The following is a 47,122-nucleotide window of genomic DNA, read 5'->3' as shown; positions in this document are numbered from 1 at the left end:
ATAGGCTCCGGCATCTCATGCTCTGCGGGCGCGTCTCCGGGCTCGGCGATTGTAAGCGGCATCGGGTCGCCAAAGGCCGCCTGATATTCCGGCGTGGCGACCATTTGTGCGTAGAGTGTGGGCAAGTCAGCAAATCGATCGATGCTGTGGCGCAGGGCGGTAGCCATGATGCGCATCCTTTCCAAAATCGGCAGACGGAAAGAAAGGCCGGAGGAGGCTGTGCTCCCCCGGCCCATGAGGCACAAAGACCTCAGTGAGGCACTTCATCGTCGAAATCGCTTCCGCCCATGTAGCTGCCATCCATGCCGGCGGTGCTCGCACCGAACCCGCCCATGGCCTCGCCGCCCATCGCCGGACGTTCCGAACGCTGGCCGCCGCCAAAGCCACTCAGCGCATCTCGTCGCCGCCAAGCGACCCGATAGCCTTCAGCGTCGCTGCCGAAGAGAGCGATCGGCAGCGGCTCGGCCAGGCTGGGATCATCGAGCGATCCCTGGAGGAAGCATTCTCCGGTCTTGTTGGCGGTCGCCTCCCAGAGCGCACCGATCTGTACCCAGCGCTGCCCGACATTGAGCGCGACGATCTCGAAGACCGGCGCGCGCTCATTGGTGCTTTCGACAGGCCGGAGCCCCAGGCGCGGCAGGTCGATCGAACGGGTCGCGATATGTCCGATAAGACGACCGTTCACGGGCTTGATTTCACCGATATTCATAACCTCAACTCCTTGGAAATGCCGCTCTCGACCATCCGAAAGCGACACCCTCCAAAATCCTTCTCCCCTCTCACACGCGGCGCGTCCGTCCGGCGCGACCGCCGGCCCCGAAGGAGCCCGCCTCGCACCGAGCTTCCGCCCGCCCGTCGACCCAAAGAACCGGACAAATCCGTGATCCCCCTCGCCATTCTTATTAACGGGACAGAAAATTGCCGCCAATCTGGCGACGATTGTGGTGCGCCGTCCCCAAGGGGCCGGCTCTTGCGAGTCGTTCGCTTGGAACGAGAGTAGGTTTGGAGAACTTAGCAGCGGGGGCGAACAAGAGGAGTTTCACCATGGCTGACAGCTTCACTGACGCGATCGCACTGCTCAAGGCCGATCACCGGGAGGTAGAAGACCTTTTTGAGCAATTCGAAAAGACAAAATCCGCCTCGAAGAAGCAGGCGATCGCGCGACAAATCTGCAGAGAGCTCAAAATTCACACACTGATCGAGGAAGAGCTGTTCTACCCCGCCTTCCGGGGGAAGATCGAGGACGACACCCTGGACGAAGCCTATGTCGAGCATGACGGTGCAAAGGTGTTGATCAACGACATTGAAGCCGGAAGCCCCGACGACGATTTCTACGATGCTAAGGTCAAGGTCCTATCCGAAGAGATCAAGCACCATGTCCATGAAGAGGAGATGCAGTCGGAGGGCATGTTCGCGCAGTGCCGCAAGACCGACGTCGATCTCGTATCCCTTCGCGACCTCATGCTGGCGCGAAAATCCGAGTTGCAGGCGCAAGCCGGATCCGGCGCGCTGCCGCCGGCCAAGCCGACGGCCGTCAATCTGATGCCGGCGTAAATTTTGGATCTGACCGGGTCACGAGGCCCGGTCAGTGCGCAATAGGCTTGAATTGGGGCCTGAGGGGAAAAGGTTGCTGAACACGGCAACCCACCGGACGAAAATGGTGTCCCACGCACCATTTCGACAGCGTTCACAAGCGATGTCCCCTTGCTAACTAGATGGCGAACTGGCTGCGTTACAGGAAAAGAACCATAAACGTTCCACCGGCGTTCCAGCACACAAGAAGAGGCTGAGGGAGACGTCGGATGAGGGTGCTGCGCGATAACGGGCTGACAATTGTCCTTTTGCTGCTTTTTGCCGGCAGCATAGCGGGTCAATGGCTCGCGGGCTCGCATGTTGCGGCCGAGGATGCACAGCGTCACCATCAGGCCGCGATGAGCCTTAGTGCTTATACGTCGAGCCCAGAATTCCTATCCTCGGTGTTCGAGAATTGGGAAAGCGAGTTCCTTCAAATGTCCGCCTATGTCGTCCTGACAGCCTTTCTGATTCAGCGTGGATCGGCTGAATCCAAGGATCCTGATGCGCAGCCACGCGACAAAGATCTGGATAAGCAGGCACTAAAGCCCGGCGCCCCGAATGTGCTACATTGGGGTGGGATGTGGCGCGCACTATATGCGCGATCGCTCGGCTTGGCGCTGTTCGCACTGTTTCTGATTTCTTTCGTTATTCACTGGACCCAAAGTGCCCAGGTCGCTGCGCAGGACGCAATCGAACATGGTGAAGTGCCGTTGAGCACGCTTGCTTACCTGGGCGACCCGCAACTCTGGTTTGAGTCTTTCCAGAACTGGCAAAGCGAGTTTCTCTCGACCGCCGTCCTGGTCGTGCTTTCGATTTTCCTGCGTCAGCGCGAATCTCCGGAATCTAAGGCCGTCGCAGCGACCCATAGCGAGACGGGCAGTTGATCCGATTTATCGCGGTTCCACTTACCTGGATATGTGCTCACTTCACCTATCATAGCCAAGTTGAGGATATTGGCGGTGTGTTCACCGCCATAGCGATGATTGGCCCCGATTATGGGTCCCCCAATGGCTTTCACCATCTCCACGTTGCTTATCATCGTCTCGGCCAGAGCGGTCCGCCACTTCAGTATTCCGGCACCTGACAGTCCAACCCTTCGAGCCCCGGATAAGGCGCGCGCCAAATTCGTCGTCATCGAGCATCCGACCGATACCCAGATCGCCGTTGTTATTGACGGCTTAGGAGGAACCCGCAGCCATTTTATGTGTATTGCATTGTCATACAATGCCGGGGGTATGCATGTCAGGTCGCCAAATACGCACGATCTCGCTCAGCCGCGAGCTGGACCGATTCATATCGGATCAGGTCGCATCCGGACTATATTCCAACGCAAGCGAAGTTGTTCGTGCGGGCCTTAGAACGCTCGCGGCGCAGCCAGCATCTACTTCAAGCCGAGTGAAACAACCAGAACGATGATCGACCGGTCTCTTGCCCAATGTATTGTCGAAAGCTCGACAGATTTTGCCATTATTACCCTCGCTGCCGATGGGCGCATAACCAGTTGGAACCCCGGCGCGGTCAATCTACTCGGGTGGTCGCCGGAAAACGCGTTAGGTAAACATGGGCGGATTTTCTTCACCCCTGAAGATCAGGCCGCAGGATCGCCGGAAGATGAAATGAGCCGTGCGGCGCAAGAGGGTCGCGCGCTCGACGAGCGTTTCCACATGCGCGCCGATGGGTCGAGATTCTGGGGCTCGGGTCTCATGATGCCGCTTCAAGGCGAACCGGGGTTTGTGAAGATCGTCCGTGATCGCACCCGCGAGCGCGAGGCTGAACGCAGCCTTGCCACTCTTACCGATGCGCTACCGGGCTTTGTGTTCCAGGCGGATACGGACGGACATATCGTTCAGATCAACGAGCGCTATCGCGAATATACCGGCCGCGGAGACGAGGATTTGCTCGGCAATCGTTGGCTGGACGCGATTCACCCGGCTCATCGCGACAAGACCCAGGCGGCTTGGTCGGAAGCGATTGATTCAGGGGCGGCGTTCAACCAAACCTTCCCTGTGGCGGCGCAGGATGGCACCTACCGATGCTTTTCCTGTCGCGCGCTGCCACAGACCGACGATGACGGCCGTATTCTTCGCTGGATTGCAACATGCATCGACGTCGAGAATGAGGCTCAGGCGCGCGCTACGCTCGAAAAACTTAACCTCTCACTCGAACATGCGGTGACGGACCAGGGTGAGGCGCTGGCAGACTCTCTGCGGAGCCTGCAGGCCGAAGTTGCAGAGCGTGAGCGCATCGAAGAGACATTGCGCCAAAGCCAGAAGATGGAAGCTATCGGCCAGCTGACGGGCGGCGTGGCTCATGACTTCAATAATCTCCTCACGGTCATTCTCGGCAGCATCGACCTGCTGAAGCGACCCAACCTTCCGGAGGACAAGCGCGAGCGATATGTAAACGCGATCGCCGAAACGGCGCAGCGGGCGGCAAAGCTTACTAATCAGCTACTAGCATTTGCCCGGCGTCAACCGTTGCAGGCCGAAGCCTTCGATATCGCCGAGCGCCTTCGCAAGCACGAGGAAATGCTTCGCAGTGTATCTGGTTCACGCGTGACGCTCGAACTGGACATCCGGTGCCAGCCATGTGTGGTAGAGGCAGATCCGGTTCAGTTCGACACCGCGATGCTAAACATGGCCGTGAATGCCCGTGATGCAATGGGCGGTGAAGGACGGTTGCAAATCGTTGTCGAGGAGCGTGACGGCATACCCGCAACACGGGGCCATGCCGCGGTCCAGGGCAAGTTTATAGCGGTCCTCGTCAGGGATACTGGCGGTGGCATATCAAAGGCCGATATATCACGGATCTTCGAACCGTTTTTCACCACCAAGGATGTCGGACATGGCACCGGCCTCGGGCTCAGCCAGGTGTTCGGATTTGCCAAGCAGTCCGGAGGCGAAATCAGTATCGAAAGCGAAATCGACAAAGGCGCGACCTTTATCCTCTATCTTCCCCATGCGCAGGAAAAGCCGTTGAGCCGGCCGGTTGACGTATCTCCGCCGATCGAGCCGCAACCGGGTCAGGAGCGCTGTGTCCTTTTGGTAGAGGACAATCAGCTAGTCGGTGAATTTGCAGCCCAGCTGGTCGGCGACCTGGGATATGGCAATATCTGGGTGTCGAGCGCCAAGGATGCTCTGGCTCTCGTCGAAGCCGATCCCGAGCGTTTCGATATCGTTTTTACCGATGTTGTCATGCCCGGCATGTCGGGGATCGAGCTTGCCGAAATATTGCGCGCGCGCTTTTCCGATCTGCCGGTGGTTCTCACCAGCGGATATAGTCATGTTCTGGCAGCGGAAGGAACGCACGGTTTCGACTTGCTTCATAAGCCCTACACCGCAGATGGTCTCGCGCGGGCGCTGCGGGCGGCGCGGAAGTCACACGGTGCGAAAGCCTGATGGATGAATTTGGGGGGCAGAAGTCAGGTCTATGAACTCAGGCGGCGATCATAAGGCTTTGGCATTTCTCGCTTCCGGCGGCGAAATGGGCGCAATCATCGCGGATTTCGATTGGGCCAGAACCAGCATCGGCCCTATCGCAACATGGCCTGCAGCGATGCGCGCGAATCTGGCGTTCGTGCTGCGCTCGCAAGCCCCGATCGTTACGCTCTGGGGTCCTAAGGGCGTCATGATCTATAATGACGCTTACCGCGCGTTTGCAGGCGACCGGCACCCCAGCTTGCTGGGATGTGATGTCCTTCAAGGCTGGCACGAGGTTGCCGACTTCAACGCCCACGTGATGCGCGAGGTCTATCAGGGTGGCGGGACACTCTCCTATAAAGATCAGGAGCTGACGCTTATCCGCGACGGCACGCCACGCCGCCTGTGGACTGACATCGAATATTCCCCGGCGTTTGACGATGATGGTTCCGTTCTGGGCGTTATCGCCATCGTCCTGGAGACCACGCAGGCCGTGCTCGCGAATGAGCGTATCGCTGACGAGCGCCGCAAGCTGCTTCAAATGGCGGAGCATAGTCCGAGCTTCATGGCCCTGCTGGAAGGCCCGGAGCATCGGTTCCTAATGACCAATCCGGCCTATCAAGCCTTGGTCGGCGGCCGAGAGGTGATCGGCCGACCGATCGTCGAGGTGCTGCCGGAAGCCCTGCAGCAAAATTTCGTGGCCATTCTCGACGAGGTGTATGCCAGCGGGGAAGTGTTCCAGGCCACAGGAGCGCCATTTCGGCTTGAGGGGTCACCTGACGATCCCTCGCTCGAACGCCGTCTCGATTTCGTCTATCAACCGGTGGCAAACGAAAAAGGCGAGACTACTGGCATCTTCGTGTCGGGCATCGACGTCACCGATCGCATGCGGGCCGAGGCGGCGATCAGTGCCAGCGAAGCGCAGTTCCGGACCTTCGCGCAGGCGCTTCCCAGCCATATCTGGACGGCAACCCCCGATGGGAATCTCGATTGGTTTAATGACCGGGTGTTGGAATATAGCGGTGCTTCCGAGCCAGACCTGATAGGGAATGGCTGGACGGAAATCGTCCATGCCGATGATGTCTCTGCAGCGGCCGAGCAATGGCGATCCTCATTAAGCTCGGCGAAGCCTTATGAAACGGAATTTCGCATCCGTGCCGCTGACGGCAGCCATCGATGGCATTTGGTGCGGGCGGTACCGATTTGCGATGATGCCGGCGGTATCATCCGGTGGATTGGTACGAACACAGATATTCACGAACAAAAGCTCAGCCAGGCCGAGAGTACAGCAGACCGCGATCGCCTCTGGTCGATATCTCGCGACCTTATGCTGGTATGCACTTTCGATGGAGTCATTACAGCGGTCAATCCGTCAGCGCGGCGCCTCCTTGGATGGGCCGAAGAGGAAATGGTCGGAAAGAGTTTGGGAGATTTCCTACATTCCGATGACATCAGGAGCACGCAGGAAGAGGTGGAAAAGCTTTCGCGCGGTGTGACCACGCTCGCTTTTGAAAACCGCTATCGCACGAATGGTGGCGATTATCGGTTGCTCGCATGGACTGCAGTTCCAGATGCTGACCGCATTCACGCCGTCGGACGGGATATCACGCAGGAGCGCCAACTTCTGCGCGATCGGGATCGGACCTGGAGCTTGTCTCCTATCCTAAAGGTAGTCACCGACAGCCAGGGTTACATCACCGACGTCAACCCGTCCTGGACAAAGACGCTCGGCTGGACCCGCGAAGAAACGCTGGGCAAGCGCAGCACAGACTTCATGATCGACGATGAAGCCTTTTGGGGCGAGCGGGTGCGGACGCTGTCAGCCGGGCAGCCTATGCTCGCATATCAGACACGGTTGCGCGCCAAGGATGGTCATGAGCGCTTGATCAAATGGACAACTGTGCCCGAGGGCGGCACCTTCTATGGCTTCGGCAGAGACATAACCGCCGCTGCGGAGGCCGCGGCCGCCCTGGCCGACGCCGAAGCCGCGCTACGTCAGTCGCAAAAGATGGAGGCGGTCGGACAACTGACCGGTGGCATCGCCCACGACTTCAATAATCTCCTGCAAGGCATCACCGGGAGTCTGGAAATCATTCAACGACGTATGATGCAGGGACGCTTTACTGAACTCGATCGATACATTGCCGGAGCGTCCAACGCCGCTAACAGGGCGGCGGGCCTCACCCACCGCCTGTTAGCTTTCTCCAGGCGCCAGCCGCTCGATCCCAAGCCCGTGCGTGCCAATACGCTCGTAGCGTCTATGGAGGATCTCCTGCGCCGGACCCTGGGCGAGCGCATAGAGCTCGAGCTGGCTCTCGCCGGTGGGTTGTGGATTACCAAATGCGATCCCAATCAGCTTGAAAGCGCGATCCTCAATCTTGCGATCAATGCTCGCGACGCGATGCCCGATGGGGGCAAACTGACAGTCGAAACCTGCAACGCCCATCTCGATAGTGCTTATGCTGCGCGCCAGCGGGGGGTCAATCCGGGCCAATATGTCTGCATTTGCGTGACCGACACCGGCGTGGGCATGGATGCCGACACAATTGCCAAAGCATTCGAACCCTTCTTCACGACCAAGCCGATCGGTCAGGGCACCGGTCTTGGTCTATCGATGATCTACGGTTTTGCACAACAGTCTGAAGGCTACGCAAAAATCTACAGCGAGGTCGCAAAGGGCACGACGTTCAAGCTCTATCTGCCCCGCTTCCGCGGTACCGAGGAAACGGACGAGCCCGCGCCTCAGCTGACAGACGCGCACATGGCTGACGCCGGCGAGGTCGTCCTTGTCGTCGAAGACGAACCGATCGTCCGCGGGCTGATCATCGAAGAGCTCAAGGAACTGGGCTACCAGGCGCTGGAGGCAGCCGATGGGCCAAAGGGCCTCGAAATTCTCCAGTCCAGACGCAGGATCGACTTGCTCGTAACCGATATCGGGCTGCCGGGCCTGAATGGACGACAGGTTGCTGATGCAGCGCGCGATCTGCGGCCGGCACTCAAGATTCTCTTCATGACTGGCTACGCTGAAAATGCGGCTCTTGCCTCTGGTTTCCTTGAACCCGGAATGGAGATGATAACCAAGCCATTTGCGATGGAAGCGCTCGCCACGCGGATCCGGGCGATGATCGAAGGGTGACCGCCGATCCGATCGAGGTCAGTTCGTCCTATTCATATGGAGCGATACTCAGCCTGCGTCGGCTGAAGGGATAGATCGGCCAGGCATTTGTGAAGTGCGGGTCGTTTTTGATCCGACGAATTTCTATTCAGTCCGGCTGCGAACTCGATCGCGTTCCAGTCCGTTACCTGAAGGCGACCGCGGGAAAGTGCGAGAACGCCGTCCTCCCGCAAACTCTTTAGTGTCCGGTTGACATGAACCGCCGTCAGCCCTGTCAAATCTCCCAGTTCCTCCTGTGTCCAGGGCCATTCAATGAATTCAGGCTCGCTCCCACCCGACGCCCTTTGTCGCGAAGCCATCTCGCAGGCAAACCTGGCTATACGCTGCCTCGCATTACATCGTCCAAGACTTACCAGACGCGATTGCAGCAGAGCTAGCTCAGATGCTGCCTCCCGGCGAAAGGCTGTTCCAACATTGGGAAATTCAGTAAATATATGGTTCAGTGCATCGAGAGAAATCAGCGCTACCTCGACCGGCGTTATAGCGATGACATCCTGCGATTCTCCAGCAAAGCCGGGGTCTACGTTAGCGACGTCGCCCGACAGATACACAGTCAAAATCTGACGGGCGCCAGCCCTCGTCGTCTGCTGCTGGCATGCGATGCCCGTTAGCACCACGAAGGCGTCCCTAGCAAAATCTGTTTGCCGGGAGATAAATGAGCCGCGTTCATAATTCATGATCCGCGCAGGCAGCTCTGCAATTGCTGCCGATTCTGCAGTGGATAAACGCGAGTGGGTGGTAAGCTTTCGGATCAAAGTATCTTGGGCGGAAATGTTCTGCATGACGGCCTCCAAACAGTAACGGCTCACCATCTCTCACCCAACGAAGTCAGGCTCTGGCAGCACACTAACACATGTTAGCCCGCCCTGTTCCGTCACATATCCTGGGAGCTGAGGGCCATCCGATGCTGTCTACCATGGCTGCGCGCCCCTTTTGACACCGGCGCTGAAGCCACACGCGTAGAGCCGGACGCGGTCGCGACCATGTTCCGTGATGCGTCGCGCGGTATGAGGTCGAGGAAGTTCCGCTCTTCGTCCTCAGCTCTAGCATCCCAGAATGGGCGTCGATGCGTGTCAATGCGACGCGCGCCGGAGAGCTGAGTTCAGCACGGCGAGCGTTGAAGCGATGCACATATGCCGCATCTGGCATCGGACTAGGCATGATCACCTTCTCTACCGTGAAGGCGGTCCACTCCATTCGCCGATGATCGCTGCGTCACAGCTTCGATCCATTCGGTGCGAGCGTCCTCGACCGTGTGGGCGAGTGCGTGATCAACGCAGAACAGGTGGAACATACTATCGAAGGCGAGTTCCGGAGAGGACAGCGCGTCTGCCAGAGCAGCGGCGAAGCGATCGAAAGGAGTGAGATCATTCTCCGGCACCCATCGAGCAAGATCATCGCTCTCCGCGTTGCAGAGGTCGCAGAAGGTGCAGTCATAGACGTCGGAGATCGCCCAGGCCTGCCGCTGGACGTCCCATCGGGCGCTGGCGTCGCGAGCCAGCATGTCGCAGCCGCAGTCCCTGCAGACAGGTTTGAGACCGCCAGCGGGCGAGGTCGGGGCAGGATCGTCGGGAAAGCTCGGAACGAAACTGAAGCTGTAGGAAAGATCAGGGATCCGTAGATTGAAATAGGTCGAGGCCTCGGCGGCGAGATAAGCAGCGATCCAGACGTCCGCTCCGTCCTCAATATGAAAAGAAATTGTGTCGGAGGCGAACAGGTCGCCTCCGCTGAAGAATTCAACATCGATCCGGTAGGCGCGCGTCGTCGTGGTCATGTGAGCCATAACAAATCCCCTTGAATTTTGGTCGGGTGGTGCCGGCTCGCTTAGCGAGCGCGTTCGAGCAGCTTGCGGGCCTTGCCTTCGAGCTCCAGGCGTCCGTCCTGATGCGGGCGGCTGCGTGCAAGCGCGGAGATGCCCTGAACAAAGTCGTAAACCGAGACTGGAGGATGCCCCTCTTCAGCCAAGACCGTCGCGATGACCTTGGCGGTCTCGGCCTTGGAAAAGCCTTCCTTGCGCAGGAAGCTTTCCCGATCCTCGTCCTTGCGCGCGACGATGGCTAATCGCGCCGCCGATATCCCGTCGATGAACGACCGGGGCGAACTATCGGCGAAGTGCGCGAGCGCTGGCGCCGCTTCATGCGCGAAGCGGTTCGCGGCGAACTTGGAGTGCCGGATATTCACTTCCTGAAAGTTTTCGACGCCCCATAAATTGCGGTTCTGACAGACCGCACGGAGGTAGAAAGTGGCTATCCCCAGTGACTTAGAGCCGACCTCTGAGTTCCAGCAATAAAATCCGCGAAAATAGAGATCCGGCTCGCCATTGGGCAATCGGCCGGCCTCAATCGGGTTGAGATCATCGACCAGGAATAGGAACACATCCCTGTCCGAAGCATAAAGCGTTGTCGTGTCGCTCGTCACATCGACACAGGGGTTGTAGGTCATCGAACCCCAATCGAGCACGCCCGGAACCTTCCACCTTGTGTCGCCCGTGCCATTGCCCGCGATCTTCATCACCGCGGCGACCAACTCATGATCCCAGATGCGACCATAGTCGGGTCCCGTGACCGCCCTCAGCTCTGCGCGGCCGTCGTGGGTCTGCAATAGTTTCACATGCTCGGCCGGATGGCGAATGAGGCCATGCTGGAGGTTGATGCCGGCGAGCGCGGCGGGGAGTTGCCGCAGATAAGAGGCCGGGGCGCCCACCAGGCTGCACAGCTGCCCGAAAGACCAGTTGGTGGGTGCAACCGGCCCGCTGTCGCCGGGAACAACGAGCGAAAGCCGTTCGGGCTCGTCGCTGCGGGCCTCGACCCGCACCGTCCGGCTCTCGATGATCCGCGTCGTCGCCCGCTCGGCGCGCGAACGCACGCTGGCATAAAGATCGTTCAGCGAGAGGTAACGCTCATCCTGAGGGCGATTGAACCATTCGGACGAGACGCGAGGAACATTGGTCCCGCGGGATATATCGACGCGATAGGGCTGCGCCTGCTGGCGCGGGGCAGGAGATAGTGCGTTCATGGAAGCCTCCGACGGTGGGAGAGTTGGCAATCCAGCGCAGCTTCCAACCGCGCTTCGCCGCCGCCCTTCCCCACCCCCCTTTCCTTCTGCCCGCCTGACTGGTCAGCGGTGCCTCAGGCCGCTTTCGCGTCGGCAAGCCGGCTCCAATGCTCGCCCGTGCGGACGATCTGGTCGAGGACGGCCTCGGCACGGTCGGTGGGCACGAACAGCCTCGTCTTGTAATTGATGATCTCGGTGAAACAGCCGATCGACTTCAGCCAATCCCGTCGGGCAGCGGGGAAATCGCGAATTTCCAGGCGACGCGCGTCGTTCACATGGACCTGCATCAGTCGTGCAGGCTCCATGCCGACGATCGGAACCCCCTGCCGCCCTCTGGCGCCAACGATCATTTCAGCTGGGCTCAACACAGTGGACATGTCGACACCGAAGGCACGGGCGAGTTTCTCCAGTCCAGCGGGCGAAATGATGCGTCCGAGCAGCGAGTTGCCTTGCGCATCGGTAACCCGCCAGACCCGCATATCGTCGTCCGGTAGACGGTCCCAGACCGGAAGCAGGAGGCCGGTCGCCATACTGATCGTTTCAACGTCGAGCTTTGATCGGGTTTCTTCGACCTCGCTCGCCCAGAGGCGTTCGAATTCCTCCTTATCGACAGGAGACCAGTGGCTGTCCTGAAGGGCGGTATCGCGGATGCGGTCGCGGCCGATTGGACGAACAAGCTGCCACATGGTGATCGGAGTGCCATCATTGTCCATACTGCTCCAGCTTGGCACCTGGAGTGCAACGCGGCCGGACCGACCATTGCGGAGCCGAATGGCTTCAATACCGCCATATTCACGCTCCAGCTGGGCGAGGCTGAGGACACGCTTGCGAAAATGCAGTTCGATCCGACTGAGCCGTGTTTCGGCGCCTGTCACAGGATCACGCCGCAGGACCTGCTCGTCGAGGAGAGCCATCCGCTCGGCCTGCATGGTTTCGACGCCGACATCGAGCGTCCCGGCCTCACGCGCCGCATCGATACGCGCCTGGATCAGCGCCATATATTCTTCGAAGATCGCATTCTGGATCTCGATCCGCAAAGCCAGCAGACGATTGAGCCAGCGCTGGATAGGCGGGAGATCATCGAGCAGACCGCCGCTTTCCTTGTCTAGAAGGCGCAGGCCCGTCATGTCGATGAAGGCGGCAAGGGTCGTGCTGTTAAGTTTGCCGCGATAAAGGAGATGGTACCACTGGATGAGCGCATCGCGGGCATAATCGCTTTCGAGATTGTCCGAGGGGTCGAACATATTCTGCCCGCCTGTCTGTCGCTGGCCGCGGGTCAGGGCGCCCAAGCTGTCGAGCCGCCGCGCAATGGTACTGATGAAGCGGCGCTCGCCCCGGCAATCCGTGGTCACCGGCCTGAACACGGGCGCACTGGCCTGATTGGTGCGGTTGGAGCGACCGAGTCCCTGAATAGCGTTTGCTGCGCGCCATCCAGGCTCCAGCAGAAAATGGATCCGCCGGCGCCCGGCAGATTTGCAGTTGCGATCGGCATGATAGCTCCGTCCCGTGCCGCCGGCGTCGGAGAAGACCAGTATCTGCTTGGCCCCGGACATGAAGGCTTCAGCCTCAACGATATTGCTTCGACCGCCCCGGCTTTCGACACGCTGGCGGTCATTGGCATCGACAATGAGCCGGCGGGTTCGTCCGGTCACTTCCGCCACAGCATCTGTGCCGAAATGCCGGATGATTTCATCGAGCGCCGAGCCGATCGGCGGCAGGGCGCAAAGCTCCTCGATCATCTCGTCACGCATGGCGAGCGCCGCCTGGCAGAAGACAGGGTTGCCAGCCTCATCGACCATCAGTTCGGAGCGCTCCGCATCGTCGCTTCCCTTGATGATCTGCATCCTACGGACCGGGAAGGCCGTCCTGAGGTAATCGATCATCGCCTCCCGAGGCGATAATTCGATATCAAGGTTGGCGCGCTCCTCGGCCGACAGGCTCGCGAGCCGTCGCCCCAGCATGGCTTCGGCCGTCGTCACGAGCTGAATGATCGCATGATTGCCCGCATCAAGCTCACGGGTCACGGCGTCGATCAGGCTCGGCACCTTCATGGCGATCAGCAATTGCGCGAAAAAGCGCTGCTTGGCGCTCTCAAAGCGCGAGAGCGCAGATCCTTTGGCCTGGGCATTGAGCGCCTTGTCCTCCATCCGGTCGACGATGTTGGTGAGCGCGAGCACTTCATCGAGATTGCGGTGGATGACGGCTTATCGCGAGGAAGCGATAATGCGCAGGAACGCGGCGTAGTCGCGGAATTTCCGTTATCTGGCGCAAATTTGCTGCGCATTATTTTGGTTGCGAACCTCGGCGGTCTCTGGAGCAACCGAGGAGACAATCATGTTGAAGTTGCACGATGAGCTGATCGCCAAGCTCACGAATTTCCTGACGGAGCGAAATTACAATCCCGTGGTGGTTGCGAACCATCGCCTCTATGCTCGTGCGTTTCTCGATTACCTGGCCGAATGCGATATCCGGGTGGAATCCGTGACGCCCGGGCAGGTCGATCAGTATTTCCACTATGCGATCGAGGATTTTCAGGCCCGGTATGGCCGGGATCCCAGCCCACGCTGGCACAAGCTGCCGCGCACGGCGATTTCCAAGCTGCTTCGGCTTGCCCAGGGCAAATGGCCTCCCGAACCGGAACTGACCGGACCCGACGCGGCGTTCCGCCATGCGATCTGCTGCGAATACGAGGCATGGCTGCGCGACGAACGCGGTCTGGCGAGTGCGAGCATTGCGGCGGCGATGTGGGAGGCACGAAACTTCCTGCGCTGGCAGTTCGATCGCGGCGGCGGAGCTGGTCTCGCAACACTGAATGTCAGGGATGTCGATCTCTACATGGACATGCGCGGGCCTGGCCTGCGGCGCAAGTCACTGGCGGATGTTGCGGAGCGGCTCCGCTCGGTGGTCCGCTATCTGCACCGGACGGGTCGTATCCCGACCGATCTCACCCCGCACATCATCGGTCCCATGCTCTACGCCTATGAAGATGTGCCCTCGACGCTGGACACGGAGCAAATCGCGGCGGTGCTGGCAGCTGCGAAGACGGACCTGTCGCCGCGAGGGCTGCGCGATCATGCGATACTTCAGCTGCTTGCGACATATGGCCTGCGCGAAGGCGAAATCTGTCGCCTGCGCCTTGAGGACGTGAACTGGCGCGAAGAATCCCTGCATATCCGCCACACCAAGACCAATGCGCATTCCGCCATGCCGCTCCTGGCGCCGGTTGGCGAGGCGCTGTTCGATTACCTTCGCCATGGGCGGCCCCGGACCGAAGCGCGGGAGGTCTTCGTCCGGTCCTGCGCGCCCTATATCGCGATGACGAACCTGTATGGCATGGTCAGGGGACGGTTGTCGGCCGCAGGCGTCGAACCGCCCGGGAAGCGGGGACCGCATGTGTTCCGTCACGCCCGTGCGGTTGAAATGCTGCGGGCGTCGGTCCCGCAAAAGATTATCGGCGACGTGCTCGGGCATCGATCCACCGAATCCACCAATACTTATCTCAAACTGGCAACAGATGATCTCCGAGCCGTGGCACTCGATGTGCCTGGAATGGAGGTGCTGTCATGAGCGCCTGGCACGATCCCGATCGCACCGTCGTCGACGCCTTCCTGGTAAAATCGCAGTTCCGGCCGGGAAGCGTACCGACCTATCGCTGGTTCCTTCGCACCTTCGAAGATGTTGCCCGCCGGCATCCGGCGGTGGACCGGCAGATGCTCGAGGCCTGGCTGAAGGAAATGGCAAGACGCTGGCGAATGTCGACATTGCTGAACCAGGTCTGCATCGTCGATCGCTTCCTTGACCACCTCGCCGAAATCGGACTGATCGCCGACAATCCCATTGTCGCGCTTCGCCGTCGGTACAACGTCAAACACAGCAAGCCGATCTGGCGCGCGCTGGCGTCGTCCAATCCCGATGAGGAACTCGCCGCGTTGCGACAGCCTGCACCCTTCGGCAGCGTGCTGGGCGACTTCATGCGCGATCATGTCGCGCTGATGCACAGCCGGGGCTATCAGTATGAAACGCAGGGCCACTGGATATTGCGGTTCGACCGGTTCCTTCAGGCGAACCCCGAACTTGCCGGGTCATCGCTTGAAACCATGCTGGCGTGCTGGAAGGCGGCCAAACCAACTCGCAATCACGCGGCTGAATGCCAGAAGCTCGGGCGCCTCCTGACCAAGGCGCGGCATCGCCTCGATCCCGGCATCCCGCCGAAACGCTTTGACGCCCGGCCCGAACGGGAAGTGGCGCGAGAACATCGGCGGCCGCATATCTTCAGCCCGTCCGATGTCCGGAACATGCTCAATGTTGCCCGTTCCTACCCGTCGCCAAATGCACCGCTGCGACCGATGGTCCTCTACACCATGGTGCTTCTGGCCTATTGTGCCGGTCTGCGCCGCAGCGAACTCGCCAGACTCGATCTGGGCGACGTGGACTTCCAGTCGGGCACGATCACGATCCGGCAAACGAAGTTCTACAAGACCCGGCTCCTGCCATTGACAGGCAGCGTCCTCGCCGAACTGCGCGCCTATATCGATGCAAGGCAGCGCGCAGGTGCGCCGCAAAATCCGGAATCAGGTCTGTTCTGGCACGGGCACTTCAATGATCGCTACACGCCGCGGTCTGTCTCGACGATGATCACCGATGTCATGCGCCGCGCCGGGTTCAAGGCCCCGACCGGGCGAACGGGGCCGCGCGTTCACGATCTGCGCCATTCGATGGTCGTCAACCGGATACTCCAATGGTACCGGGCCGGCGTCAATCCGCAGGACAAGCTGCACTTCCTCTCCACCTACATGGGCCACCGGGATATCAACTCCACGCTGGTCTACATCACCGTCACGCAGGATCTGCTGCAGGAAGCAAGCGAACGCTTCCGTGCCGTCGGCGCCCGATGCCTCACCATGGAGGCGCGGCCATGACGAGAAGCAACCCGTTCCCCTCTCTGTTGCGGGCGTTCTTCCAGGAATGGCTGGTCGAGCAACGCAGTGCTTCGGTCCATACGATCCGGTCCTATCGTGACACCTGGCGGCTGTTGCTGCGCTTTATCGCCGAGCGAAAAGGCGGCGGGGTCGCGCGAGTCGCACTGGCCGATATCTCTGCCGACGAGGTGCGCGCGTTCCTCCACCATACCGAACATGGGCGCGGGTCCACGATCGGCACGCGTAACTGCCGGCTCGCCGCGATCCGCAGCTTCTTCAGCTTCGTGGCGGACAGGAATCCGGAATATGTCGCGCAATGCGCAGAGGTTCTGACCGTACCGCTCAAGCGGGAACCGACATCCGCGCCGTGCTATCTCGAGCCGGCGGAAGTCGAGGCGATTCTCGCCCAACCCGATCGGAGCACTGTCGCGGGAATGCGCGACCATGCGTTGCTCTCGTTCCTGTACAACAGCGGCGCGCGGATCCAGGAAGCGCTTGATCTGTGCCCCGACGCGATCCGGTTCGATGCACCCCACTGCGCTCGCCTCAATGGCAAGGGGCGCAAGGAACGGATCTGTCCGCTCTGGCCGGAAACCGTGACGTTGATCGAAAAGTTACTGGAACGCCAACCGCGTGCGCCAGACGAGCGCATCTTCGTCAACCGATATGGCAAGCCGCTGGGCGCGTCGGGCGTGCGGTTCAAACTCGCCGCCTATGTTGACGAGGCAGCCAAGGCTGTGCCGTCGCTCCGGTCCAAGCATGTGACGCCGCACAGCTTCCGGCACGCAACCGCCGTCCACCTTGTAGCAGCCGGAGTGGACATTACCGTTATCCGCAGTTGGCTGGGGCATGTCAGCCTCGACACGACCAACCACTACGCACAGGCCAATCTCGAGACCAAGCGAAAGGCGCTGGAACAGGTGGGTGCGCCGGCGGCGAGCAACGTACCCCCTTCGTGGAAACGGGATGCCAGCCTGATGGAGTGGCTCGACACCCTGTGAAATAATGCGCAGGAAATGCCGCAATGTTCCGCAGTCTGGCGGGGCCTACGCCGCGTTCCTGCGCATTATCGCTTCCTCGCGATAAAGTATCTTATGCGCAGCTGCGCATAACACAGCCCAACCATCGGCATGGGCGTTGTAAGTCTCGATCTGGGCCGGGGTGAGCGGATGAACGAGGGGATCATATTCAACGCCGCGGAATGTCAGTGCGCGCGCCGTGTAGAGCCCGAGGGCTTTCAAATCGCGCGCGACGATTTCCATCGCGGCGATCCCGCCCTTCTCGATGCCGCTCATGAAGGCCGCACGATCATCGAACGACGTGCCGGCGCCCCAAAGTCCAAGGCGGATCGCGTAGCAAAGATTGACAGGGTCCGTGGCGCCGGTCGCCGAAATGTAGAGAATGCGGGCGCGTGGGCGCAGGTTTTGAAGGCGAACGCCGGCCAGACCCTGATCTGATCCCTTCTGGGCGCCGAACCTGGTTTCGGTACCGGCGGCATTCGCCATTTCGTGCGCTTCATCAAAGCAGATGACGCCTTCGAAATCATCTTCGAGCCAGGCCAGCAGCTGCGAAAGGCGGGAGGCAGCGTCGTGGCGCTGGGACCGGAGCGTCGCATAGGTCAGGAAGATGATGCCGCTTTCCATCGTGATCGGCGCCCCGAACGGAGTGGTCTCCAGTGGCTGGATGTCGATCGGCAGGCCGCCTAGCGCCGCCCAGTCACGGCGGGCATCCTCTATCAGCGCGGCGCTCTTGGAGATCCATACAGCCTTGCGGCGACCGCGGCTCCACTGGTCCAGGATACAGGCTGCGACCTGCTGCCCTTTGCCGACGCCAGTGCCATCGCCGATGAAAAAGCCCATGCGATAGGCGCGCCCCGCGCTGTCGGGCATGAGCATCGTGCCGGCTTCATTGGGCGCATGGAGCCCCGGCAGATCGCGCTCGAATGCCTGTCCCGCATAAACCAGGGTTTCGAGCTGGGCGTCCGACATCGCGGTGACAGCACTGCGCGGCAGCATAGGGACATAGGTCGGTGCGGGAGGAAGGATCGAGGACATCGCAATCGACTCGACCAGCTGGTCGGGATGCGGCTTTCCGCCCGGAATATCCATCCGCGAGAGACGCCAGGGCACATAGATGCCGATCTGCTCGTCGGCGGGTCGCGGCGTTTCGAGAACAGCGTAAGCGAGCGGCTCTACCGTCGTATCCAACGCAGCGGCAGCGCGCGGGCTGGGCTTGCGGCGAATTGTTTTAGAGGGCAGCGCCATCAACGGCGCGTGAGTTCTGACAGGCATTCGCATCGGGATCCATGCTTTAGTCGTTCCTGCCGGCTTGCGCTGCGCGCTATCGAGCGATCCCAGCCTTGGCGGCATCGATAGAATATGCGGCAGGGCCGCTCTTATGTCTGGCACGCAAATCCGTTCCGGCGCGCCGGTCCAGCCTTTATCGTAAATCAGCAGACGTACCGACACGCTGGTGCCATGTTTCGCGAACGGCCGGCCCTGGATCGTGATTTCCACGCGCGGCGGGACAAGGTCAGCGACAGCCCGGTAGCCTTTCTCCCCGCTTCCAACATGGGCAAATGCCGGCGACATGATCGCAACGCATCGGCCGCCGGGCGTCCGACGCGCGAGGGCGGAGCGAAGGTGCCGGGCACCGGCATGCGTGTCGCGCCCCGCTGTTCGCTGCGGGCGAAAGGTGGGTTGATAAGCACGACATTGGGCCGCACGGCTGTAGGTAAAAAGTCGTCAATGAATTCGGCATCATGACAGCTGACTTCGGCACCCAGCGCCTGCCCAAGAAGGCCGGCTCGCACGGGATCGCGTTCGTTCAGGAAAAGGCCCGCGCCCGCCAGTTGCGCAAAAATGGCCAGAAGCCCGGTACCAGCAGAGGGCTCAAGGACCAGGTCGTCGGTCCCGATGGCGGCAGCGCGTGCTGCGAGATAGGCCAGTGGCAACGGCGTTGAAAATTGCTGCATGTCGACCTGGCGCTCCGATCGGACCGACTGGGTTGGCAGCCGCTCGGATCGCGCCAGCAGGTCAGCAAGGACAGCTTCGGGCGACGCCTCGTTCAACGGATCTCGCGTGAGCGCCAAGGCCTGAGCCGTCTCCAGCGCGTCGAACGCCTCGCGCAGCGACCAGACGCCCGTCTTGTCGCCAGCACCGAAATGGGCGGTCATCAGACGGGCGAGACGGTGTCGGCTGATCGGCTGACCGCTCGCTATGAGTTCGCAGAGGTCTTTCGCGACCGAAGCGAGAGTCCAGATTTTTTGCTCGTGCGGCTCGGTGCCAGCGCTAACGGCGGCGAAGAGATCTGAGGTCATGGCAAGCTCCTGATGCCCGCAGCTGAACGGCTCCAGGCGAGATCGTCGGACGCCAAGGCCTACCCGACTTCGATGTTCGGAAAATTTGGGCGAGGCTCGCATGCGGCCCCGCCCACGGTCGTTCAGGCCGCTTCGGGCAAGTCGCTCTGCTGATCAGCGGACGCAGGCTCGCCGTTGGGGGACTGCGGCTCGCTCTCCTGGGAAGCGAGATCCTCAAGCGGACCAAAGCGCATCGCGTCCGGTAGCCATTGCATCGCTCGATCCTTGATATCGGCTTCGACGATGATCTGGCCGCCAAAGAGCTTTTCGGCAGAAAGCGCGAGATCATGCTTCTTCGAGCCGCTGTACCGGCTGCGCAGTTCGGCCCCACCAACCTCGTGGAAATGGTCCAGGATCGTTGGCTTGGCTACGCGATCGAAATAGCGTCGCGCGGTCGGACGCCACCATTGCGCAACATCGATGTCGAGCTTGGTCCCGAGATGGTCGATGAGCATGGCCGAACGCTCACCGGCGGGCACCGCATGGAGGGTCCTGGCGACCGCCCAGCCAAGCCAGGCCGCCCGCGCCGTATCGGCAAGCGCGCAGAAAGCGTCGTAACGTTCGCATATCCCGCCTGCATCGATCCAGCTGCGGTCGAGGCTCGCCTGCAATTCGTCCCAGCTTTCCGCAGCGGGCGTGTCGCTCTCGAAGTTGCCGACGCGTGAACTGGGCACGGTTGCCCGCAGATCGCTTGGCATGTCGTAGCGATAGGCGACCGCCGCGTCGGCCATGATGAACGCGCCAAGGTCGAGGGCAAAATGGGGATCGCTCGCGACATGGACCCGGAGGATTTCCGTCTTCATGAGAGCCAGTTCCTCCGCCAGCTTCTGGCTGATCGGCGAGCGTCCGGAAGCCTCATCGACTGGCTCATCGGCGCTTTCATGGTCCTCCTCGGATTCGATATCGGCATCCCCATCGATCTCGGGTTCAGGCTGTGGGATCGCATAAATCTGTTCGTGAAGCCGCGGCGTGCCGTCATCACCGATCACGAGATAGGCCAGGGACGCAGCCTTCTGGTCGGCCCCCAGCACCAGCGGGCGCTCGGTCAGGCCCTGATATTCCGCTTCCAGCGCCTCGATCCGTTCGATCTCTTCGTCGGAATAACCGTCTTCATCGGCATTTTCGGCAATCGTCTCCAGCTCGACTTCGATCGCGCGCTGCCGATCCTCCTCCTCGGGGGTCAATTCCGCCGGTTCGCCCTCGACAGGATCGAGGCCGATGGTTTCCATATAGGGGATACGGCTGTGGCAGACGACGCGCAGTTCGCCGAAGCCCTCGGTTGATCGCAGATCCGCGGCTGCCGCCTCGAGGCGTTCCTGCGCCAGCGTTTCGACAATGTCGCTGTCGATCCAGTTCTCGCTCGCATTGTCGGAGAAGAGATCGCCATCGATCCTGCCACCTGCAGCTAGGTAGGCGTCGCGCCCTATGAGCATGGCCTTGGGATCATTGCCCCGATAGAAGCCGGAGCTCAGGCGGCGGCGGATTTCAGCGCAGTTCGTAGCATAGTAGCCGTCGGCAAGTTCTTCGAAGACAGCTGCCTGGCGGGCAGTGTCGGTGATGCTGCCATAGGCCTTCGCAACGTCGAGCGTAATGGTCCCATCAGCGAGGGCGTCAAAGACGGGGTCAGCCAAGCCAGCAAGCCGCAGACGCCCCAGCACGAAACGCTCGGTGAGGCCAAATCTTATGGCAACGTCCGCTGGGCTCTTCTTCTCGGTCTCGATGATCGTCTGGAATGCACGGCACTCCTCGGCCGGCGACATGTCTTAGGTCATGTGTCAACTGTCCTTCGAAGCATTTTCTGGCAGATATCCGTCAGTTTCTGGTCTTGTTGTCGGGTGACACTGTCCTTCGAGCTTTGGTGGTCGCTGGCACGGCGCGGAGCGCCGTGTCACGCTCGGCGATCAGCCGAGCGTTGTGACGTTGGTGGCGGTGCGCTTCCGCTTCGGCTGTGAGGGCGCGCTGCAACAGCAGCGCGTTCTCGCTAACCAGGCGACGCTGCTCTTGCTTCATGGTGCGGATGAGGCCGTGCAGTTCGTCGAGCTTGTCCTGCCAGGTCGTCACCGGCTTGATTGGATCGCCGAGGATGGCGTGAAGGTCGTCGATGATATCACGATGGTTGGTGTAGATCGTGTTGCGCGCGACCCCGGATTCGCGCGCGAGGGTCGCGACGGTGAGCGTATAGCCGCGCTGATGCAGCGGGTGGACCGGGCATCCTTTGCGCAGCCGTTCGAACGCAGCGTTGAGCCGGGCCTGGGTCTGCTGGCGACGCTGTTCATGACGATCGGGTTTCCTAGGCATTGGATCATCCCTCATCGAGCTGGGTGAGGATACGGTCGCATTCGGCGACCCTGGCCTCAGCAAGCGCACGACTGCCGGCATCGAGCACCGGCTGTTCGAGCAGTTTCAGATTGCGGGCACGGCGCATTTCCCACACGGACCGATGTCGGGGCGTGACCGCGAAGTTGGCGCAGGTCGAGCAAGTGGTCTCGGTCCTGAGCACCGGATTGGGGCCGGCCTCGCCGCCGAAGCACGCCGAGGTTTCGGGGCGATAGACGCAGTAACCCCAGTCGCACACGCCGAGCCGCAGGTCGGTTTCCGCCATGAGGAAGTCCACATATGCCTGCACGTCGCCATTCCGGGTGCAGCCGCGGAACCGGGATCGTGCCGCAATGACGCGCCCGGCCTTGCCGCCGAGCGCGGTTGCGGTCAGCATCTCCTCCAGCGCCGCTCGCGTTTCCTCCTGGGCATGACGGTCGATCAACTCGTCGAGCTGGAAGTCGGTGCCGACGTAGCCGCTGTCGGTCATCGCGCGCGTCACATGGCCAAGATGTGCCTGGAGCGCGGCGAGCCCGGTGCGGTCGCGCTTGCCGACGAACCGCGCGAACGTCTTGCGGCCCTGATGGGTGTTGAGGTGCCAGGGCTTGCCCTCGTGGAGCGGCAGGCCGATGAACGGTGCGAACAGCAGATTGAGACGACGGATGATCGTATAAGTGGCCGGCAGGTCGATCTCGACGGCAGGACCGATGAGGCCGGTGCTCGATGTGATCAGGAACAACTCCTTGCGCCGCGACCGGCGCCGCAGCCCATCGGTCAGCTTCTCCATCACTGCGACCGCACGCACGACCGGCTCGGGCGCGATCCAGCGGTGGGCGTCACCATGATAGCCGCGTGAGGTCTTGAAGATGCGGCCCGTAAGATAGGCGAACCGCTCGTCACCCGTAGCGGAAGGGTGACGTTCGATGCATCCGGCTTCCAGCCCAAGGATCTCCGAGAGACGGGCGCCGACCAGCCAGGCGATCGTCACGAAGCAGGCATCGTAGAGCCGGTCGGCAAGGTAGCGCACGGTCTTGGTGCTCGTCACCGGCGCCCGATGCCAGGGGGCCTCCTCGCCAGACAGCACCTGGAACCGGAACGGCGCGATCGCGTCGATGACGCGGAAGCCGGCCTTGGTGGGAGAGAGCCCGGATGCGAGCGCCGCGTCATAGGCCGCCTGCGCCTCGCCTTGCAGGGCGAGGATATCATCGGCCGCCGGTCCGATCAGCCGCAGCGCCGACGACAGTAGCGGCACCGCGATCGCGTCGGGCGTATAAGGCAGCCAACCCCGATCACTCCTTTTGAACATGCCTGTCGTGCCCGGGAACGGATCACCGATGGCGACCGTCGGGTAGCGCGCGCCTTGCAGATAGATCAGGATGAGCAGGCTGCGATAATGATGGAGTGTGCCCGTCTTGAGCAGTTCGCCCTTCGGGTTTCGGCGCTCGGCCATCGCCGCCATGAACCGCTCGCTTGCGCCGCGATCAAGGTCGGCGAACCGGCGATAGCCCTGATCTGCCATCCAGCGGATGAGGAGGCGAAGCCCCTTGAACAGTCTCATGAGCGTGCCATCATGGACGTGCCTTCGCCCCGGCGGGGGATCGACCTTCGCGCTCCACAACAGGGTCTTTGCCGCCGCCAGCCAGGGCAGGAGCGCAGGATCGGTGAACCGCCCTGTTGCGACCGTAAAACCCCAGTCGAGCGAGTAATCGCCCCGACTACAGCCGGGCCGGATGTCGTCCAAGTGCCACATGTCGTCGCTGAAGCGCGAGCGCGACGATATCGCGATGTCGGGCGCGAACGCCGCCGCCTGGGCGAGCAACAGGATCATTCCAGCACCGGCAAGGCAGGCAGCCCCGCCATGATCGCCCGCGCGGCATCGTGCAACTCGCCGGGGAAGTCGGGGAGGATATCGCCCGTGAGGATGCGATGGCTCTCGGCGTAGATCAGTGCCCAGCGCGTCGGATCGATCCGTCTCCGTGCTTCCTCCAGCGCTGCGATCGCCTGGAGGATGCGCGCCAGATGCTCGGCATCCAGCGGGATCACCAGGCCCGGACAGCGCAGACACGCCCCGAGCCGGGAACAGGGCCTGCCCGGCCTGTCGCCGTCGAGCAGATTGAGGCAGTCATGCCCGAACGGCACGCTCGCGGGCATTGCCGCCGGCGGCGATTGAGAGACGGTATTTTCCCCCATCACCCATCCGATCATCAGCACCTGCGCGCGGGCGATCGTCTCGGCCTGGATGCGCGCCGCCTCCGGCCCGCGCACATAGCGTTCGGTCGTGTCGATGCGCGCATGGTTGAGTAACGCCTGCGCCGCGATCAGATCGCCCTGGCTCGCGGTATAGACCTGGGTCGCCGCGCTGCCGCGCAGGAACGCCGCCGCAAAGTCGGGAAGCGGTTCGCGCCATCGTTCGGGCGCGGCCCTGTTCCAGATCGCGATCCGGACATTGGCGCGGTCGATAAACTTCTTGATGCCTTTGCCCAGCGTGCTCATCGATACGAGGCGCACCGTGCCGAGCTTCTCGCTCTTCATCAGGAACAACAAGTCACGCTCCTGCACGCGGGCCTGGCTTGCAAGCGGCGCGGTCATGGCGATCAGCCGATCGATCAGATTGGGCGCCGCATAGGGTCGCCGACGGTCGAACGAACGGCGCTGCGCCCGCTTCACCTTCGCACCAGCACGCGACTTGCCCCAGTCGATCATCACCCGATGCTCGTCGAGCGGATGCGGGCTCTGGCAGTCGCGGCGCAGACGCCGCAACGGGTCGGGATTACCGGCGGTCTGAACCGCGAGCCCGAGGAAGAAGGCCGGAAGATACTCCAGTGTCAGATGGAGATAACCGGACAGATGCCGCAGCCCGCCACGCGTGCTCAGCGTGGAGACGCCATAGGGGACCTTGCTCGCTGCCGTCACCACGCCATTGCCGACGCGCGCTATTGTGCGCACGAACCGGCACGTCCGCGCATCAACACCTGGCACCGCGCCGCGCGTGGCGAGGATGCGTTGCCCGGTCTCGAACCGGTCCCAAGCTTCGTCGATCTCCTCATAAGCTGCCTGAAGGATGCTTTTGAGCACCGCCTCGCTGAGCTTGGGTCGCGGCGTCGGCGACCGATTGGGCCAGGGATTGTAAGGGAAGTCGATCCGGCTCGGCAGACGATCGGGCGCGTGCCGCTTGGTCCAGTCGACCAGATAGCGCAGCACCGCCAGCGCATTGGCTTTCGAAGGTGCGGTCCAGCCCTTGCCATCCGGGCCTGGCTGTCGGTTGAGCCAGTCCATATAGCGCCCGACCAGTGTGGAGCTGAGGTCGGCCGCGCCAGCCACCGCATCCTCCTCTCGCGCGAACGTCGCGAACAGGCGCAGCGCACGATAGCAGCCGCGCTGCGTATCCGGACTCGATCCAGCGTGATGCCCCCGGAACGCTTCGGCCAGCAGCACCGTCACATCACCCGGAAGCCCGAGCCTTCCCAGATCGAACCGCTTGTCCACCTCGCCCCAGGCGTCGCGGAACAGGACGATGGTATCACTCGCCTCCCTCGTCACCATGCGCCGGTTGATCGGTGCCCGCCTAGCCATCGTCGATCAGCGCGCCGTAAAGCCAGGCGATGCTCTCCTCCAGTTCGGCACCATGCATTTCCACGCAGCGCAGATAGATGGCAGTGCTGGCGATCGACCTGTGTCCGAGCAGCACCTGGACCACCTTGAGCGGGTTGATCTCCGGTGTCGTGCGCGCCTGCCGCTGGAGCTGCGCCAGCATCGTCATCGCATAGCAGTGCCGCAGCCAATGGCCGGTCCCGACCACGCCGGCGGCCTTGAACGCCGCGCTCATCGCAGCCGTGAACCGGACTGGACTGACCGGCGTGCCCCGGCTCGTCAGGAACAGCGCCGAAGGTGCTTGCCATGATGGATCAGCGCGGCGCAGCCGCCGGATCAGCGGGCCGCGCACCTCATCGATGTAGCGATGCGTGGCGTCGAGCAACCGGATCGGCGGATAGACCGTGCGCGGATAGCCGCCCTTGGTGATGCTGAGCCCGATCCCGACCAGCGGATGCTCATCGGCGTCGAGATGAACGGTCTCCGGCACCTGGAACAGCTCCAGCGCGCAAAGCTCCTTGCGGCGCATTCCCGTCACCAGCGCCCAGCTTGCCATAAGATCGTAAGGCGCCGCCAGCGCACTGAACAGCCGGCGAAGCTGATCGGCGCGCAGGGCGCGCGGCAGCCGCTCGGCCTGCGGGACGGTCAGCACATTGGCCGCGACGACGCCGGGACGCACATCGAGATGCGCGAGCATCGACTGCCGCCGATGCGATACACGCACGTCGATGTAATGGAACGGCAGCTCCGCGATCCAGCTCCGCTGGTGCGCCCAGCCATAAAAGCGGCAGACTGTGCGGACCCGATCGTTGATCGTAGAGCGCCCATAGGGCCGCTTCGTGTGCGGGCTCGGGCGTTCCAGCATCCGGTTGCGCCACGCCGCTATCTCGCGTTCGCCAACCGCGTCCCAGGCGATCCGGGATTGCTCCAGGCTATCGAGCCAGTCGTGGAGATGTTCGCTATAGGTGCGGATCGTCTCGGCCGCGTGGCTGCGGCCCGGGATGGTCGCCAGTTCGTGCAGATACGCGAACGCAGGCTCGATGATCGCCATCCCATCATCGACGATGACCGGGAAGTGCGCCGGGATGTCGCCATAGCCCGGCAGCGCTCTGATGATACGAGCCATCTGTCCTCCGTGGCGCGTCGTGCGCGCCCGATAGCAGGACAGCTTATTGCCGTTCAGAGCCCATGATTACGCTCAAAAGGACAGTTTCTGCCCCATGCTTAAATGTGCGGCGCGCTCAGGCGCGCCGATAAACCCAAGGGCGTCCGTGTGACGGACTCGTCGCCCCCGATCGCAAGCGGGACAATACCACAACCGCCGCGCAAGTGCTTGTTCCAGGCCGCCCTCCGCCAGCTCTTTGGGTAAGCGCTGCGGGCGGCCTGGAACAAGCACACCACTCTCTTATCCTTCCTATCGAAGGACACTCTGGAGACATGACCTAACATGTTGAGCCGATTGAAATTTTCAACAAGGCTGATCTCTGCCGCGTCGTTTCGATTGCTCAGCAGCTTCACCATCACCGGGTAATCGGCCGGCAGCTTGCCCTCATTGATCAAGGCCTTGAGCTGGGTTAGACGGCGACCGCCGGCGGTGATCTGATATTCGCCCTTCTTGCGGGCCACCGGCAGGCCAATGAGGTTCTGGATGATGCCGCGCGCGAGGATGCTGGCCTTGAGTTCGCTATCGGCCACGGGGTCAGTCCGCTTGCGGACATTGGAAGGAGCGATCGAGAGCTTGGAAGCGGGAACCTGGATGTCGGGCAGTGCCTGGGACATGAGCTTTCTCCTGTTCGCGGGCGCCCTGACCATCAGGCCGCATTCCGCTCCCATCCCAACCTCGCCTTCCCTCCTGCTCGGAGCATGTCGTTCCAGTCGTTGAACGGCGCCGCGGGCCAAAGGACAATTATATCGCGTCCCGGAAGCACGTAGCTCTGCAAAGCCTTGTTCACGGCCCGCCTGCCTGCATGGTCGTTATCGGCGAGGAGGATTAGGCGCTTGATGCGCGAGGGGATGTCGATCCGATCAAACCGCTCGGCGCCGAGGCTCGCCCAGACCGGAATGGAGAGAAGCAAGGATGCCGAGAGGGCATTTTCCACGCCTTCTGCCAGTCCCAACGTCTCCATCGGTTCAAACAGTTGCACGGCATCTCGATATAGAGGACCCAGTGCGCGCTTTGTCCGGCGTAGCAAAGCCGGCCGACCATTGGGCTGCAGGAATATCCGTTGAACAGCTGCCAGACGACGCGGTTGCCCGACAGCGATAAGCAGTGCGGGCAACCGTCGAACCGATCGACCTCGCCCCAAGGGTGTGGCCGGGTGGTAGCGCATGAGATCATGGATCGCCGGAATTGACCGGTTACGCAGATAGCGCTCAGCCGGGGTGCCGCTGACAGGTCGTCCTTCGCGCCAGAGACGAGCGGCATATCGCTGCATGTTGGTGGCAGGCTCGAAACGCTCGACCATTCGGCTCTGCCCTTCAGGAACATCGAGCCTCTCGCGTCTGAGCGCCGCCAGAATTTCGGTAATTGTGCAGCCGGCAAAACATTTGAACAGAAGGGCAGTTCGACCGCACCGCACAGACAGGCTCGGCGTACGATCCTCATGGGCCGGGCATCGGCACATGCCCCGCCCGTTGGACCAGACGCCCCCGAGTTGCCGGACAATGTGCTCTCCGGCTGCTGTCACGTGAGCGCTCATGGCAAACTCCGCGCGTCAGCTGTCAGAATGTTCGCGTCAGCGGGAGCGCGATGGCGAGGAATGGGCCAACCGAAGGGACGTGATTGCTGTGAAGGATCAACATGCTTTCGACCGGACCAGTCCGCCTGCGAGGGGATGGCGTGGAGGCAGTTTGACAGGCCAGTGGCCAAAAGGCTGTGGTACATGGAGGATATCCTGAGGTTAGCATGAAGCCGACCTCTTCCCTCCCCCTTCTCTCCTGTTCGGTCCCAGGCGGTACCCTAGTGGCACCATAGCGTTCGATATAAGAGCGTTGCTTTTGCGTGTCAGTTTGATGACACTCTCGGCTCATCGAAACGGATCGGCCACCTCGCCTGGCTCTCCCGGCTATGGTCGCCGACGCATGCAAGGGTCGGGTCGCACCGTGACAAGCAACATTCTGCCTCCTGAGCTGGAGAAATATCGCGCAGCCCTCGAGTCGCTGAGCGATCGTCAACGTGAATGTCTTGTGCTTGTGGCGCGCGGAATGATTTCCAAGCGAATCGGCCCTAAGTTAGGTATCAAGCCCGGCACGGTAGACAAACATGTTGATAAAGTTCGACTTGCGCTAAATGGGATGAGCCGCGCTGACGCAGCGCAAATCGTTTTGGCCTTCGAAACGGCCAGCAAAACCCAATTTGTCCATTCCTATTTTTTACCACCCCCCGAATCGCTGGTAATTTCCTCCGATGTCGAGAGAGCGGCAACTATCCCCGCTGATCACGAAGCGGATAGGCATCCGGACGATGATGGGCAGTTTGTTGAGGAACAGGGCAGCTATACGCTCGAACGCCTCACAACCTCCCTCGTCGACTGGGTCCCGCTCCGCTCAGGCAGGAGACCGAGTAATGACCTGAACCAATCAAAAGCCATCGTTACCGCAGCGGCACTGGGCGCCTTGGCGCTGCTGCTTGCCGGCTCGGCCATATCGCTTCTTACGGTCATGGACAGTTTAACCCACCCGTAAGGCCACCATCCGACAATCAATTTTATGAACCATGCATTCCTGTGGAATGCGGGAGGAGGCATCATGCCCAGACAACGTCAGATTATCGCCCATTCGATCGCCCAGCGACTGCACGCAGCTGAAGAAGCTATCGACCTTGCGGCGGCTCGTATCGCCGAACTCAATGCTGCCCTTCCCCTCGCCCGACTTGAGGGGCGCCTTGGAGCGGCGATCGGGCAGGACGCATTTGCCTCATCCGCCTCGGCCATCATGCTGGTCGTCAAGACGCGGGCAGAGCTCGTCGCGACCCATGACCAGCTCAAGCGCGTGAGTGACGACATCGGTCTTGGCGAGCAGGCCTATGGCGATGTCTTCAAGGTTGCAAATGGCCAAAGCCAGCAGCCGGGGGTACCGAACCATCTCCGCGCCGCCTGAGCGATGATCGTCAAGCGCTTGACTGGGAACGACACTTCCGTTTCGAAGTCGATATGACCAGACAAATGATGTTCATCGGACTTTTGGTCCTGAGCTCGATTTATGGGTTCGCAAAGGGTGGTCGGCCTGAGCAGATCGGGGCGGCAACCTTTGTGAGCGGCGTCATCGCCAGCATTGCGCTCGCCCATCCCGTTGGCTTCCGGTTCCAGGGTGTCGAGCACGGCATGCTCTTTGTCGACACGGCCATGCTGGGTGTTTTCCTATGGCTTTCTTTCAAAAGCACGCGATTTTGGCCGCTTTGGGTTTCGGGAATGCTGGTAGCCGAACTTTCGGTCCACACGATGCGCGTGGCTGTGCCGGCTGTGGTGCCAAAAGCCTATATGGATGCCGTGGCGCTCTGGAGCTGGATTGCCCAGATCATTCTGATCGCCGCGACCTGGCGACACCAGCAGCGGCTGGCCCGGCTGGGTGTCGACAAATCCTGGAAGACCTGATCGGTCTGGGAGCGCCCGATCGCGCGCGAGAATTGTCTGACCGGCTTCTCGAACGATTTGGGTCCTTTCCCGAGGCCCTCAACGCTACGGCTGGGGAGTGCGTCAAAGCTGTTGGTGGCGATGATCTGGAGGGGCTGTTTTCATCGGTTCGAACGGCTATCCACCACGTCCTGCGAGATCGCCTTCCACGTGGAGCCGTGCTGGCCGATGAGCCCGCCGTCCTTGACTATCTGAGGGGCGCGATGGCGTTCGCCCCGCAAGAGCAGTTTCGGGTACTCTATCTCAACGCAGGCAATGAGCTTCTATGCGACGAGGTTGCCAGCATCGGCTCCGTTTCCGCTGTCCATATCTACCCGCGCGAAGTGCTCAAGCGCTGTCTTGAGCTCGGCGGGACCGCCATCATCGTTGCGCATAATCATCCATCTGGTCGTCTTGTGGCCTCCCGGAGCGACAGGATCATGACCCGCAAGCTCGTCGAGGCCGCCACAGCGCTGGGCGTCGCGGTGCACGATCATATTCTTATCGCCCGGGAGGGCAGCCTGAGCTTTCGTAGAAAAGGATTTTTGTAGGCAGGCGCCCGCAGCGATCGGCCCGGCCGAGCACGCGCAGCGCCCTTAGCAAAGGGAGAAAGACAATGCCGCATCAAGTCGTTGCTCGCATGGACGCCTGCCGCAAGCTGGTGACGATGCGTAAAGCTCTTGGTGACACGCTGGGCTATCGCTATTGCGCCAGTCCCGTCTGGGACATGCTTCTGGAACTCTATATTGCCGAGAGAGAGGAGAGGGTCGTCTATCTCTGGTCGCTCTGCAGTTTCGCAAATGTCCCGTTCCCCACAGCATGTCGCAAGGTGTACGAAATGGAGAAGATCGGTCTGGTCCTCTGCAATGCGACCGACCGGGACCGACGCGGAATTAAGGTCAGCCTGACCGAGAAGGGGCGCGGGGTCGTCGAGTCGCTTCTCGACCGGCTCGCCGAGATTTACAAAACCAACACAGGTATGCGCGCCGACATTCCCGCGCTTGTCAGCGCGGACAAGCGCGCCAAAAATGCCAATTGATGAAGTCCTAGCAACGGTTGCGTCCGCCCGTTGGCATCTGGCTTGAGCAGTCCACTTCGGCTAGATTCAACGAGTCCCAGGAGGCAGCAGCAAGCCCTCCACGCAATTATCTGTTCAGTGAAAATTGCGCGATTGAAGCCGCAAACGAGGTGTATCATCTCTCGCTCCCCGCGTCGACAAGTCTGCTTCACCATCGCTGGCGGCGCAAGTGGCGGCAGACAGGTTAGCTTCACCGATCGATCTGAGAAGAGGGGTATAGTCGATCACGCGATCTATGATGATGTGCATGACAATCCCCTCGCGCTGTAACCGCCCGCGTAGGCCAACCATGGCCGATGACAGGACCGTGCGCCGCTGCGCCTCGAACCGGTCCGGCCATAATATGCCATTGGCGATCCCAGTTTCATCTTCGATCGTGATGAACAGAACGCCCTTGGCCGACCCCGGCTTCTGCCGCACAAGAATGACGCCAGCCACCTCGACATGCCGCCCGTCCTTCACCTGATCGAGTTCTGCGGCCGACTTGACCCCGCGCCGTCGCAAATCCTCGCGCAGAAACGCAAGCGGATGCGCCCGCAGCGAAAGCTGAATGGTCCGATAATCCTCGACCACTTCCCTTCCTTCGCTCAGCGGCTCCAGCGTCACCATGGGTTCGTCCCCTTCCGGACCGAACCGCCCTTCCCGCGCGTCGGCAGCCGCAAAGAGTGGCAGGGGTTTGTCGCCCAGCCCCTTCACGCGCCAAAGCGCCTGCCTTCGATCATGGGCAAGGGCGTGGAATGCATCCGCATCCGCCAGCCGCTCGATGGCGGCCGGCGGCACCCCTGCCCGTCGCCAAACGCCTTCGACGCTATCGAAGGGCGCCTCCCCGCGCGCCGACACGATCATGGCGCCGTGCAGGTTGGAAAGCCCGCGTGCCATGCGCAGCCCAAGGCGAACGGCGAGGTATCGCCCGCGTGTCGGTTCCAGCGTACAATCCCAACGGCTACGATTGATGCAGGGCGGCCGCACCTCCACGCCATGGGCACGGGCGTCCCGCACGATCTGCGCAGGCGCGTAAAAGCCCATGGGCTGCGCGTTCAACAGAGCCGCACAGAAGATATCGGGATGGTGGCACTTCATCCAGCTCGACGCATAGGCGATCTTGGCAAAGCTCGCCGCATGGCTTTCGGGAAAGCCATAGGAACCGAAGCCTTCGATTTGCTTGAAGGTCCTCTCGGCAAAATCGCGCGGATAGCCGCGCCCCACCATGCCCTCGACCAGCTTGTCGTAAAAATGGCTGACCCCGCCGGTAAACTTGAACGTCGCCATAGCGCGGCGCAGCTGGTCGGCCTCAGCGGCCGTGAACCCGGCGCCGACAATGGCCACCTTCATCGCCTGCTCCTGGAACAGCGGCACGCCCAGCGTCTTCTGCAATACGGCGCGCAACTCCTCGCGCGGATATTCCGGCTTCTCCTTGCCCTCGCGCCGCCGCAGATAGGGATGCACCATGTCGCCCTGGATCGGCCCGGGCCGGACGATCGCCACCTCGATCACAAGATCGTAGAATTTCTCCGGCTTGATCCGCGGCAGCATCGACATCTGCGCACGGCTCTCGATCTGGAAGACCCCGAGCGTGTCCGCGCGCTGAATCATGGCATAGACGGCCGGGTCATCCCGCTGGAGTGTGGGTGACGCCATGGTCATGGCGATGCCGCGATGCTCCGCCAGAAGCGCAAAGGCCCGGCGCATACAGCCCAGCATGCCCAGACCCAAAATATCGACCTTCATGAACTTCAAGGCATCAATGTCATCCTTGTCCCACTCGATGACCTGCCGGTCCTCCATGGCTGCAGGCTCGATCGGCACCAGCTCATCGAGCCGATCCGAGGTCAGGACAAAGCCGCCAGGATGCTGCGAGAGGTGGCGCGGTGTGCCGATCAGCTCACGCGACAGCTCCAGCGTCAGAGCAAGACGCGGATCGCTGGTGTCGAGATTGAGTTCGCTTGCCTGATCGGCGCGCACGCCTTCGAGCGACCATCCCCACACGAGCCCCGCCAGCGCCCCGGTCATGTCCTCGGGCAGACCCAGCGCCTTGCCGACCTCGCGCACCGCGCCGCGGGCGCGATAGCGCGTCACCACTGCCGTCAGAGCGGCGCGGGTGCGGCCATAGGTTTCATAAATCCACTGGATGATCTCCTCTCGCCGCTCATGCTCGAAATCGACGTCGATGTCCGGCGGCTCCTTGCGCTCGCCGGACACAAAGCGCTCAAACAGCAATTCATGCTTGATGGGATCGATCGAAGTGATGCCCAGCACGAAGCAGACGCAGCTGTTCGCGGCAGATCCCCGCCCCTGACAGAGAATACCCCGCCGCCGTGCTTCAGCGACGATGCTGTTCACGGTCAGAAAATAGGGGGCGTAGCTGAGCTTCTCGATCAGCCCGAGCTCATGGGCCAGCTGATCGGCATAGGCTTTGGGCACCCCATCGGGAAACATGCGCGCCGATGCCACCCCCGTCAGCCGCTCGAGCAACTGCTGCGGCGTTTCTCCCGGACTTGCTTCCTGCGGATATTGATAGCGAAGCTGGCCCAAGTCGAACGTGCAGGCCCGGGCGATGTCAGCGCTCGCCGCCAGCGCATCGGGATAGGCGGCAAAGCGCCGGGCCATTTCAGCGCCGGACTTGAGCTGCCGATCGGCATGGCGCTCGCGCCTGAACCCCAGCGCATCGACCGTGCAATGGTGACGGATCGCGGTCACGACATCCTGCAACAGCTCGCGATCATTGCTATGGTAGAGGATGTCGCCCAGCACCACCGGTCGCACATGGTGCGCTCGGGCCTGCGTATCGAGCCCATGGATACGGATCGCATCATCCGGCCGTCGGCGCAGCGACAGCCCAAGATAGGCGCGCTCTCCAAATATGCCGCTTAAACGGCGGAGCGCTTGTACATTGGTGTCGTTGGGCAGATCGGGAACAAGGATGGCGATCAACCCCTCCTGCCATTGTTCGACATCGTCCCAATGCAGGTCGCAGGCCCCCTTTCCTGCCCGAGCCTTGCCGATGGACAGCAAGCGGGTCAGCCGCGACCAGGCGGCCTTGTTGGTCGGATAGACCAGCAGGCTCGTGCCGCAGGCAAGATCCAACCGACAGCCGGGGATCAGACGAACGCCGGTTTCCTTGGCCGCTTCCCAGGCGCGCACGATCCCGGCCACCGAATTGCGATCGACCACGCCCAGTGCCGGTATCTTGAGCCAGGCGGCTTGGGCGAACAATTCATCAGGGGAGGACACGCCACGCAGAAAGGAGAAATGCGTGGTGACCTGAAGCTCCACATAGGCGTCGCCGATCATCCGAACACACCATGGATGTGCCAGGAGAGATCGCCCGACCGCAGATTTTCGCCATCGCCGCGCCGGAACACCCAGAAACGCTCGCCCCGCTCATTCTCCACCCGGAAATAATCGCGTACGGCATAGCTCTCGCCGCTCCGACGCCACCATTCTCCCCGAATACGCTCCGGCCCATCTGCCCGCACCACGACATGGGCAACCCCGCGCCAGACGAAGCGGCGTGGAGGTTGGTCGGGAAGCTCGGCCATGACATGGTCGATCCGCTCTGGCCGCCGCAGAATGCGCGCGGGCCGCGGCCATAAGGTCGGCCAGCTCGTGGCGTCGGCCAGCGGCGCGATCCGCCCTAGGCTTCGCTCGGGCACATCACTTTCCCGCATGCTCGGACGGTAAATGGCCCCTTGCCCCAGCCGCGCAACGATCTGATCGACGAGGAGCGCGATATCCGCTTCTTCGCCCATCCCCAGATCGGCATCGATCGCCGTGGGCGCCAGGGGTTCGCTGCGCAGCGCGATCAACCGCATCCTTTCGATGCCGAAACCTGGATCGATGGTCTCGATCTTCATGGCGAGCAGCCGCAGCATATGGCCGATGTCGCGCGTACCCCGTGCGGTCCCGACCGTGACGATCTGTTCTTCCTTGTCCACCCGTTCGCAGACAAGGCGCAGGAGCCGCACGCCAAGCCCCCGTTCGCGCAATGTCCGCGCCAGATCATCGGCAAGGCCGGCCATCACCCGCGCGATCGTCTCGGCCGAGCCAATGGGTTCGGCAAAGATCCGCAGCACCTGCGGCAGTTCGAATGGCACAATACCGACGAGCGGCTCGCCAACCCGCCCGATCGCCTGGTCGAGCCGGTGAAGCAGGCTGCCCCCAAAGCGGCGGCCGAGCGGCGCGCGGGGCATGGCAATGAGATCGGCGATGCGCTCGATCCCAAGGCGCCGGGCGGCGCTGCGCTGGCGGTCATCGAGCCGCAGCGCCGCTACCGGCAGCCTGCTGATCGCCTCCAATTCCCCATGCATGTCGCAGATCGAAATGCGCTCTTTGCCATAGCGAGCGAGCGCATGGGCTGCGCCGGCCGTGCCTGCGATAGCGACGCGGGCGGCCAGCCCGATCCGGCCGCAAAAGCCGATGAGCCGCTGCGCCATCCCCTCCTCGCCGCCGAAAAGATGAGTTACGCCGGTCAAATCCATGAGCAGCCCGTCAGGCGCGTCCACCTGCGCGGTCGGCGTCCAGCGCCGCACGGCGAACAGCGCGAGCCGTTCCAACTCCCGCACATCTCCCACCGGGTCAGCGTCGCGCGCGTTGAGGCCGGGCACCATGGCTTTGGCCTGGGTGAGCGGCATGCCGGGAAAGAGCCCAAGTCTTGCAGCATGCGCGTCGACCGCGGCGATCACCATGCGCTGCTTTTGAAAGGTGCTGGTGACGAGCGGCGGCATGTCCGGCGGCGCATTTCCAAGGAGCTTCAGATTGGGCGCTGCCGGCTGCTTGTCCGATTTGAACGGATTGTCGGCCGCCTCCGAGCGACGGCCGAGTTCCCGCAGCGAGGGACGCTGATGCACGGGCAGGCTGTCGATCTGTTCCTCGCGGGTGCCCATGGCAGCGCCAGCGCCGGCAGTCTGCGCCCAGCGCGCGCCAGGACGCCACCCGCCGCCACGTGGGCAGGAGCAGGAGGAGCCGTCTTCCTCTTCGAGCGGGATGACGAGCAGTTGGGGCGCAGATGTCCGTTCAGGCGGCCTGCCGGTCCTCGCCTCGTTTCGGCGTAGCCGATCGACGGCGAGGCTCGGCAGAAACAGCGAGGCGACCCGTCGCATCGCAGCCCTCCAGCAACCAGTTATCAGGATCCCCGCCGCGTTGGCGCACCAGTGACACCTGCCAGCGCGAGCGACCGACGCCCGGTACTGGCAGGGGATCGGACGGCGCACAGCCAATCCGCCAGCGCGTCAGCGCGGAAGAAGGTTGGCCCAGCGGATCTTGCGCGGACCGTCGCCAGCGCCGCAGCAGCAGGGCCATGGTGTTGCCCTCCTCGGCCGCCAGCTGCAGGCGGCGCGTGTCGGTCATGCCGATGCGGGTAACCTCGCACACCACGGCGGCAAGCGCGCCATGGCGCAGCGCCTCTTCCATGACGGCAAGGGCATCTTCGTCCTTGCGCGCTTCGACCTGGATCAACCGGGTCGCCGGCACACCGGCGCAGGCAAGGCCGGGCGCGAACAGGTCGGGCTGCGCCATGATCCAGAGAATATCCCCTTCGGACGCTCTGGCTGCGATACCCGCGGTAAACAGGGTTGCGGCGGCATCATCGCCCAGCGTGACGGTTTGGCCGGCAATTTCGTGCAGTGCCGCGCGCGCCAGCCCGCCTGCTGCCAGGCGGTCATCGACGATGGGAATGCCGAACGGCAGGCATGGGACATCGGCCCGCGAAACCGGCGCAATGGCCTGGATCTCGGCGATGAGGGCTTGCAGCCTGTGCGGACGCGGAGCAGTCGACATGACGGATGAGACTCACTTGTTCCCTATATGTTCCTTTAATCCTGTCACGGAGTCAATTGATCGAGATTGCACTGGCGCATGTGCCTGAAGCGGGTCACAAAAATCTGGTCCGCCAAAAAGCGGCCCGCCGTCCTCAACCGCACGGGCATTCTCGCCTTCGTCATCTGAACCGCGCCATCTAACGATAAATCTCCGCTCGATAGCAGCGGCAATGCGCTCGACGATATCGAGGCGCGCGCCGCGGGAACGGGCAGAATTCCGATCCGACAAAGCCCGGCGTACCCAAAACGGTGCCATCGAAAGTGCGATGGAAATATCGACGCGAAGCTGATGCGCGCGCCCCAGCCGCTCACGACCTTCGGGCACGTAGAGGTCATCGGCTAAAGCGTGATCTGGCTCATCTGGTTCCATGATCAAAGCCTAGAACATATCAAGAACGAAATGTGCAAGAGGGGCTACGAGTTATCCACAGATAACTGGTGCGATGCCGTGTCACAGCCCAGCTATTGCGCCAATGCGCATTGACGCTCATAGGCGACGGCCATGGACGACCATATAAAAGCGATCATCGAACGGACGGTCGAACGCGCGCCCCAATGGCTTCGCAATGATCTTGGCGGCAAGGATGCGAATGCCCGCCGCAGCGCTGAAGAGACGCTCGCGGCCATGATCGTCAACGCACTGGACGAAGGGGCGGGAGAAAAGCCGACGGCCTGATTTCTGATAAAGATCCCAAGCCTCATCTCGGTCTCAACCATCAGCTTGAATATCCAGGCCAAGCCTCTAGATTGAAATGGTCACCCTTCCCCCCTTTGGGTGGCACCTCCCTGAACCTTGGCCCCGTCGTTGAGTTTGCTCCGGCGGGGCGTTCTTTCACCAGCGAGATCGAACAGCGCGTCAACCGTCGCATGACAGCTACCCATGCCCCCCCTAACCTCTATGCTGATGCACGGCTCGGCGCCATTCGCGCTCGTCGGGGAGCGGATATGTGATGCGCGGCGGCTCGCTCGTCGTTTCCATCCGGAGCGGCCGGATCTTGCGGCCAAGGCCCTCGGTGCAGTCCTGGCAGTAGATGTGGCGAACGCCGTCGCGAAAATCATCGCTCCAGCCCTTGCGCCGAAATCGCCACCACAGGCCAAGCGGTTCAAAGGTGACACTCTTGTTACAGCAGCAGGTGACCTTGATCGAGTAACGCCATAAAGCGGCCTCGAAGATCGAGGTGGCCGGCCTTTGCTCGTCGCCCCGGCCGATAGCGTCAATCGGGCGCATCGACCTTCGTCCGCATGATGGCTGTAGCCCAGGCGATTGCGCCCAACATAAACGGGCCATCGTCGCGACGCCCTGCGCGGATCTCCTCTATGAAAGAGCGATTACCAAGCCCGCGCGCTTCAAGCGCCGTAGCGACAGCATCTCGAATTTCAGCGAGTTTTAGACCGTTCAACCCGCAAGTTTGCCCTTCGAAATCATGTTCGATGAGCCGCTGATTAGTCATGAATTTGATCCTTCCGATTCGACCTACAGTAGAACATAATAGGAACAATATGGAGTCTCGCCCTTCGCCTTGTTCTCTTCACGTTCTATTTTCATCGATCCGAGCAGCAGAGTCGCAGCGAGCGCAGAACGGAGAAAAGCGATGCTGGAGCGCAAAAAGCTAAGCCTGAAACACGAACCCAGACCTGTTGAGCTAGCCACAAGCGGGCCGGACCGATTGGAGACGGAGCACCATCAAGATGTCCCGCGCTATCACCCCGCGCATGATCCGCAGTTCGTCAGTGACGACGAGATCCCCTGGTGAGCTGAATCCCATGTCTCGTCTTCACTGCATGGCGGCTGGCTTGTCGGAGGTCGCCCACTATTTCGGCGCTGAAATGCCGGCGCCGGTCGAGTTGCCGTCCGAGACGACAGAGGGCGCTTGTGGCCTGGTGGTCTTCGAGACCAAAGGACGGCGCATCATACGCAGCGTGAGCTGGGGCTTTCCCCGATTGACCCGAGAGATGCGCGAGCGGGGTGAAGAGCCAGGGATCATCGGGTTGGTAGCAGATCTCACCAATCCGATGTGGGATCAGATGGCGCTTGATCCGCGTTATCGATGCCTGATCGTCATGACCCATTTTGCAAACCCTGACGGTGTGCCCGGCGCGCGAACACGCACCTGGTTTTCGCTCAACCATATGCCGCTGATGGCTTGGGCCGGTTTCTGTCGGAACATCCCCGACCAAGGGCCGCGTTTTGCCGGCATGACGATGGACGCCAACGCTACGGTCGCGCCGACCAATGATCGCATGCCCGTCCTGCTCGATCCGCACGACTATGCGCGCTGGCTGCACGGCGCGATCGAGGAGGTGATCGGCTTTCAGTTTCGTGCCCCCTTCTCTGCCGAGCGGTTCAAGGTCGAGAGGACAGAGGATCTATGGAATAGCGGCAAGCGGCCCCCGTCCGCCGACAAACAGCTGGCGCTGCTCTGATGTCGGCCAACGGGCAGATCGATCTTTTTGTGCCGCCTCTCTTGCCGGGTCTTCGCTATGGACCTGATCTGGTGAGCGCTGGGGAAGAGGTGAGGCTTATTGACCGCATCTATCGCGCGCCACTCACGCCCTTTCGCTTTCAGCAGTGGACCGGCAAGCGGCTTACCTGCAGCTATGGCTGGAGCTATGATTTCGAACATGGCGGTTCGGACCGACCGATCCCCTGCCCGACTGGCTGGTTCCGCTACGCGACCGCGCCGCGCGCTTCGCGGGTCTTGGCGCGGACAGTCTCGCCCAGGCATTGCTCATCCGCTACGATCCCGGCGCCGGCATTGGCTGGCACAAGGATCGGCCGGTATTCGAGCATGTCGTGGGCATCTCGCTGGGGGCACAAACATCCATGCGTTTCCGTCGACGAACAGCGGGGGGATTTGACAGACGCGCAGTCCCGCTTGCCCCGCGATCCATCTATGTGATGAGCGAGGAGGCAAGAAACGACTGGGAGCACAGCATCGCCGGGATGGAGGAGCCGCGCTGGTCCATCACCTTTCGCAGCCTGAAACCAGACCTCCAAGGGCAAGCTGTCCCGCCGAGCAATGGCTGAACGCCCCTTTTACCCTGTGACCCCCGATGGCCGATATTTCGTGGTTCGCGGGCGCCTTTGGCGCATGAGCAACCCGGCGCTGTCCGAGGCAAAGCGCGAAGCGCTGGTGCAGGAGCTGATGGATGCGCGCAGAGCTGTAGCCCGCGCGAAGAGAGAGGCGGATAAGCAGGCTGAAGTGGCGGCGCGCAAAGCGGTCGATCAGGCCAAGCAAGCCTTGGGCGAGCGCGGTCCAGTCTGGTGGGATGACGGGGCGCCGGATTACAATCGCCACATGGCGCGCAATACGCCTTATGGCCCCTGGTTCGACGCTCTGTCCGGCAAAGCCGATCCAGCTTGATCGTTGCGTGGGGCGCAATCAGGTTGCGCGCCTTCGCATTTGTCTGGCGCCGTGGCTGGTGCGAAAGGGGTTTTGCCTTTCAGGCATCCTCTCCTAAAAACTCATTGGGCTGGTCGTCACACGATCAGCCTTCTTTTTTGCCGATTGTCATTTTTGCGCGCGGTCAAAGGCCTGCCTGCCGCTCAGGATTGAGCAGTTCGGCCACAGCGTCGTAGCTGTCGACGATCTCTAGCTCCCGGCCATCTGCGAAATGGATGCGCGTACCGACTTCGCATGGCTCGAAATAATCAAGCTGGTCAAGGTTGGTCGTGACTGGCCTACCGTCCGGCAAGGTGAACTCAGCGATCATGGCCGCCCCGCCTCACTGATATCCGCCTTCATCCTCGCGCTTTTCGGCAGCGTCCTTCTGCGCTTCCTCAAGCTCGTCCTGCTTGTCATCCGACCGGCTGTCTTCGGAGTTTTCCTTGGGATCCGGGACCATCACGCTCTCCTATGCTGGACGATAAGGAAGCGATCCCATTGCCGCTTGGTTCCGAAACCAGGGTCCAGAACCTTGGCTATCGCGACCATCGCGCGGGTTCGAGTGCCACGTCGACGGGGGTCTTCAAGGCCATCCAGCCGCTCGCCAGCACATCATTGCTCTCTTTGGCATGCCGCCCTTCAGCCAGGGACAATGGCTCCCGTGTCCGCGATCGGCATGCCCATCTATCTCGACGATCAGCACCTGGACTCCCTTTTCATCGTCGGCGATCCCGACGATCTTTCCTGCCCTCGACTGCGGGAGCGGCGTCTCCTCATCGGTGCCGTGGCGCAGCGTCACATGGTCGGCGACGATCTGGGCATGCAGGGCTGGAAGCGTGCCAGCAAATCCTGTCGGTCGTTGGCGGCAAGCTTTAAGCCGGTGATCATGTTGCTCATGCTGCTCATGATGCGCCTTTCCGCCTGCGCTTTGAGGCTGATAGCTCTATCCAGACCGGCGCATGATCGCTGGTCTTTTCCCAGCCCCGCGGCGCAGTATCGACCTCGGCCGCGCGCAGCATGGCTTTGGCTGCATCATTGAGCAGCAAATGGTCGATCCTGAGCCCCGCGTTGCGTTCAAAGGCGAAACGCAGATATTTCCAGAAGGTATAGATGGTCTCATTAGGATGCATATGGCGCAGGGCATCGGTCCAGCCCTGGTCGAGCAGCCGCTGGTAGGCGGCTCGTACTTCCGGCGCGAACAGCGCATCGTCAAGCCAGCGTTCCGGCGCATAGACGTCCATTTCGGTCGGCATGACATTATAATCGCCAGCGATCACCACGGGCGCTTCCAGATCGATGAGGCCGGCAAGATGCGCGTGCAGTCGTTCAAACCAGCGCAGCTTATAGTCGAATTTGGGACCCGGGCGTGGATTGCCGTTGGGAAGATAGAGGCCGGCGATGAGGATGCCGTTCACCGCCGCCTCGATATAGCGGCTCTGCTCATCGGCAAGGTCTCCGGGCAGTCCCCGCTGGGTTTCGTGGATCTCGCCAACGCGGCTCAGGATGGCGACCCCGTTCCATCGGCTTTGGCCTTGCCAGATGGCGTCATAGCCCGCGTCCCGGATCGCCTTTTCCGGGAATTTCTCTTGCGGCGCCTTGAGTTCCTGGAGGCAGACGATGTCGGGTTCCGCGTCATAGAGCCAGCGCAGCAGCACCGGCAACCTTCCATTCACCCCATTCACATTATAGGTGGCGATCTTCATAGGTCGGGCAACGACTGATCGGCCAGGCCCCAGCCAGACAGAGCCTTTGTAGCCGCCCGCTTCGCCAGCGCTTTGCCGTCGGCAATGGTGAAGTGAGAGGGCTTGTCGATCGTCTCCATCTCCTTCCAGCTGAGCGGCGCCGCGACCGGGGCGCCGGGACGGGCGCGGGCGCTATAGGGCATGACCGCCGTCGCGCCGCGCTGGTTACGCAGATAGTCGACGAAGATGCGGCCCTTGCGCTGGGCCTTGGGGAGCGCTGCGGTGAAATGGTCCGGATCATTTTGCGCCACGGCTTTCGCCAGACGATGGGCGAAATCCTTGATCTCGCCCCAGTCGGCCTGCGGCGTCAGCGGCACTATCACATGCACGCCCGTGCCGCCCGTCAGCATCGGAAAGGTCGCAAGGTCGATCGAGGCCAATATGTCGCGAAACTGGAAGGCTGCCGATCGCACGGCTTCGAAGTCCAGCCCCTCATCGGGATCAAGGTCGAAGACCAGGCGGTCGGCCTTCTCGACATCTTCGATCCGCGCGCCCCAGCCATGAAATTCGATCGTGCCCATCTGGACGCAGGTGAGAAGGCCTTCGGGCGTATCTATGTAAAGATAGGCTTCCTCATGGCCGTCCTTCTCCGTGATACCGATGTGTTGCACCGCATCGCCAAAGGAGCCGACGTCATGCTTCTGGAAAAAGCATTTCTTCGCCCGCCCCTGCGGACAGCGCACAAGGCTGATCGGCCGCGACCCAGCCCAGGGGAGCATCAGGGGCGCGACCTGCGCATAATAGTCTGCAAGCGCGCCCTTGGTGATGCTGCTTTCGGGAAAGATGATGCGCTCCCGGTTGCTGATCGCGACCGGGGATGAGATTTGCGCCGCCGGCTTTTCGACGACCACCGCCTCAGGCTTCTTGTCTTCGCGTAGGCCAAGGTAACTTGGATGCCGCAGCGTTCCTTCATTGGTCATTTCGGTGAATGCAATCTCGGCGACCAATCTGGGCTTGAGCCAAGGCGCGCCGCGCATCTCGGCGCGGGGCGCGTCGACGCTCGGCCTATTTGTCTCGATCGGCTTCATGATCTCCATGAGCCGGAACTGCTCTGCCGTATTGAAACCCGTGCCGACCTTGCCGGCATAGCGCAGCGCGCCGTCTTCGTTGACGCCCAGGATCAGGGAACGAAAGGTGCGGCTCTTCTCCGAGGGCGTCCAGCCGGCCACCACGAATTCCTGGCGCTGGATGCACTTGGTCTTGACCCAGCTTCCGGTGCGTGCGCCGACATACGCCCCGTCCGCGAGCTTGGAGATCACGCCCTCCAGGCCGGCCGCGCAGAATTCTTTGAGCAGCTTCTCGCCGCCCCCGACGATATGGTCCGAATAGCGGAGCGCTGAACTGCGGCTTGGCAGAATGGCCTTGAACTTCTTTTTCCTTTCGACCAGCGGCAGCGAGGTCAGATCCTCGCCGTCGAGTTCGAGCAGATCGAAAGCGATATAGCCGATCGTCTCGGGCGCGGCCTTGAGGGCGGATTGCAGCGCCTGGAAGCGAGAGCGCCCCCGATCGCCGAGCACGACCGCCTCTCCGTCAATCAACGCGGACTTGACCTTGAGCTTTGTTGCGGCGGCAAGAACGGCTGGAAAGCGATCTGACCAATCAAGGCCCGAGCGGGTGAAGGCGCGCGCTCCGCCGCCGCCGACTGCGACCAGCATGCGATAACCGTCATATTTCATCTCGTGCAGCCAGCGCTTTCCGGAAGGCACGACATCGACCAGCTTGGCAAGCTGTGGCGGCCGGAACGCCGGCGCCTGCGTGCTCGTCGTCTTGTCAGCTTTGCGTGCAGTCCGGCTCGCCATCGATCCTGTCCTCCTGGCTCAGGATACTAATCGCCGCTCGTCAGACTCGTTCCGCCGCAACGATCAGATCGCAGTCCCCGCAGCATAGCGCGCGGTTGCAACGTGATGTGGTGCGATGCGTTGGAGCTGCATCAACACAGGAGCAGGGCATGGCTGACGATAAAAATGCAAAAGGCCCGCAGGATCGCTCGCGCGTCGCGATGGGCGAAGATTATGAGGTGCGATATTGGACAAATCGCTTCGGCGTAAACCGGGACCAATTGCAGGATGCCATCGATGCCGTGGGCAATGATGTGGATGCGATAGCAGCCTATCTCAACAAATAGGGCACCTACTTGTTCTTGGTGCCGATACTGATAGCTTTCTTAGTATGTGCAATCTGTACGCGGTCCGAAAATCAGCAGCCGAGGTCGCCGCGCATTTTCGCGTGACGCTGCCAGCCGCCCAGTTCAACGCGCCCGAGGAAGTCTATCCTGGCTATCCCGGCATGGTCGTGCGGGAAGCCGAGGGCAGCCGCCTCCTCCAGTCGATGGCATGGGGATGGCCATTGAGGCTCAAGGGCATGAAGCCGGAATCCAAGCCCAAGCCTGTCAATAATATCGCGGACCTGCGCAAACCCATGTGGGTCGGCTTTGCGCGCAAGCCCAAGTGGCGCTGCCTTATCCCCCTCACCCGCTTTGCCGAGGCCGAGGGCGTGAAGGGCAGCAAGACACGCACCTGGTTCTCGTTGCACGACCGCCCTATCTTTGCTTGGGCGGGGCTCTGGCGCGACAGCGCGGAATGGGGACCGGTCTATTCCGGCGTCATGACCGATTGCAATGAGGCCATCCGTCCGGTCCATGACCGCATGCCCGTACTGCTGCATGAAGATGAATATGAGCAGTGGCTGCATGGTGATTTTGAAGAGATTGTCGGCTTTCAGGAGCGTTGTTTCCCGGACGAGCTGATCGCGATGGAGCGCACCGCAGAACCCTGGAACAAGCCTCGGGGCTCGGCCGCGGCGGACGACATCTTGCTATGACCTTCGAGCAGGAGAGATGGGCCGAGGCCCTCGCGATCGAGCGCCGCTTTGGGGAAAGCGCCAGCCAACATATGTCTGATCGGGTGACGGCGCTCGCGCTCGCAGAAGATTGGGTGGGGGTCGGTCGGTGGTTCGCGATCATCGATCGGTTCGATAAGCTCCAGGATCGCACGACGAATTTGATCCAATGAGCAGTTGGGCGGGTCGGCAAAAAAGTCAGGGAGAGAATATGGCAAGCGCCCAATCGATCGATGAATTGCTGGAGCAGCCCGTCTTCATTGACATGGTCAAAGCGATTTATGACGCGATTTCGATCCCGCAGCTCAGCCGTGCAGAAGAGCTGGATGTTGATTGCTACTGAGATGCGACCCGGGGTTTCCATTGAGAAATGGCTCTGAATCACTTTTGCTGCTGGTGATGGTCATCCGCCGACCATGCGAGCGCGCAGCAGGTCCAGCTTCGCTCGACCATACATCTGTCGTTTATCAGCTTGAGGCGAGTGATTTGGCCCTCGGTCTGCCCATTTGACCACGGTGAAATGATCGCGTTGCGTACCGCAGTCAGGTCCTTTTCTACACCGTTGACAAAGGAAGCGACAAGGCTGTCCTTGGCCAGCTCGATCCACCCATCAAGTTTCGCGGCTGACTTTGATCTGATCATCGATTGGAAGTCGCCGATTGCTTTGCGTGCCGTCACCAACTCAGGGACACAGTTCTGGATGACGGCAACGAGGATGGCATCTGATTTGCCCAATCCATCCTGAGCGGAGGTCATCAGGCGAGCCAGAACCCGCGCCGAGGGTGTGCGCATAAGGCCGCTTTGGCCGGCCTTTTCAGCGAGGCGGCGCCGTTGAGCCCATTGCGAGACGATCCCTCGCTGTCCAGCAAAACCTTCTGCACGCATCTCACGCCAGAGCGCCAAGGCGTTGCGGGATCCGGTATCCCAGCGCTCGTTCAGCCACGGCAACCAACTGTCCAGCGCGCTTGGCCGAGTACGAAAGACGTCTAGGCGCTGTCCGCGTAGGACGTCCCGAACGAGTTTGCGGCTGTGACCAGTCTGCCGGACAATCTGCCGGATGGAAGTGCCGCTTTTGGCCAGTTCCTGGATTGCCTCATTGGTTTCCTGACGACGAAGGTAACCTTCGTACTGCAGCTTCTCAGCATAGGTGAGAAGCTTGGGGTCGACGACATTGCTGCCGACCGCTTGCCTGATCTGCCGCATGGATTTGCTGACGGCGTCGAGAAAGGCTCGGCTCGAATTTTCCATGAGATGCCAACGATCGGCAACCTGCTCGGCATGAGGGAGCCCTCGTGCGATCGCCTCACCATAACCGCCGCCGCGGTCTCGAGCGACGATGGATATGGACGGGCGTTTGGCAAGCCAGGCCCGTGACGTTTCCAGCGCTCGATCAGGCAGAAGGGTGACCGGCTTGCGGCGCTCCAGATCGCAAACAATCGTTCCGTAAGGCTGGCCTCGGCGGAAGGCAAAATCATCAATACCGACAACATGGAGGTCGTCACATCGATCAACAGCGTGCCGCCGCACCACCCGCAGCAAAGTGTCCTTGCTCACCGGCACCATTAGACGGTTGGCAAATGCGGCCCCAGGTCTCCCGCCCAATGCGAGGCCCAGATGGTGGACAATTGCCTCAAGACGTTGAGTACGCCGGCCATATCGCGCCAGGACACCTACATCGAACCGTTCGCAGAAGATGCGCCGACCGCACACGACCGCGTCACACCAGAAGCGGCGCGCCTGGATCGTTAGAACGACACGGCGGCCCGCCAACGGTAAATCCGAAGGTCTCCGCACATACCGGCTCTGAACTCGCTGGCTTGGGCGGCCACAATCCGGACAAACGCCTGAAAGGCAGCGAGAACGCAGTTGAATATGGAAATCATCTCCGACACCCTGCAGCGACACCACCGCAATGCCTTCAGGGGCAAGACGCGCTCGTTGAAATCGCCCGTTCATGACAGATCCTCCCAGTAAAGCGGGGGAAGGATACCATCACCAGCAGCAAAAGTGATTCAGAGCCAATTCTCAGTGGAAACTTATAGCGCCCCCGGGTCACATCTCAGTGGCAATCAACACACGACCCGTTTCTACCGCGCACAGGCGGGCTAAACCCGCGACTTCCTAAGAAACAGCCGTATCAGGTTCCGCAGGCATCTCATGCAGGATGAAGCCGAAGGCCTTGGCGCGGCGCTGCAGATTTCCGATCACCCGGCTGCGATAGCGCTCCTCATATTGTGAAGCACCA

General features: G+C 61.6%; 45 protein-coding genes and 1 pseudogene. 22 read left to right on the top strand and 24 right to left on the bottom strand.

Annotated elements, in window-relative coordinates:
* Positions 1–250: 250 nt before the first annotated feature.
* Positions 251–709: a DUF736 domain-containing protein gene (locus CG471_RS14930; protein WP_099232352.1), complete on the bottom strand. Its 459-nt coding sequence runs from the start codon at positions 707–709 to the stop codon at positions 251–253.
* Between the two features lie 335 nt (positions 710–1,044).
* Here CG471_RS14930 and CG471_RS14925 point away from each other — a divergent pair, with 335 nt between their 5' ends.
* The 5 genes from CG471_RS14925 to CG471_RS14905 all read left to right on the top strand — a co-directional run bounded on the left by CG471_RS14925 (position 1,045) and on the right by CG471_RS14905 (position 8,130).
* The gene (locus tag CG471_RS14925; RefSeq protein WP_069335624.1) at positions 1,045–1,554 is read left to right on the top strand and encodes a hemerythrin domain-containing protein; all 510 of its coding nucleotides are present in this window, start codon (positions 1,045–1,047) and stop codon (positions 1,552–1,554) included.
* 248 nt (positions 1,555–1,802) lie between these two features.
* Positions 1,803–2,459: a DUF6766 family protein gene (locus tag CG471_RS14920; protein ID WP_099232351.1), complete on the top strand. Its 657-nt coding sequence runs from the start codon at positions 1,803–1,805 to the stop codon at positions 2,457–2,459.
* 340 nt (positions 2,460–2,799) lie between these two features.
* Positions 2,800–2,991 carry a type II toxin-antitoxin system ParD family antitoxin gene (locus tag CG471_RS31815; RefSeq protein ID WP_373562054.1) on the top strand — a complete coding sequence of 64 codons (192 nt, stop codon included), beginning with the start codon at positions 2,800–2,802 and terminating at the stop codon, positions 2,989–2,991.
* Positions 2,988–4,973, top strand: a complete 1,986-nt coding sequence (locus CG471_RS14910) for a PAS domain-containing sensor histidine kinase (RefSeq protein WP_099232350.1) — start codon at positions 2,988–2,990, stop codon at positions 4,971–4,973. The genes CG471_RS31815 and CG471_RS14910 overlap by 4 nt, the downstream gene beginning before the upstream one ends.
* Positions 4,974–5,004: 31 nt before the next feature.
* The gene (locus tag CG471_RS14905) at positions 5,005–8,130 is read left to right on the top strand and encodes a PAS domain S-box protein (protein ID WP_257211562.1); all 3,126 of its coding nucleotides are present in this window, start codon (positions 5,005–5,007) and stop codon (positions 8,128–8,130) included.
* 32 nt (positions 8,131–8,162) lie between these two features.
* On the opposite strand, the gene CG471_RS14900 is transcribed toward CG471_RS14905, so the two are convergent.
* The 4 genes from CG471_RS14900 to CG471_RS14885 form a co-directional block, all read right to left on the bottom strand.
* Positions 8,163–8,951 carry a Crp/Fnr family transcriptional regulator gene (locus CG471_RS14900; RefSeq protein WP_180275713.1) on the bottom strand — a complete coding sequence of 263 codons (789 nt, stop codon included), beginning with the start codon at positions 8,949–8,951 and terminating at the stop codon, positions 8,163–8,165.
* A 371-nt stretch (positions 8,952–9,322) separates the two neighbouring features.
* Positions 9,323–9,952, bottom strand: coding sequence for a hypothetical protein (locus CG471_RS14895; RefSeq protein ID WP_218964262.1), 630 nt, complete (start codon positions 9,950–9,952; stop codon positions 9,323–9,325).
* Positions 9,953–9,993: 41 nt separating this feature from the next.
* On the bottom strand, positions 9,994–11,184 hold the full coding sequence (locus CG471_RS14890; RefSeq protein ID WP_099232348.1) for a DUF932 domain-containing protein: 1,191 nt from the start codon (positions 11,182–11,184) through the stop codon (positions 9,994–9,996).
* A gap of 113 nt (positions 11,185–11,297) precedes the next feature.
* Positions 11,298–13,286 (bottom strand): strawberry notch C-terminal domain-containing protein, encoded by a 1,989-nt coding sequence (locus tag CG471_RS14885; RefSeq protein ID WP_257211561.1) that lies wholly within the window; start codon positions 13,284–13,286, stop codon positions 11,298–11,300.
* Here CG471_RS14885 and CG471_RS30700 point away from each other — a divergent pair, their 5' ends adjacent.
* The 4 genes from CG471_RS30700 to CG471_RS14870 are packed head-to-tail and all read left to right on the top strand — an operon-like array spanning position 13,287 to position 17,143.
* The gene (locus CG471_RS30700) at positions 13,287–13,577 is read left to right on the top strand and encodes a hypothetical protein (protein WP_180275711.1); all 291 of its coding nucleotides are present in this window, start codon (positions 13,287–13,289) and stop codon (positions 13,575–13,577) included.
* Positions 13,558–14,790 carry a site-specific integrase gene (locus CG471_RS14880; RefSeq protein WP_004212848.1) on the top strand — a complete coding sequence of 411 codons (1,233 nt, stop codon included), beginning with the start codon at positions 13,558–13,560 and terminating at the stop codon, positions 14,788–14,790. The genes CG471_RS30700 and CG471_RS14880 overlap by 20 nt, the downstream gene beginning before the upstream one ends.
* A complete protein-coding gene (locus CG471_RS14875; protein WP_063987292.1) occupies positions 14,787–16,142 on the top strand; it encodes a tyrosine-type recombinase/integrase in 1,356 nt (451 codons plus the stop codon). Before CG471_RS14880 ends, CG471_RS14875 begins: the two co-directional genes overlap by 4 nt.
* A complete protein-coding gene (locus CG471_RS14870; RefSeq protein ID WP_004212845.1) occupies positions 16,139–17,143 on the top strand; it encodes a tyrosine-type recombinase/integrase in 1,005 nt (334 codons plus the stop codon). The genes CG471_RS14875 and CG471_RS14870 overlap by 4 nt, the downstream gene beginning before the upstream one ends.
* 45 nt (positions 17,144–17,188) lie before the next feature.
* Here CG471_RS14870 and CG471_RS14865 read toward each other — a convergent pair whose 3' ends face one another.
* The 9 genes from CG471_RS14865 to CG471_RS30995 all read right to left on the bottom strand — a co-directional run bounded on the left by CG471_RS14865 (position 17,189) and on the right by CG471_RS30995 (position 27,872).
* The gene (locus tag CG471_RS14865; RefSeq protein ID WP_306552750.1) at positions 17,189–18,658 is read right to left on the bottom strand and encodes a strawberry notch family protein; all 1,470 of its coding nucleotides are present in this window, start codon (positions 18,656–18,658) and stop codon (positions 17,189–17,191) included.
* A complete protein-coding gene (locus tag CG471_RS31705; protein ID WP_306552749.1) occupies positions 18,592–19,461 on the bottom strand; it encodes a hypothetical protein in 870 nt (289 codons plus the stop codon). The genes CG471_RS14865 and CG471_RS31705 overlap by 67 nt, the downstream gene beginning before the upstream one ends.
* Before the next feature lie 122 nt (positions 19,462–19,583).
* Entirely contained in the window at positions 19,584–21,260 is a 1,677-nt protein-coding gene (locus CG471_RS14860) for a chromosome partitioning protein ParB (protein WP_099232347.1), read from the bottom strand.
* Between the two features lie 52 nt (positions 21,261–21,312).
* On the bottom strand, positions 21,313–21,798 hold the full coding sequence (locus CG471_RS14855; RefSeq protein WP_099232346.1) for a hypothetical protein: 486 nt from the start codon (positions 21,796–21,798) through the stop codon (positions 21,313–21,315).
* A 4-nt stretch (positions 21,799–21,802) separates the two neighbouring features.
* Entirely contained in the window at positions 21,803–23,644 is a 1,842-nt protein-coding gene (locus CG471_RS14850) for an integrase (protein WP_099232345.1), read from the bottom strand.
* Entirely contained in the window at positions 23,641–25,389 is a 1,749-nt protein-coding gene (locus tag CG471_RS14845; protein WP_099232344.1) for a hypothetical protein, read from the bottom strand. The genes CG471_RS14850 and CG471_RS14845 overlap by 4 nt, the downstream gene beginning before the upstream one ends.
* Positions 25,382–26,533, bottom strand: a complete 1,152-nt coding sequence (locus tag CG471_RS14840) for a tyrosine-type recombinase/integrase (protein WP_099232343.1) — start codon at positions 26,531–26,533, stop codon at positions 25,382–25,384. The genes CG471_RS14845 and CG471_RS14840 overlap by 8 nt, the downstream gene beginning before the upstream one ends.
* 98 nt (positions 26,534–26,631) lie before the next feature.
* On the bottom strand, positions 26,632–27,186 hold the full coding sequence (locus CG471_RS14835; RefSeq protein ID WP_099232356.1) for a ParB/Srx family N-terminal domain-containing protein: 555 nt from the start codon (positions 27,184–27,186) through the stop codon (positions 26,632–26,634).
* Positions 27,187–27,218: 32 nt separating this feature from the next.
* Positions 27,219–27,872, bottom strand: a complete 654-nt coding sequence (locus tag CG471_RS30995) for a toprim domain-containing protein (protein WP_234792453.1) — start codon at positions 27,870–27,872, stop codon at positions 27,219–27,221.
* A 637-nt stretch (positions 27,873–28,509) separates the two neighbouring features.
* Between CG471_RS30995 and CG471_RS14825 the strand changes: the two genes are divergently transcribed.
* The 5 genes from CG471_RS14825 to CG471_RS14805 all read left to right on the top strand — a co-directional run bounded on the left by CG471_RS14825 (position 28,510) and on the right by CG471_RS14805 (position 31,056).
* Positions 28,510–29,091: a helix-turn-helix transcriptional regulator gene (locus CG471_RS14825; RefSeq protein WP_180275712.1), complete on the top strand. Its 582-nt coding sequence runs from the start codon at positions 28,510–28,512 to the stop codon at positions 29,089–29,091.
* Positions 29,092–29,154: 63 nt separating this feature from the next.
* Positions 29,155–29,505: a hypothetical protein gene (locus tag CG471_RS14820; RefSeq protein ID WP_099232355.1), complete on the top strand. Its 351-nt coding sequence runs from the start codon at positions 29,155–29,157 to the stop codon at positions 29,503–29,505.
* A 65-nt stretch (positions 29,506–29,570) separates the two neighbouring features.
* Positions 29,571–29,999, top strand: coding sequence for a hypothetical protein (locus CG471_RS14815; protein ID WP_081331768.1), 429 nt, complete (start codon positions 29,571–29,573; stop codon positions 29,997–29,999).
* Positions 30,000–30,196: 197 nt separating this feature from the next.
* Positions 30,197–30,568: a RadC family protein gene (locus CG471_RS14810; protein WP_218964260.1), complete on the top strand. Its 372-nt coding sequence runs from the start codon at positions 30,197–30,199 to the stop codon at positions 30,566–30,568.
* Positions 30,569–30,633: 65 nt separating this feature from the next.
* Complete coding sequence (locus CG471_RS14805; protein WP_139150062.1) at positions 30,634–31,056, top strand: MarR family transcriptional regulator; 423 nt, start codon at positions 30,634–30,636, stop codon at positions 31,054–31,056.
* 114 nt (positions 31,057–31,170) lie between these two features.
* Here the strand turns inward: CG471_RS14805 and CG471_RS14800 are convergent, their stop codons facing one another.
* Genes CG471_RS14800 through CG471_RS14785 form a run of 4 tightly spaced genes read right to left on the bottom strand, consistent with a single transcriptional unit; the run spans position 31,171 to position 37,281 of the window.
* On the bottom strand, positions 31,171–34,386 hold the full coding sequence (locus CG471_RS14800; protein WP_099232341.1) for an error-prone DNA polymerase: 3,216 nt from the start codon (positions 34,384–34,386) through the stop codon (positions 31,171–31,173).
* Positions 34,383–36,194 (bottom strand): DUF6504 family protein, encoded by a 1,812-nt coding sequence (locus tag CG471_RS14795; protein ID WP_306552748.1) that lies wholly within the window; start codon positions 36,192–36,194, stop codon positions 34,383–34,385. Before CG471_RS14795 ends, CG471_RS14800 begins: the two co-directional genes overlap by 4 nt.
* The gene (locus tag CG471_RS14790) at positions 36,109–36,870 is read right to left on the bottom strand and encodes an ImuA family protein (protein ID WP_081331769.1); all 762 of its coding nucleotides are present in this window, start codon (positions 36,868–36,870) and stop codon (positions 36,109–36,111) included. Before CG471_RS14790 ends, CG471_RS14795 begins: the two co-directional genes overlap by 86 nt.
* Before the next feature lie 12 nt (positions 36,871–36,882).
* On the bottom strand, positions 36,883–37,281 hold the full coding sequence (locus CG471_RS14785) for a hypothetical protein (protein ID WP_143560210.1): 399 nt from the start codon (positions 37,279–37,281) through the stop codon (positions 36,883–36,885).
* A gap of 132 nt (positions 37,282–37,413) precedes the next feature.
* On the opposite strand from CG471_RS14785, the gene CG471_RS30695 reads away from it, so the two are divergent.
* A complete protein-coding gene (locus tag CG471_RS30695) occupies positions 37,414–37,587 on the top strand; it encodes a DUF6771 family protein (RefSeq protein WP_163000262.1) in 174 nt (57 codons plus the stop codon).
* Between the two features lie 213 nt (positions 37,588–37,800).
* On the opposite strand, the gene CG471_RS14780 is transcribed toward CG471_RS30695, so the two are convergent.
* Together CG471_RS14780 and CG471_RS14775 are read right to left on the bottom strand one after the other, a co-directional pair.
* The gene (locus CG471_RS14780) at positions 37,801–38,139 is read right to left on the bottom strand and encodes a hypothetical protein (RefSeq protein ID WP_069338043.1); all 339 of its coding nucleotides are present in this window, start codon (positions 38,137–38,139) and stop codon (positions 37,801–37,803) included.
* Entirely contained in the window at positions 38,126–38,362 is a 237-nt protein-coding gene (locus CG471_RS14775; protein WP_185707869.1) for a hypothetical protein, read from the bottom strand. The genes CG471_RS14780 and CG471_RS14775 overlap by 14 nt, the downstream gene beginning before the upstream one ends.
* 262 nt (positions 38,363–38,624) lie before the next feature.
* On the opposite strand from CG471_RS14775, the gene CG471_RS14770 reads away from it, so the two are divergent.
* The 3 genes from CG471_RS14770 (at position 38,625) to CG471_RS14760 (ending at position 40,276) form a co-directional block, all read left to right on the top strand.
* Positions 38,625–39,335, top strand: coding sequence for an SOS response-associated peptidase family protein (locus CG471_RS14770; protein ID WP_257211560.1), 711 nt, complete (start codon positions 38,625–38,627; stop codon positions 39,333–39,335).
* A gap of 223 nt (positions 39,336–39,558) precedes the next feature.
* On the top strand, positions 39,559–39,939 hold the full coding sequence (locus CG471_RS31700; RefSeq protein WP_306552751.1) for an alpha-ketoglutarate-dependent dioxygenase AlkB: 381 nt from the start codon (positions 39,559–39,561) through the stop codon (positions 39,937–39,939).
* Positions 39,940–40,003: 64 nt separating this feature from the next.
* Entirely contained in the window at positions 40,004–40,276 is a 273-nt protein-coding gene (locus CG471_RS14760; protein WP_306552747.1) for a hypothetical protein, read from the top strand.
* Between the two features lie 163 nt (positions 40,277–40,439).
* Here the strand turns inward: CG471_RS14760 and CG471_RS14755 are convergent, their stop codons facing one another.
* From CG471_RS14755 to ligD, 3 genes are all read right to left on the bottom strand, one after another.
* Positions 40,440–40,625, bottom strand: a complete 186-nt coding sequence (locus CG471_RS14755; RefSeq protein ID WP_099232336.1) for a hypothetical protein — start codon at positions 40,623–40,625, stop codon at positions 40,440–40,442.
* 574 nt (positions 40,626–41,199) lie between these two features.
* Positions 41,200–42,000 carry an exodeoxyribonuclease III gene (gene xth, locus CG471_RS14750; protein WP_099232335.1) on the bottom strand — a complete coding sequence of 267 codons (801 nt, stop codon included), beginning with the start codon at positions 41,998–42,000 and terminating at the stop codon, positions 41,200–41,202.
* On the bottom strand, positions 41,997–43,838 hold the full coding sequence (gene ligD, locus CG471_RS14745) for a DNA ligase D (RefSeq protein WP_099232334.1): 1,842 nt from the start codon (positions 43,836–43,838) through the stop codon (positions 41,997–41,999). The genes xth and ligD overlap by 4 nt, the downstream gene beginning before the upstream one ends.
* 149 nt (positions 43,839–43,987) lie before the next feature.
* Between ligD and CG471_RS14740 the strand changes: the two genes are divergently transcribed.
* The 4 genes from CG471_RS14740 to CG471_RS31375 are packed head-to-tail and all read left to right on the top strand — an operon-like array spanning position 43,988 to position 45,220.
* The gene (locus tag CG471_RS14740; RefSeq protein ID WP_099232333.1) at positions 43,988–44,164 is read left to right on the top strand and encodes a DUF3606 domain-containing protein; all 177 of its coding nucleotides are present in this window, start codon (positions 43,988–43,990) and stop codon (positions 44,162–44,164) included.
* Between the two features lie 44 nt (positions 44,165–44,208).
* Positions 44,209–44,859, top strand: coding sequence for an SOS response-associated peptidase (locus CG471_RS14735; protein WP_099232332.1), 651 nt, complete (start codon positions 44,209–44,211; stop codon positions 44,857–44,859).
* Positions 44,856–45,050 (top strand): hypothetical protein, encoded by a 195-nt coding sequence (locus tag CG471_RS14730; RefSeq protein ID WP_069338050.1) that lies wholly within the window; start codon positions 44,856–44,858, stop codon positions 45,048–45,050. The genes CG471_RS14735 and CG471_RS14730 overlap by 4 nt, the downstream gene beginning before the upstream one ends.
* A gap of 38 nt (positions 45,051–45,088) precedes the next feature.
* Positions 45,089–45,220 carry a hypothetical protein gene (locus tag CG471_RS31375; RefSeq protein ID WP_257211559.1) on the top strand — a complete coding sequence of 44 codons (132 nt, stop codon included), beginning with the start codon at positions 45,089–45,091 and terminating at the stop codon, positions 45,218–45,220.
* Between the two features lie 60 nt (positions 45,221–45,280).
* Here CG471_RS31375 and CG471_RS14725 read toward each other — a convergent pair.
* Positions 45,281–46,833, bottom strand: a pseudogene (locus CG471_RS14725) (ISL3 family transposase).
* Positions 46,834–47,122 lie beyond the last annotated feature (289 nt).

Source organism: Sphingobium sp. IP1, assembly GCF_002708645.1.
GTDB lineage: Bacteria > Pseudomonadota > Alphaproteobacteria > Sphingomonadales > Sphingomonadaceae > Sphingobium > Sphingobium yanoikuyae.
The sequence above is the reverse complement of the archived record's forward strand: the minus strand, read 5'-3'. Positions and strand labels throughout refer to the sequence as shown.

Excerpts from the sequence above, each read along its gene's own strand:
- CG471_RS14835 (WP_099232356.1), bottom strand. The coding sequence starts at position 27,186 with ATGTCCCAGGCACTGCCCGACATCCAGGTTCCCGCTTCCAAGCTCTCG.
- CG471_RS14785 (WP_143560210.1), bottom strand. The coding sequence starts at position 37,281 with ATGGAACCAGATGAGCCAGATCACGCTTTAGCCGATGACCTCTACGTG.
- ligD (WP_099232334.1), bottom strand. The coding sequence starts at position 43,838 with ATGGCGAGCCGGACTGCACGCAAAGCTGACAAGACGACGAGCACGCAG.
- CG471_RS14740 (WP_099232333.1), top strand. The coding sequence starts at position 43,988 with ATGGCTGACGATAAAAATGCAAAAGGCCCGCAGGATCGCTCGCGCGTC.
- CG471_RS14880 (WP_004212848.1), top strand. The coding sequence starts at position 13,558 with ATGTTGAAGTTGCACGATGAGCTGATCGCCAAGCTCACGAATTTCCTG.
- CG471_RS14820 (WP_099232355.1), top strand. The coding sequence starts at position 29,155 with ATGCCCAGACAACGTCAGATTATCGCCCATTCGATCGCCCAGCGACTG.
- CG471_RS14870 (WP_004212845.1), top strand. The coding sequence starts at position 16,139 with ATGACGAGAAGCAACCCGTTCCCCTCTCTGTTGCGGGCGTTCTTCCAG.
- CG471_RS14755 (WP_099232336.1), bottom strand. The coding sequence starts at position 40,625 with ATGATCGCTGAGTTCACCTTGCCGGACGGTAGGCCAGTCACGACCAAC.
- CG471_RS31705 (WP_306552749.1), bottom strand. The coding sequence starts at position 19,461 with ATGACCTCAGATCTCTTCGCCGCCGTTAGCGCTGGCACCGAGCCGCAC.
- CG471_RS14770 (WP_257211560.1), top strand. The coding sequence starts at position 38,625 with ATGATCCGCAGTTCGTCAGTGACGACGAGATCCCCTGGTGAGCTGAAT.
- CG471_RS14735 (WP_099232332.1), top strand. The coding sequence starts at position 44,209 with ATGTGCAATCTGTACGCGGTCCGAAAATCAGCAGCCGAGGTCGCCGCG.
- CG471_RS14855 (WP_099232346.1), bottom strand. The coding sequence starts at position 21,798 with ATGCCTAGGAAACCCGATCGTCATGAACAGCGTCGCCAGCAGACCCAG.
- CG471_RS14805 (WP_139150062.1), top strand. The coding sequence starts at position 30,634 with ATGCCGCATCAAGTCGTTGCTCGCATGGACGCCTGCCGCAAGCTGGTG.
- CG471_RS14900 (WP_180275713.1), bottom strand. The coding sequence starts at position 8,951 with ATGCAGAACATTTCCGCCCAAGATACTTTGATCCGAAAGCTTACCACC.
- CG471_RS14730 (WP_069338050.1), top strand. The coding sequence starts at position 44,856 with ATGACCTTCGAGCAGGAGAGATGGGCCGAGGCCCTCGCGATCGAGCGC.
- CG471_RS14895 (WP_218964262.1), bottom strand. The coding sequence starts at position 9,952 with ATGGCTCACATGACCACGACGACGCGCGCCTACCGGATCGATGTTGAA.
- CG471_RS14790 (WP_081331769.1), bottom strand. The coding sequence starts at position 36,870 with ATGTCGACTGCTCCGCGTCCGCACAGGCTGCAAGCCCTCATCGCCGAG.
- CG471_RS14910 (WP_099232350.1), top strand. The coding sequence starts at position 2,988 with ATGATCGACCGGTCTCTTGCCCAATGTATTGTCGAAAGCTCGACAGAT.
- CG471_RS14780 (WP_069338043.1), bottom strand. The coding sequence starts at position 38,139 with ATGCGCCCGATTGACGCTATCGGCCGGGGCGACGAGCAAAGGCCGGCC.
- CG471_RS14875 (WP_063987292.1), top strand. The coding sequence starts at position 14,787 with ATGAGCGCCTGGCACGATCCCGATCGCACCGTCGTCGACGCCTTCCTG.
- CG471_RS14930 (WP_099232352.1), bottom strand. The coding sequence starts at position 709 with ATGAATATCGGTGAAATCAAGCCCGTGAACGGTCGTCTTATCGGACAT.
- CG471_RS14850 (WP_099232345.1), bottom strand. The coding sequence starts at position 23,644 with ATGATCCTGTTGCTCGCCCAGGCGGCGGCGTTCGCGCCCGACATCGCG.
- CG471_RS14795 (WP_306552748.1), bottom strand. The coding sequence starts at position 36,194 with ATGCGACGGGTCGCCTCGCTGTTTCTGCCGAGCCTCGCCGTCGATCGG.
- CG471_RS14925 (WP_069335624.1), top strand. The coding sequence starts at position 1,045 with ATGGCTGACAGCTTCACTGACGCGATCGCACTGCTCAAGGCCGATCAC.
- CG471_RS14760 (WP_306552747.1), top strand. The coding sequence starts at position 40,004 with ATGAGCAACCCGGCGCTGTCCGAGGCAAAGCGCGAAGCGCTGGTGCAG.
- CG471_RS14800 (WP_099232341.1), bottom strand. The coding sequence starts at position 34,386 with ATGATCGGCGACGCCTATGTGGAGCTTCAGGTCACCACGCATTTCTCC.
- xth (WP_099232335.1), bottom strand. The coding sequence starts at position 42,000 with ATGAAGATCGCCACCTATAATGTGAATGGGGTGAATGGAAGGTTGCCG.
- CG471_RS14890 (WP_099232348.1), bottom strand. The coding sequence starts at position 11,184 with ATGAACGCACTATCTCCTGCCCCGCGCCAGCAGGCGCAGCCCTATCGC.
- CG471_RS14920 (WP_099232351.1), top strand. The coding sequence starts at position 1,803 with ATGAGGGTGCTGCGCGATAACGGGCTGACAATTGTCCTTTTGCTGCTT.
- CG471_RS14860 (WP_099232347.1), bottom strand. The coding sequence starts at position 21,260 with ATGTCGCCGGCCGAGGAGTGCCGTGCATTCCAGACGATCATCGAGACC.
- CG471_RS14845 (WP_099232344.1), bottom strand. The coding sequence starts at position 25,389 with ATGGCTAGGCGGGCACCGATCAACCGGCGCATGGTGACGAGGGAGGCG.
- CG471_RS14905 (WP_257211562.1), top strand. The coding sequence starts at position 5,005 with ATGAACTCAGGCGGCGATCATAAGGCTTTGGCATTTCTCGCTTCCGGC.
- CG471_RS31815 (WP_373562054.1), top strand. The coding sequence starts at position 2,800 with ATGCCGGGGGTATGCATGTCAGGTCGCCAAATACGCACGATCTCGCTC.
- CG471_RS14840 (WP_099232343.1), bottom strand. The coding sequence starts at position 26,533 with ATGGCTCGTATCATCAGAGCGCTGCCGGGCTATGGCGACATCCCGGCG.
- CG471_RS30995 (WP_234792453.1), bottom strand. The coding sequence starts at position 27,872 with ATGGTCGAGCGTTTCGAGCCTGCCACCAACATGCAGCGATATGCCGCT.
- CG471_RS30695 (WP_163000262.1), top strand. The coding sequence starts at position 37,414 with ATGGACGACCATATAAAAGCGATCATCGAACGGACGGTCGAACGCGCG.
- CG471_RS14775 (WP_185707869.1), bottom strand. The coding sequence starts at position 38,362 with ATGACTAATCAGCGGCTCATCGAACATGATTTCGAAGGGCAAACTTGC.
- CG471_RS31375 (WP_257211559.1), top strand. The coding sequence starts at position 45,089 with ATGGCAAGCGCCCAATCGATCGATGAATTGCTGGAGCAGCCCGTCTTC.
- CG471_RS14815 (WP_081331768.1), top strand. The coding sequence starts at position 29,571 with ATGATGTTCATCGGACTTTTGGTCCTGAGCTCGATTTATGGGTTCGCA.